Genomic DNA, 41,119 nt, shown 5'->3' on the forward strand with positions numbered 1-41,119 from the left:
AGGATTGAAAGCACCCAGAACGATAGCTTTGAAAGCTGCGGGGATGTATGCACCATTGATGATGCAGATGATCAGACAACCTGCAATATACAGACCAGCCATGAAGGGGATCAGTTTTTCACAAACTTTGGAGATGGACTGTACGCCGCCCAGGATTACCAGACCTGTCAGAATCATCAGAACAACAGCTGTGATCATTTTAGGAACGCCGAATGTGCCCAGGCAGGATTCAGCGATGGAGTTACCCTGTACCATGTTACCCAGACCGAAGCCTGCGAAACCTGTGAAGATTGCGAACAGAACGCCCAGCCATTTCTGACCCAGACCTCTTTCCAGAGCATACATAGGGCCACCGATGAAGGAGCCGTCTTTTGCTCTTACACGGAATTTAACAGCCAGCAGACCTTCGGAGTATTTTGTTGCCATACCCAGCAGACCTGTCATCCACATCCAGAATACAGCACCAGGACCACCTGTACCGATCGCTGTAGCTACACCTACGATGTTACCTGTACCGATTGTAGCAGCCAGAGCTGTTGCCAGAGCTGCGAAACCGCCGATATCACCAGATGCTTCTTTATCGGGTGTTACAGACAGTTTAATCGCTGTAAATGTTTTTCTCTGAATTACTTTTGTTCTGATTGTCAGGTAGCAGTGTGTACCAACCAGCAGAACCAGCATGATGGGACCCCACAGGATACCATTCGCTGCAGTTACAAAATTGTTAAAAGCTTCCATTTTTAAAATTCCCTCCCTTAGAGAATAAGTGAAATAATTCCCTGTATCAGCATTTTGCCAGGCCGCGGTTCCTGTTTCGCTAAAATACTCATACAACATTCCATTGGAACTATTAACCATAATATCCAAAAAAAGGAAATAAATCAAGAAAAAATTAAAAAAATTTCAAAAAATTTTCATTTCTTCCTGTTTTTTCTATAATTTATTTTGAACAAAACCTCAAATAGCGAACCTTTTTTTGTCCATTTTGTCATTTTGTTTTATTGCATTCTTTCTTTTATTTCCAATAGATAAAACATCATAATTCTATTCAGAAGAAATTTATTTCTAAAGCTTTTCAATGATTCACAAAAAAGAAGAAGCCCCAGCATTGGGGCTTCTTCATCATTTCATCTTCGGGTTATTAATTAAATATTGTTTTCAGTTCATTCCTCAATTATTTGTCAACAGAAGGAGCTTCGTCGTCCATCCACTTCATCAGACCGCCCATTTCAGCGTCTTTATCCCAAACATATTTCTTTGTTTCGGAAGCGATGACACCACTCAGACCCAGCAGAGCAATCAGGTTGGGGAATGCCATACATGCGTTCAGTGTGTCGGCTACGTTCCAAACGATTTCCAGAGCAGCTACACAACCAACGAATACTACGATTGTCCAAGCAACACGGAAAGGTTTGATTGCCTTAACGCCTACCAGGTAAACCCATGCACGTTCGCCGTAGTAAGACCAACCCAGGATTGTGGACCATGCGAATGTGATCAGACCGATTGTCAGAACGATAGGACCAACTACAGGGATTGTACCGAAGGCACCGGATGTCAGGTTAGCACCAACCAGACCGTCCATACCAACGGGGTCTTTAACGATACAGGATACCAGAACCAGACCAGTCATCAGACATACAACGATTGTATCCCAGAATACGCCGGACATGGAGATCAGAGCCTGTCTTGCAGGGTTTCTTGTTGCTGCAGCAGCATCGACGATGGGAGCGGAACCCAGACCAGATTCATTTGTGAACAGACCACGAGCTACGCCGTAACGGATACACTGCATAATTGTGATACCAACAAAGCCGCCGCCTGCAGCTGCAGGATTGAATGCGGATTTAATAATCAGTGCAAATGTTGTAGGGATATACTGTGCGTTGATTACCAGAATGATCAAGCAGCCCAGGATATAGCAACCAGCCATCAGGGGAACCAGTTTTTCACAAACTTTGGAGATGGAGTTTACGCCGCCCAGGATTACCAGACCTGTCAGGATACACAGAACAGCACCTGTTGCTACTTTAGGAATACCAAATGTGTTCAGAACAGATTCAGCGATGGAGTTACCCTGTGTCATGTTACCGATACCGAAACATGCGATCGCTGTAAACAGTGCGAACAGAACGCCCAGCCATTTCTGACCTAAACCTCTTTCCAGTGCGTACATGGGACCACCGATGAAGGAACCGTCTTTTGCTCTTACACGGTATTTAACAGCCAGGATAGCTTCGCCGTATTTTGTAGCCATACCGAACAGACCTGTCATCCAAACCCAGAATACTGCACCAGGGCCGCCCAGACCAACCGCTGTAGCAACACCTACGATGTTACCAGTACCGATTGTGGCAGCCAGAGCTGTTGCAAGGGCACCGAAGCCAGATACGTCACCAGATGCTTCGGAGTCAGGAGTAACGGAAAGTTTGATACCTGTAAAGGTTTTTCTCTGAATGATACCAGTTCTCAGTGTCAGATATACGTGAGTACCTACCAGCAGAACCAGCATAACAGGACCCCATACAAAACCGTTAATTGTACTTACAAAGTTGTTAAAAGCTTCCATACATTTCCCTCCCTCTTAAAAAAAAGATGAAATAATTGCGTGCATCAGTATCTTATCAGACCGCGGTTTCTGTTTTCCAAAAATACTCATACATCATTCCACTTGGAACACACCTACATAATACATAAAAATTACCAATCTGGCAAGCACTTTTTGAAAATTCTTGAAAGAATTTACATTTTTGCCACATCTTTTTGTATGACATAACCACTTTTTTCCTTGATATCTCAATGTTTTTATGCATTTCGCCACCCTCCAAAAAGACATTTGTCCGTTAAGAAAGTGTGAATTAAATTTTTTCACTCATTGAACAAAAATGCAACAACCCCAAAATATCGGCATTTTTCGGGTTTTCTATCGTTCATTCACTGAATTTCATATCATCCGGCTATTGTTAATTTGCACAAAATATTAACGAAATCTTAACGCCCCATCAAAAAAGAAAGAGCCTCTCTCGAGACTCTTTCTTTTTTTGCTTTTATTTATCTACCACAGGCGCTTCATCTTCCATCCACTGATCCAGACCGCCTTCTGTCCAGACATATTTTTTCGTTTCAGAAGCAACCACACCGCTCAACCCCAGCAGAGCGATCAGGTTAGGGAATGCCATGCAGGCATTCAGGGTATCTGCCACGTTCCAAACCACTTCCAGTGTGGCCGCACAGCCAACGAATACTACCAATGTCCAGGCAACGCGGAAAGGTTTGATGGATTTTGTGCCGCAAAGATATACCCATGCACGCTCGCCGTAATAAGACCAGCCCAGGATCGTAGACCAAGCAAAAGTGATCAAACCGATGGTCAATACGATAGGCCCTACGGTAGGGATCGTACCAAAGGCTGCAGAAGTCAGTTCCGCACCAATCAGGCCATCCATGCCAACAGGGTCTCTCAGCATAGTGGAAACCAGCACCAACCCTGTCATCAGGCATACAACGATGGTATCCCAGAATACGCCGGACATGGAGATCAAACCCTGACGGGAAGGGTTTCTTGTAGCTGCCGCCGCGTCTACGATAGGTGCAGAACCCAGCCCGGATTCATTCGTAAACAGCCCGCGGGCAACCCCGTAACGGATACAGGTCAAAATGGTAACGCCTACAAAGCCTCCCCCTGCTGCAGAGGGATTAAATGCACTTCTCAGAATCAGGGAAAAAGTATCCGGGATGTACCTGGCATTGATGATCAGAATGATCAAGCATCCTAAAATGTAAAAACCAGCCATGAAGGGAACCAGTTTTTCACAGACTTTCGCAATAGACTGCACGCCGCCCAGAATACAAAGCCCGGTAATGACTGTCAGGATCACACCCGTGATGGTTTTAGAGATACCAAAGGTATTCTGAACAGATTCCGCAATAGAATTGCCCTGCGTCATATTGCCGATCCCAAAGCAGGCGATGGCTGTGAAAACAGCAAACAGAATGCCCAGCCATTTTTGCCCCATACCACGTTCCAGCGCGTACATAGGGCCGCCAATGAAGGAACCATCCTTCGCCTTTACTCTGTATTTGATAGACAGAACTGCTTCGCTGTATTTTGTTGCCATGCCAAACAGACCTGTCAGCCATACCCATAAAACAGCCCCCGGGCCGCCGATACCAACCGCTGTGGCAACCCCTACAATATTCCCTGTGCCGATGGTGGCCGCCATGGCCGTCGCCAGAGCACCAAAGCCGGAAACATCGCCTGTGGCTTCTTTATCCGGCGTAACAGAAAGTTTGATGGCACGGAACACTTTCCGCTGGATAAAACCGGTGCGAATCGTCAGGAACACATGGGTGCCAACCAGCAGACACAGCATCACAGGACCCCATACAAAGCCGTTAATGGTACTTACAAAGTTGTTGAATGCTTCCATCGTTTTCCCTCCTCTTTCGAAAAATATAAAAATGAAATGATTGCAGCCGAAGGGCTTTCAGTCCGCGGTACTGCCAGCGCTTCGATATCGTTTCATTTGGAATTTATTCTTTTTCGGCAGAAAATATGTCGGCTTTGTGCATCAAGAAATTGTTTATATTAAAAAAACAGCCTGATCTTTCAGGCCGTTTCTGCTTCTTTCGTTTTCTCTTCTAAAATTGTTTCGATATTCTCACTCTCCACTTCTTCCCGAGGTCCTCTCATCATTCGTAAAGCAGCATACAGGATAACGATTGCCATAGCAATCTGAGGTACGCTGCGGCTCAGGCTCCAGAAAATTTCAGGCATATAAACGATAGAGCCCAACAGTCTGATCCCCTCCTGCCACAAAGCAGAAAGCCCGATCAGCAGCAGGATAACAGCGAAAAAACGTCGATGCTTTTCCGTAAATTTCCAGTCCTTCCCCCATTCCACATAGTCCTCAAAGAAAAATCTGTCTTCCACTTCCGCAAATTCCTCTTCTGTCATCCGACGCAAATTGTGGGTATGGAAAAAGCTGTAGCACCATACGATGGGACACATAATCAGTATCAGCTCTTCCCATCCCGTCCACATCGCCAGCGCCGCTGTGCCGAAAAACAACCCCATCAGGCCGATGCCCTGCTGATACAGTCCAAAGTACATCTCCCCCGCCCCGGGGCAGCAGGAAAATACCACCGTAAAAAAGCGATTCTTTTGATTTGTCATAATGATTCCTCCTTTGTGTGAAAACTTTTCCTGTCAGTATCATAGCAAAAGAGTTTTAGTGTTTTTTTCAGCGTTTTTTAAGATTTTATAAAGATTAAAAAAGAGCCCATACAGGCTCTTTTTTGAATCATTCTTCTGTTGTTTCTTCGATTGCTTCTGCTTTCTCGCCTCCGGGCAGGAATTTTTCGATCTCCGCCCACAGTTCATCCACACCGGTTTTCTTTTCGCCGGAGAAAGGAATCAGCACATCGCCGGGCTGCAGCTTCAGCGTCTTTTTAATGATGGAAAGCTGCTTCTGGATCTGGCTGCGGTTGATCTTATCGGATTTCGTCGCCGCAATGATGATATCGAAGCCAAAGTGCTTCAGCCATTCATACATCATGATATCGTTCTTGCCGGGTTCGTGGCGGATATCGATCAGCAGGATGATGGCACGCAGTTCTTCCCTTCTGCGCAGATAATCTTCCATCATCTGGCCCCATTTTGCCACTTCAGACTTAGGCACCTTCGCATAGCCGTAGCCGGGCAGATCGACCACATACATCATATCATTCACACCATAGAAATTGATTGTGCGGGTCTTGCCGGGCTGGGAACTGGTTCTTGCCAGGGCTTTTCTGCCCAGAAGTGCGTTGATGAGGGTAGATTTGCCTACGTTGGATTTGCCTGCAAAAGCGATCTCAGGCTTGCCATCCATAGGGTAATGGGAAAAATTTGTCCCGATATATTTCAGGTCGCTCTGTGTTACTTTCATACGCTTTCTCCCTTCGCCAGTGCTGCTTGCAGCATATCTTCCATCGTTTCTGCCAGAACGAATTCCAGACCTTCCTTAATCTCATCGGGAATGTCGTTCAGGTCTTTTTCATTTTCCTTCGGCAGGCAAACTGTTTTGATACCGACTTTTTTCGCCGCCAGCACTTTTTCCTGCAGGCCACCGATAGGCAATACTCTGCCGCGGATAGTAATTTCCCCAGTCATGGCAACGTCGTTACGCACCTTTTTCCCTGTCAAGGCGGAAATCATGGCTGTAGCCATGGTCACACCGGCAGAAGGGCCATCCTTAGGTGTTGCACCTTCGGGGATATGGATATGTATATCCTGTTTTTTATAAAAATCAGGCTCCAGCTTGAATTTTTCACTCTGCGAGCGAATATAGCTGATAGCCGCCTCTGCAGATTCCTGCATTACCTTGCCCAGATTGCCTGTTACCTTGAATTTGCCGTCGCCGGGCATACAGTTCACTTCCACGGAAAGGGTCGTACCGCCCACTCTTGTCCATGCCAGACCACGGACGATACCTACCTGAGGTTCTTTATAAATCGTTTCGGGCATGAATTTCTTTGTCCCCAGGATATCCTCCAGATTCTTTTTAGAAACTGTCATAGATTTCTTTTCACCGGAAAGGATAGCAGTTACCGCCTTGCGACAAACTTCGCCAATGGTGCGTTCCAGCTGTCGCACACCCGCTTCTCTTGTATAACCGTCGATGATATCTTCAATGGCATCTGGTTTGATTTTCAGCTGTTTTGCTGTCAGGCCGTGACGTTTTCTCTGCTTACCCACCAGATGATCCTCTGCAATGTGCAGTTTTTCCTGGGCTGTATAGCTGGAAAGTTCGATGATCTCCATCCTGTCGCGCAGAGGACCGGGGATGGTATCCAGGCTATTTGCAGTACACATGAACAGTACCTTGGACAGGTCATAAGGCAATTCGATGAAATGATCACGGAAGGTATGGTTCTGTTCGGGGTCCAGCACTTCCAGCAGAGCCGCCGCAGGGTCTCCGTTATGGGAAACACCCAGTTTATCCACTTCATCCAAGAGCATCAGTGGATTGATGGTGCCTACCTGCTTCATGGCATTGATGATTCTGCCGGGCATCGCGCCGATATATGTTTTTCTGTGGCCGCGGATCTCCGCTTCATCCTTCACGCCGCCCAGAGACATTCTGACGTATTTACGATCCAGAGCCTTCGCCACAGAACGGGCGATGGATGTTTTACCAACGCCGGGAGGGCCTACCAAGCAAAGGATAGTAGCATTTTCCTCAGGCGCATTTTTGCGAACAGCCAGGTATTCCAGAATACGTTCCTTCACCTTTTTCATGCCGTAATGGTCTTCATCCAGAATTTCCGCCGCTTTTGGCAGATCAAAAGATTCTTCCGTCGTTTCCACCCAGGGCAGAGAAAGCAGTGTTTCAATATAGTTTCTGGAAACATTGGATTCGGGGGATGTCACGGGAATTTTCAGCATACGATCGATTTCTTTTTCGATGGTATTGCGTACATGTTCAGGAGGGTTCTTTTCCTCCAGCTGTTTACGATATTTCGCCGCATCAGCGCCCACGCCGTCCTTATCGCCCAGTTCTTCCTGGATCACTTTCAGTTCTTCTCTCAGATAATATTCTCTCTGATTCTGGTCGATCTTCTGTTTTGTTTTTTCTTCGATCTCTTTCTTGATATCCAGAACCTGACGTTCTTTCTGCATCATTGTGATGACCGCTTCCAGTCGTTCAAAAGGATTCAGGATATCCAGAAATTCCTGCTTGCGGTTGAAAGGCAGTTCCAGGCCTGCCGCCATGATATCCGCCAGCTGGCCGGGTTTTGTGGCAGAAACCACATTGCCCATCAGGTCCATAGCCGCTGTATTGGGCGCCAGTTTCAGATACTGATCATATTCCTCCACGGCAATTTTCATAATCGCCTGCACGTGTTCGCTGGGTTCTTCGTCAAAATCCTGCGCAATAGTAGTGATTTCACCATAGTCGCAGTTTTTCACATGGATATTGGTCAGTCTGCCACGGCATTTGCCTTCTACAATAACGTGTGTCAGATTGCCGGGCAGTTTCAGCACCTGTTTCAGTTCTGCCAGAACGCCAATATCATACAGGTCATTTCTGCCGGGATCGGGCGTTGCAGGGTCCTTCTGGGTCACCAGAAAGATTTCCTTGCCATTTTCTTCCGCAGCCTGCAGGGCATCCAGAGATTTCTGTCTGCCAGCGGGGAAACTGATAGCCATACCGGGAAATACCGTCAGGGCACGCAAGGCGATCATCGGCACGATGATCGGTTGTTTTTTCTCCATAGTTTTCACCTCATATATTTCAATAGTTTTCTCAAAACGATAGATTTTCTGTTTCTTTCAGGCAAAAAAGTATACTTTTCCACCTTAACTAAATAGTATACAATAAATCTATGATTTGGTCAAATATTGTCGAGAAAAGAAATAAGGCATTTCCTCAAGAAATGCCCTTTTCTTTTAAATACTCCATTCCTTCGGAAAGGGTCGCCCCTTCTGCCAGAAATACTTCCCGCAAAATCGCCTGCACATCCCCCACGGGAATGACTTCGATTTCCATTTCTTTGTAGGCTTCCTTCCAGTTTTCCGCAGGGATAAAGGCACGGGTCGCCCCCGCTTCCTTTGCCGCCTCCAGTTTCTCTTCCACGCCCCCTACAGGCAATACCTGCCCCCGCAGGCTGATTTCCCCCGTCAGGGCAATATCATTGGGCACAGGGGCCTCCGTAAAGGCAGAATAGACCGCCAAAAACATAGCCACCCCCGCCGAAGGGCCGTCCACAGGAATACCGCCGGGAAAATTCAGATGAACGCTGTATTCCTCTTTGGAAAAGCCAAACTGCTCCATCAGGGTCAGTACATTTTCCGCCGCGGAACGGGCGTTGCTTTTCCGCTTGGCAGAGCCCTGTCGGTTTTTAAATTCTTCCTCTTCCAGAATACCTGTCACCGTCAGGCCGCCCTTTCCCTTCTGCACAATGGCTTCTACGGAAAGAAGCATCCCACCACCGTGATTCTGCACGCCCAATCCATTGACTACACCAACCTGCGGCTTTTCAGGAATTTTCCGCTGATACATCGGCTGATATTTTCCTGCCTCCGCCACCCATTCCAGATCTGCCGCTGTGATGATCTTGTTTCCTTCCATCCATGCAAGGGAAGTCAGCGACTGCACCAGATTTACCGTATCCCTGCCCCCTCTGGCATAGGCCGCAATTTTCCCACAAAGACCTTCTTCGTAATCCAAACCCGCCCTATGCAGGCTGTTTTCCGCAATCTTCTCCACAGAATTCCTATCCAGTCGGTCAAAGAATATCTCCGTACAGCGGGAACGGAGCGCATCGGGAATCTCATGGGGACTGCGGGTCGTCGCCCCGATCAGACGAAAATCCGCAGGAATGCCCTTCTGAAAAATCTGATGGATATAGGGAGGGATGTTTTTGTTGCCCCGGCTGTAATAACTGCTCTGGAAGCGCGCCACTCTGTCCTCCAAAACCTTCAGCAGCTTATTCATCTGGACGGGATGCAGTTCTCCGATCTCGTCGATGAAAAGCACACCCCCGTGGGCATCGCAGACTGCCCCCGGGCGAGGTCTGGGGATACCCGCATTGCCGAAGGCTCCTGCCCCCTGATAAATGGGGTCATGGACGGAACCCATCAACGGGTCTGCAATGTTCCGTTCATCAAATTGCAGGGTCGTGGCATCAATTTCCACAAATTTTGCTTTTTCCCCAAAAGGAGAGTCTTTTTTCTGCTTTGCTTCCTCTAAAATCAGCCGTGCCGCTGCCGTTTTCCCCACCCCCGGCGGGCCATAGATCAGAATATGCTGGGGATTGGGGCCGCAGAGAGCCGCTCTGAGGGCTTTGATGGCCTTCTCCTGCCCGATAATCTCCTCCAGCTTTCTCGGTCTTGTCTGCTCCGAGAGAGGCTCTGTCAGCCGTCTTTCCTCCATCTCCATCAGCCTATCCATCTCAATGATGTTATCTTCGCACCGCAGGCCTTCGCCCGCACCCTTTTTGCGGCTGCTCTTGAAAAAAAACCATGCGCCCAGCCCAAAAAACAACAGCTGCACCCATGCCAGTAGATTCCATTCCAAGTTCCCATCTCCTTTTTCATTCTCTATTTCAGCTTTTGGGAATAGTATCTCTCGGCAAGGCAAAATTATCCGCACAAAAAAGGACGTATTTCTACGTCCTTAGATCTCGTTCAGCTCCACAGGAAAATCTTCCAGAAACTGCGTATCCGGTATCAGTTCTCCCGGAAAGGTATATTCAAAATGATAGTCATAGGGCACATAATGATCCATCACGAAGAACTGGAACAGCCCAAAGGAAAGTATCCCTGTCAGGACTGTCCCCACCACAGCCAGAATCAGCCATGCCTTCGCCAGATTGCGGCGGTTAGGGTTGCCGTTTTTGTTTAAGATCCAGATGATCGGTACGATAATATTTACAACAGGGATCAGCAAAAGGATACCCACCAAGAGATATGCCCCTACACTCAAGGGTTCTGCCAAATTTCGTTCTTCCTGTTTATTTTCTTCTTTCCATTCTTCCCGTTCTTTTTCCAAAGGCATGCCGCAGTGGATGCAATACAAATCATTGGCGCCCACTTCGCCGCCGCATTTTTTACAAATTCTTGCCATAGAATCTCTCCTTTACTTCTTTTCCTCTCTTTTCGCTATCATACCATAGCACTTGGTTTTTGAAAAGACGGTTGACAGAAAATTAAGAAACCCTTATAATTTCGTCTAATTATACGAAAAAGGAGGGATATCTGATGAGAACAAGGGACCTGACCTGTATTGCCCTGATGGCAGCGATTTTGTGTATCCTTGCGCCTGTCAGCATCCCCATCCCCGTCAGCACCATTGCCCTGACTTTGGCGACCCTCGCCATCTATTTTATTGCTTACATATTGGAACCAAAACAGGCCGTGGCAGCCGTAGGGTTGTATCTCCTGTTAGGTGCCATTGGCCTGCCCGTTTTCTCCGGCTATATGGCAGGCATCAGCCGTTTTGCTGCCCCCGGCGGCGGCTATCTGGTGGGTTATCTTTTTCTGGCAGGCATCAGCTCCGCCTTTATTCATCGCTTCTCGCAGCCCTTTCTGCAATTCAGCGGTATGTTTCTAGCAACCTGCATTACATACTGCATCGGCACCTTCTGGCTGGCAACGGTGACAAATGCGTCTTTTCTGGCGATGCTTCCCGCCGGAGCCTTGGTATTCCTGCCTTTGGATACTGTAAAGATATTTTTCGCTTGCTGGCTGGGCAGAAAAATACAAAAGCACATAAATAAGTAAAGCCCTTGGAACGTTTCGTTCCAAAGGCTTTTTTATTTGCACTTAAAGAATTAAAGTTGTTGCGATGCTGAAATATACCACCAGCGCGATAGCATCGACTACGGTAGAAATCAAAGGGCCGGCCATCATCGCAGGGTCAAGCTTGACTGCCTTCGCCAGGATAGGCAGAATACAGCCCAGTGTTTTCGCCAGAATAACGGCAACACCCATACTGATGGAAACCGTCAGGTCGATATTGAAAGGCGTTGCGCCATCGAAGAATGTCATACGCGCCATATTGATGATCGCCAGAATGACACCACAGATGGCACCGACCCGCAGTTCTTTGAATACGACCTTCAGGGTATCCCGCATCTGGATCTCACCCAGAGCCAGACCACGAATGATCATAGCAGATGCCTGGGAACCGGCGTTACCGCCTGTACCGGTGATAATGGTCATAAAGCTGGAAAGGACCACAACGGAATCCAGCAGATCCTGATACATCCCAATAACAAAGGCACTCAATGTCCCGGAGATCATCAGCACGCAAAGCCAGGGAATACGGTTCTTAGCCAGAGCCACAACGCTCATTTTCAGGTATTCATCATCGGAAGGCAGGACAGCATTCATCAGTTCCATATCTTCTGTAGTTTCCTGTTCGATAACGTCCACGATGTCATCGACAGTGATGATGCCAACCAGGCGGCCTTCTTTATCAGTAACAGGCAAAGCCATCCAGTTATATTTTTTGAAGATATTTGCGACTTCTTCCTGGTCATCCAGTGTGTGTACGGAAACAGGATCATCCTGCATCAATTCGCCGACTGTCACATCATCTTCCGCACAGATCAGCGTTCTCAGAGGCACAACGCCGATCAGTTTTCTCTGGGCATCAATGACATAGCAGGTATAGACTGTTTCCTTATCCATACCTGTACGTTTGATCTCTGCCAGGGCGGAGGCAACCGTCATATGAGTACGCAGGCGCATGAACTCGATCGTCATCAGGCTGCCCGCGGAATTTTCGGGATAGTTCAGAAAGCGGTTGATCAGCTGTCTGGTTTCTGCGTCTGTATTACGAAGCACCTTTTTGACCAGATTGGCAGGTGCTTCTTCCAGAAAGTCGACCGTATCGTCCAGGAACATTTCATCTACGATGTTGCGCACTTCTCGGTCTGTGATAGACTGCACGATATGCTCCTGTGTATCATTATCCATATAAGAAAATACTTCCGCCGCCACGTCTTTGGAGAGCAGACGGAAAATGAACAGCTGCTTTTCCGGAGGCAGTTCTTCGAAATATTCTGCGATATTGGCAGGCTGTTCTTCATTCAATTCCTGTTTTAACTGAAGATATTGTCCGCTTTCCATCAATGCTGTGTAATTTTCGAACAAGATCATCATTTCTTCATCCATCATCGTTTCTCACCCCAGTTCCAAATAAAAAAGCACCGTATGCTTTTCGGAAAAATGTATCCTACATACCGTGCATTTATTCAAAAAAGGGCATAAAAACCTAAGTCAGGCTTTATTTCGATGAAAAAAGAGCTGACTGAAACGCACGGCAATATTCTGTTCAGATCGTCGGTAACCCTCAGGCTCTAAGGGGATACTATCCTTATTATGACTACCGTCCATTCCATTCACCTCCATTTTTACTGAATTATTTTTCACTCAACACTCTCAGTATATTCCTACAAAATTTTTGCGTCAACACCCTTTTCTTAAAATTTGCGAAAAGTTTTTTCTTTTTGTTGGAAAGATGCCTTTTTCTTGTTATAATCAGAAAAACAGACAAATTTAAGGAGGAGTTTTCCATGGCTTTGAAAGATACTATCAAGGAATTTAAAGAATTTGCCGTAAAGGGCAATGTCGTAGATATGGCAGTCGGCGTTATCATCGGCGGTGCATTCGGTAAGATCGTAACCTCTTTCGTGAACGACCTGATTATGCCCGTCATCGGTAAGATCACAGGCGGCACGGATTTCACACAGCTGTATCTGCCTCTGGATGGCAATACATACGCAACACTGGAAGAAGCCCAGGCGGCAACAGCGACGATCGCTTACGGTTCCTTTATCACACAGGTGCTGGATTTTCTGATTGTGGCTATCGTTATTTTTGCGGCACTGAAAATGCTGGTGAAGCTGAAACGCCCCGAAGCGCCCGTAGAAGAAGCGCCCACTACAAAGGTTTGCCCTTACTGCAAATCTGAAATTTCCATCGAAGCGACAAGATGCCCTCACTGCACATCTCAGCTGTGATTTTTCTTGGGGGTTTCACAAACTCCCACAAGGGGGAATGATTCCCCTTGACCCTTATACGCCACAAAACTACTTTTTGTGGAAAGAAAATATTTTTGAACACAAAAAAGGAGAGATAAAATTCTCTCCTTTTTATTTTGTCTTATTTCCTTTGGTTGCAAAAAACCTATCTACTTCAGTCAGAATTTTTTCAGGAAGTTCCCGAACTTTGTATACTGACCCATCCATGTCAGGTCTACGGTACCCGTCGGGCCATTTCTCTGTTTTGCGATGATGAGTTCTGCCTGATTTTTCTTTTCCGTATCGGGGAAATAATATTCATCACGATACAGGAAGGCTACTACGTCAGCATCCTGCTCGATGGCACCGGATTCACGCAGGTCGGAAAGCATCGGGCGATGGTCGGCACGCTGTTCGCAGGCACGGCTCAGCTGGCTCAGTGCGATCACAGGGGCTTCCATTTCCCTAGCAATTGCTTTCAGGGAACGGGAAATTTCAGAAATTTCCTGCTGACGGGAATCGGTACGGCTGTTGCCGCTCATCAGCTGCAGGTAGTCGATGACGATGAGCCCCAGCCCCTTTTCCACCTTCAGGCGGCGGCATTTAGAACGCACTTCCATAGGAGTGACGCCGGGGGTATCGTCGATGTAGATGGGTGCCTGAGACAGAGGCCCCATAGCGCGGATCAATTCCGCCCAGTCGTTATCCTCCAGTTCACCGGTACGCAGCTTCTGGGCATCCAGCATGGCCTCGGAACAAAGCATACGGTTTACCAGCTGTTCCCGGCTCATTTCCAGAGAAAATACCGCCGTAGGCACATTGGCACGGATAGCAGCATTCTGGATGATATTCAGGGCGAAAGCTGTTTTCCCCATGGAAGGACGAGCCGCCAGCAGGATCAGGTCGGATTTCTGCAGACCTGCTGTTTTGGCATCGAAATCCACAAACCCCGTAGGTACACCGGTCAGCTTTCCTTTGGAACGGTAGATATCCTCGATCTTCTCAATAGAAGATACGGCGATGTCTCTGATATGATGGAATTGCTCAGAATGGCGTTTCTGCATGATATCGAAAATGCTCTTTTCCGCCGTATCCATGATGGCATTGACATCCTCTTTCCCTTCATAGCTCAACTGGGAAATGTTTCCCGCCGTACGGATCAGACGGCGCAGAACAGATTTTTCTTCCACGATAGCAGCATAATGGCGCACATTGACAGAGCTGCCCACTGCCGCAGAAATATGTGCCAGAAAAGGCAGGCCGCCAATCTGCTCGAACTGGCCCTTCTCTTCCAGTTTATTTTTTACTGTGATAATATCGATGGGCGCACCGGAGCGATAGAGCTCCTCTGCCGCTTCGAAGACCATGCGGTGGTCAGGGCGGTAAAAGTCATCTCCTGTCAGCACTTCCAGTGCCACAGAAGCCGCCTCCCTGTCCAGAAACATGGAACCCAGTACCGCCTGTTCCGCCGTTTCATCATGGGGCGGCACACCGCGCATATATTCAGTTTGTTTTTCCTGTTCTTCCATGTTTTCCGCCTCCTGTATGGGGACTTACGCTTCTACGATTTTTACCTTTACTTCTGCTGTTACCTTAGGATGCAGCTTGATCACAGCTGTTCTTTCGCCCAGCATTTTGATAGGGTCGCCAATGGATACCTTCTTTTTATCGATATCCAGCTTTGTCTGTTTTACGATCTCTTCTGCAACTTCCTTATTTGTTACGGAACCGAACAGCTTGCCGTTGCCGCCTGTTTTCACCTTGATGGTAACTACCTTGTCTTCCAGAGCCTTTGCTGTTGCCTGGGCTTTTTCCAGTTCTTCCTGTTTATGTCTTGCATCCGCTTTCTGTTTCAGTTCGTAATCGTTCAGGTTGGATTTTGTTGCTTCCACTGCCAGTTTCTTAGGCAGCAGGAAGTTCTTTGCATACCCTTCGCTTACGTTGATCAGATCGCCTTTTTTGCCGACGCTTTTCACGTCCTGCAGTAAAATCATTTTCATGTTGTTTCCTCCTTCAGATATTCTTCAATGGCATTGCGGATCTGCACCAGCGCTTCATCGGTAGTACAGTCTTTCAGCTGCGCACCGGAAACGGTGAAATGACCGCCGCCGCCTAATTTTTCCATAATTCTCTGTACATTGACATCCCCGAAGCTGCGGGCGCTGACATAAACCAGTTCCCCCACCTTGCAGCAAACAAAGGAAGCCCTGACCCCTCTAACATTCATCAGATCATCCGCCGCCTGGGCTGCTGTCAGCATGGAATTTTCCACGTTGGCAGGGCATACAGAAATGGCCATACACCCAAGGAACAATTCTGCATCCCTTACTGCAACCGCCTTTGCTTTATAGGAATCGATGTCATTCTGGAACAGCATGCGCACGCGAATGCTGTCGCCGCCGTTGCGTCGCAGGAAACCTGCTGCCTCAAAGGTGATGGCGCCGGTTTTAACTGCAAAATTCTTCGTATCCAGGGTGATGCCAGCCAGCAGGGCATCTGCTTCAATAGATTTCAGTTTGATCTTCTTGCCGATATGCTGGATCATTTCTGTGATCAGCTCGGATGTGGAAGATGCATAGGGTTCATGATATAACAATACTGCCTGATCGATGAAATCCAGGGTGCTTTTTCTGTGGTGGTCGAAAATGACGATCTTCTTTGCCGCTTCCAGCACAGAAGGGCCCTCCACCATACTGGTGCGGTGGGTATCCACCACGATGACCAGTGTCTTTTCATCCATTTCTTTCAGGGCATCTTTTTCTTTGATAAAGGCTGTTTCATAATGGCCGTTTTCCGCCATTTGCCCATACATACGCTTGATACCGATGCTGATGTCATTCATGACGATACGGCATTTTTTATCCATGGCTCTCGCAATGGCACAAATACCCATGCAGGAACCCAGGCTATCCAGGTCTGCATTACGATGACCCATGACCAGAATAGAAGAGGATGCTCCCATCAATTCCCAAAGAGCATCTGCCTTTACGCGGGCGCGGATACGTCCGTTTCTGCCCACTTCTCCGGCTTTTGCGCCATAGAACAGGTATTTTTCTCCTTCTTTGATAAGTACCTGATCACCGCCGCGGCCCAGGGCCAGGTCAAGGGCTGCCTTTGCGCTCTGCATGGCATCATCCAGGGAACCGCCGCCAATGCCGATACCCATACTCATGGTAACAGGGATATGCTCCCCTACATTGATCTCACGAATAGTATTCATGATATCAAATTTCTTTTCCTTTAATGCTTCCAGATCGCCCTTGGAAAGCAGAAAGATATATCTGTCTTTTTCCAGCTTCTTCATTACGCCGTTGGCATCTATGGCAAACTGGGTCAGTTTTCTGTCTACGACTGCGGAAAGCAAAGGCTGCCTGTCCTCTGCCAGGGTATCTATCACTTCTTCGTAATTGTCCAGAAAAAGCATACCAACGACCGTTTCGCTGCTGTCCAGCTGCTGTTCCAGGGCATATTGTCTGGAAATATCCACCAGCGTCAGATTCAGCACAGCACCTACCGCGCCATTTTCCTCCACCACTTCACAATGATTCAGCATGGCATCATAATATTTTCCTTCCACTTCCACAGTCACATGTTCTCCCGTGCCGGCCTTTTTCAGCTTTTCCACCACGGGAACCACCTTTTCGGCATCAGGAAATTCCTTTGCGAAGCTTTCATTGACCATCAGGATATGGCCGCGGATATCCAGCACCGCATAAGGGATGGGCATATTCTGGGGCATAGGGAAATTTTTCTGCAGCACTGCCGTATCCAGAAATGTGGCTCTTCTGCCGTCATTTCCATCGCCGCCGGCGCCGCCATCCCCCAAAAGAGACCAGGCAAAAAAACCCGCTGCAGCACCGCCAATGGCACCAATACCCAGTTTTGTATCGATGATAAATCCAACACAAATCATCAGCACCACTGCCGCGCCGCCCACCATATTGGTTTCACCCTTCTTCTTATTCTTGCGCTTACCGCTCGTATCGTCCATAATAAGACCTCCATAAAAAGCAAAGCTTGTGTTACTAACAATTTATCCATTTGAACCTTCTTTGCTAATTATATAGTATAGCATAAAAAAAGTTAGGAGTATAGCACAAAAAGTTAGGTCTCAATAAAAAAACACCCTCCTCCCTTCCTTCTTCCGGAGGATGTCCGTTTTCTTAATAATCGTTCAGATAATAAAAAAATTAACGGGAATTCTATAGCATTCCTTCCAAATTCATAGTATCATAGATATAATGTCTTGAAAGCAGGGCATCCTATATCTGATTCGAGGTGTCAACATGAAAAAAATTGATATTTTTAGACGCAACAGAAACGATCAGGACAAGCTATTGGGAAAAATCAGCATTTATCTTTTCTTTGTAGCTGCAGCGCTGATCTTATTTGAAAAAATCATTGGCAATCTGCCTGGCATCGGCGGCAGCATCACCACTGCTGCCGATTATTTAAAGAGTTTGTGCCTGCCCTTCATCATGGGCTTCGCCATTGCCTATGTCATGAATCCCCTGATGAAATTTTTCGAACGCCTGCTGAAAAAAAGCGGCAGTTTCTTTGAGCGGCGCCCCAAAACGACCCGTACCCTGGCGATTTTGATCAACTATACCATCATCATCGGCGGCACAGTCTGGATTGTGATTTACCTCTTGCCCGAGATCCGTGATTCCATCATGGCCTTTGCAACAAACATTTCCGTTTATTCCGAAGCCATGAATATGCGTATCCAGACGATCTTTGATCAGATCGATTTCATCGACAGTAAAGATGTAAACAATGTCATCAACCGTATTCTGACTCCCATCAAGGATATTTCCGAAAATGCACCTGAGATTCTGGAAACACTGGCAAGCAATATCTATGTATTTGGCCGTGTGACACTGCAGTTCGTCATGGCAATTTTCATCGCATTCTATATGCTGCTGGATAAAGAACGCTTCGGCAAAAAAGTGCACAAAGGCATCTATGCCTTCACTTCCAGAGAAAAAGCTGAACGTTTCTTAAAAAATATCCACCGGGTCCACCTGCTTTTCCAGAATTTCATCGTCGGCAAAGCCATCGACTCTCTGATCATCGGCATCCTGGCTATGATCGGTCTGACCATTATAAAGGCACCCTTCCCTCTGATCCTGAGCCTGATCATCGGTGTGACCAATATGATCCCTTACTTTGGTCCCTTTATCGGTGCCATCCCCGCCATCCTCATCACACTGCTGATCGATCCTCCTCTGGCGATCGTCGTAGGTATCTTCATCCTGATCCTGCAGCAGTTTGACGGCAACTACCTTGGCCCCAAGATCCTGGGCAACTCCGTAGACCTGAGCCCCCTTTGGATCATCCTCGCCGTGCTGATCGGCGGCGCAGTCATGGGCCCTCCGGGTATGTTCATCGGTGTACCTATCTTCGCCACTATCAAGACCTTTGGCGGCGAATACATCAACCGCAAATATGAGAAAAAATATCCCGTCAACGATCCCATGGGGCTGTTCAAAGCTTCCGATGGTGAAGATACAGATGAGATTTCATAAACAAAAAGATCTCAAGTCTGAAAATGGCTTGAGATTTTCTCTTTTACTCACGAATGGAGGTCTTTTATGACTGAAACAAGACGAACCAGTTTTTTTGCCCTACTGTTTTTCGTATATTTCATCGGGGTATCCTTCGGGCTGGCAGTCATCCCCGCAGTGGCGGAGCTTTCCGACAGTTCCTATATGCTGCTGGCACAGATGATATGCTTTCTGCCCCCTGTGGTGCTTTATTTTATCATCACAAAAAAAGATGTGAAAAAGACTTTACGGCTGAATCCTCTGGGCTGGAAAAATATCCTCATCATTCTTTCCTTTGGCGTTTCCATACAGCCTCTGATGAGCCTGCTTTCCTATGTGACAGCGCTTTTTTTCCCAAATCCCGTGGAGCAATCCATGGAGGGCATCCAGTCTTCCGGGTTCCTGATTTCCCTGCTTTCTGTGGCAATCATCCCCGCCCTGCTGGAGGAAGTCTTTTCCCGTGGCATCCTGCTTTCTGGCTATCATTTTCTGGGGAAAAAGATGGCGGCCTTTGCCTGTGCCCTGCTTTTTGCCCTGCTGCATCTGAACCCCCAGCAGTTCCTGTATGCCTTCCTGGTGGGCTTTATTTTCTGCTTCTTAGTGGAACGGACGGATTCCCTTTACGCCTCCATCCTGCCCCATATGATCATCAACGGCACAACGGTATTCAGTATCTTTGCCGACGAAGCGGCAGCAGAAACAGCCGCCATGGCGGCAGAAATGACCGAATCCACCATCCTGGTCTATCTCTTTCTGATGGCGCTGATTTCCATCCCCTGGCTGGCGATTCTGCTGATGCTTTTCCTGCGGATCAATCCTCCCAGAGAGGAACTCCTTCTCATGGATGAAAACGGAAACCCCTATCAGGAACGGTTCCTTTCTCCTGCTATCATCACGATTTTCGCCATTTATGTCGTATTTGGCCTTTTGCCCTATATCATAACCTAAAAAATAAGAGCATGTCCTTTCGGATATGCTCTTTCTTTTTATGCTTTGGTTTTCAGACCTTTTGGAACGATAAAACGGAAAGCACGGGGCGAAATTTCCGCCTTCAGATATGTAAACTGAGAGATTTCCCCGTCAATGCTGATATTGGTAGGCTTAGAAACTGCCAGTTCCAGCTTGCTGTATTTTTCATAAAGGACTTTTTCCTGTCCCAGTTTTGTTTCCAGATATGTGCCTGTCTTATACTTGGGCAGGATACCAATAAATTTCCTTCTGGAAAGCATCTTCACAATCCCCACATCCATCATGCCATCATCCAGCGCCGCCTCAGGGGAGGAGCAGAAGCCGCCGCCGCAAAAGCTGCCGTTGGCAATAGTACAAAGTAGGAATTTACCTGCCATAGTGGTACCGTCCGCCCAACGGAAAGACATACGGTTGCCCATAGGCTTGGCAAACATGGTAATGATGCCCATGATATAGGCCAGAGGGCCGCTGATGAGGGGCTTTTTCTTCCATTCTGCCGCCTTCACCACCACTTCGCAGTCGAAGCCAATATTTACCATATTCACTACATATCTGTCATTGATATCGATGGCATCACAGGAAATGCTTTCCCCTTCCACCTGGGAAAGGATATCCATGAAATCACTTTTTTTGCCAAAATTACGGACAAAATCGTTGCCTGTTCCCACAGGGATAAGGCCGATCTCCGCTTGCGGAAAGCCCTTCGCCCCATTGACTGCCTCATGGAAGCTGCCGTCCCCGCCGCAGACATAAAATCGTACCATTTTGCCTGCTTCACAGGTCTCTCTGACGAAACGCTCTGCGTCGCCCGGCGCCTTCGTCGTATAAATGCTGTATGCATATCCTGTTCCCTCCAAAGCTTTTTCAATGGCAGGGATGAGCTTTTTTGCCTTGCCCTGACCCGCGGAAGGATTGATGATAAAAATATGTTCCATAGTTTTTCTCCCCGAAAATTCTTCTTAAAACTTTCTTACAAAATACCACATTTTTCGACAGAAAAAAAGTCTTTGAAATATGGAATCTCAAAGACTTTTCCTTTCCCTGCCGGGAGGGCGCAGTCGTTTTTACAAAACAGTCTGCTGAAGTTTGGCTTTGCCAAACTCTATTATTGTTCCATCTGCTTGCCCAGAAACCCCGCTGCCGTTTGTGCCAGCTTGCCTTCCACTTCCCCCATTTTCTGATCCTTGGAAAGAAAGATGATAGCGCCCATGGCGTCCCCTTCGGCGATAATGGGAACGATCAGCTGATGGTTATAGGTCTCTTCGGAATCATCCTCCAGAACGGGAACAAAATTAGAATCGTTTCGCTCTGCGATGAGAGCTGTCCGCTTATTAATGCAATTCTCCATTTCCGGGCTGATGTGCTTTTCGAAAAATTCTTTTTTACCGCCGCCGGAAACAGCGATGATCTGGTCTTTATCCACGATGCAGGTGATATGTCCTGCCGTTTGAGCCAGAGATTCTGCGTATTCTTTTGCAAATGCCCCCAGCTCCCCGATGGGAGAATATTTCTTCAGGATGATTTCACCCTCTCTGTCGGTAAAAATCTCCAGAGGGTCACCTTCTCTGATGCGGAGCGTTCTTCTGATTTCTTTTGGGATGACCACACGCCCAAGGTCGTCTATTCTTCTGACAATGCCTGTTGCCTTCATTGTATATTCCTCCTGCCAAATTTATTGTAAATGTAGTATTTGCAGGAAGATTTGAAATATGCGCCCCGGTTTGCCATGTGAAAATCTGGCAGTTTTCAAAAAAGAAAAGGTACCCCGCCCGGAGCGAAGCACCCTTTCTTTGTATGAAGGTATATTTTAAAGTCTAAAATATTTTTTCTTAGGATCAGCGGCTGCAGCGGATCTTAAGGTCTTCCCATTTACGGTCAACTTCTTTCTGATACAGTTCAATCAGATGTTCATTTTCTTTCTTGAACAGGTGTTTGAAACGACCCTGAGGTTTCAGGAAATCTTCGATGGGCAGTTTGTTCTTGGGTTCATAGTTCAGCACCCATTTGCCGTCGATAACTTCAAACAGAGGCCAGTAGCATGTTTCTACCGCCAATTTGCAGATATCGATGATATCAGGTGTGTTGTATCTCCAGCCTCTGGGGCAGGGAGCCATGATGTTCAGGAAAGCTGCGCCCTTTGTATAGATGGCTTTTTCTGCTTTCTGGTGCAGGTCTCTGAAGTTCTGTACGAATGTTGTCTGTGCAACATAGGGTACGTTGTGTTCAGCGATGATATAAGCCAGGTCTTTTCTATTCTGGGGTTTCCCATTGGATTCTGTACCAACGGGTGTTGTTGTTGTATCCGCGAACATAGGTGTTGCAGAGGAACGCTGGATACCTGTGTTCATGTATGCGCCATTGTCGTAGCAAACATAAACCATGTCTGTATTTCTTTCCATTGTGCCGGACAGAGACTGGAAACCGATATCGTATGTACCGCCGTCGCCGCCGATGGCAATGAATTTATATGTTTCGTCAACTTTGCCTCTCTTTTTCAGAGCCTGGTAAGCTGCTTCTGCGCCGCTGGCACTTGCGCCTGCGTTTTCGAAAGCAGTATGGATATAGGAATCTTCCCATGCGATATAAGGATAAGCGAATGTGGAAACTTCCAGACAGCCTGTTGCATTACAGATAACAGCGTGGTCGCCGTCATGCAGGCCTCTCAGCACGTTTCTAGCTGCGATAGTACCGCCGCAGCCGGCACACATTCTGTGACCAGGCGCCAGACGTTCGGGCTTGGACATTGTTTCTTTGAAATTATAAGCCATGATTCTTCCTCCCTTACTCTCTGATGGACAGGTAGCGGTATGCTGCGCCCAGTTCGCCTGTCTCTTCTACTGTCTGCATGTCAGCAAATACGGATGTCAGACTGTCTACTGTAACATCGCGGCCGCCCAGACCATATACATAGTTCAGTACCTTGGGAGCGTTTTCAGCACCATACAGAGCAGCCTTTACTTCTGCACCCAGAGGGCCGCAGTTGCCGTTGTAGCTTTCTGTACGGTCCATGCATGCAACGACTTTCGCATTTTTGATGGCTGCTGCGATTTCTTCTGCAGGGAAAGGACGGAACAGACGGATCTTCAGAACGCCGGCTTTTACGCCTTTTTCTCTCAGTGCGTCTACTGCGTCTTTTGCTGTACCTGCAGCGGAACCGATGATGACCATAACGAAGTCTGCATCTTCTGTTTTATATTCTTCAAACAGACCATATTCACGGCCGGAGATGGTTGCAAATTCTTTTGCTACATCCAGAGCAACCTGTTTTGCGTTATACAGGGCTTCCAGCTGTGCTCTTTTTGCTTCCATATAGTAAGCAGGAACACCATAGGGGCCTAATGCCATGGGTTCATCTTTTTTCAGCATGTAGTGTTCGGGGTTGTATTCGCCAACGAAAGCTTTAACCTTTTCGTCTTCGATCAGTTCAATATTTTCAACACCGTGGCTGGTGATGAAACCATCCTGACAAACCATGATGGGCAGACGTACGGAAGGATGTTCTGCGATACGATAAGCCTGAACGAAGTTGTCATATGCTTCCTGGTTGTTTTCTGCAAAGATCTGGATCCAGCCGGCATCTCTTGCGCCCATTACGTCGGAATGGTCACAGTTGATGTTGATAGGGCCGGACAGGGCACGGCAAACCAGAGCCAGTGCCAGAGGCAATCTGTCAGAGGCTGCCACATACAGAGGTTCCCACATGTAAGCCAGACCGCAGGAGGATGTTGCTGTCAGGCTTCTTGCGCCGGCAGCTTCTGCAGCGATAGTAGCACTCATGGAGCTGTGTTCACTTTCTACAGGTACGAAAACAGTGTCTACCTGGCCATTTGCTACATAAGAGGAGAAATACTGAGGGATCTCAGTGGAAGGTGTGATGGGGAAAGCGGGGAATACGTCGGGGTTGATCTGACGCAGTGCGATTGCCACCGCTTCATTACCGGATAATCTTTCTCTGATAGACATATTATTCAACAGCTCCTTTCATCTTGATGGCGCCGAAAGGACAAACTTTCGCGCAGATGCCACAGCCTTTGCAGTGGTCAAAGTCGAAATCTGTACGTTTGCCGTCTACAACGGGGATAGAGCTATCGGGACAAACAGGTACGCAAAGCAGGCACTGTTTGCAGTTTGCTTCGATAAATTCAGGACAGTCTACTCTCCATTCGCCTGTGTTGAACAGTTTGGAAGTACCGCAGCCGAAAATATTGCAGCCTTCTGTAATATTTTTCCATGTTACGGATTCATTGATCTTGCTGATATCTGTCTTTGCCATTTACTTTACCTCCTCTAACGCCATAGTCAAAGCTTTCATGTTGCCTTCGATTACTTCAGGCTTGGAAGCAAATTTGTGTTTGAAAGAAGCTTCCATCTGTGCCAGGAAGTCTTCTACGGGCATGATGTTGCAGATCTTTACGATCGCAGCCAGCATGGGAGAGTTGGGGAAATATTTACCCAGAGCAGCCATGGATACCTTTCTTGCATCGATGGTATAAACGCCGCCTTCATAGCCTTTCAGCAGGGGCATCAGTTCTTCCTTTGTACGGCTGGAGTTGATCACGATCGCGCCTTCTTTTTTCAAACCTTTTGTTACGTCTACGCTTTCCAGCAGTGTTTCGTCAACAACAACTACGTAATCGGGTTCATAGATATTGGAATGGACGCGGATAGGTTTATCGCTGATTCTGTTGTAAGCAGTGATGGGCGCACCCATACGTTCAGGACCGTATTCAGGGAAACCCTGGATATATTTGCCTGTGTTGAATGTTACATCCGCCAGCAGAAGGGATGCTGTTTTGGCACCCTGACCACCACGACCATGCCATCTGATTTCAAGTGTTTTTGACATGTAAATGCCTCCTTTTTTATAGATTTGTTTTTATTTAAGAGCAAAAAACGTGCCAAAATCGGCGGACACATGTTTTTTTAGAGATACAAAGCTTTTCCCATTTTTCAATTGTTGTATTTTTTCAAATACAATCCAAAATTCTAACAAAATTTTACAGGTTTCTCACAAATCGAATTGTATTTTTTCAAAAACACTTCCATTTTTCTCCCTTATCTTCTATAATCTAAATCATGTTAATTTACGAAAGATAAAATATATCAAATAGGTGATCATATGAGTTTACTTTCAGATAAATTCCCGAATCTCTCCATTTTCGAAGAAATTCTGGATGATATTGACGAAGGCATCAACGTGGCGGATAATAACGGCATCCTGGTCTATGCCAACCGCACCTCCGCCGCCTATTGCAATGCCAAGCGGGAAGAAATGATCGGCCGCTCCATTGAGCAGTACTACCCCTCCGCTATGATGCTGGAGGTCATGCGTACCCATAAGGCCATTTACAACCGCCGCATTCACTTTATCGGCGAAAAAAGATATATGTGCAGCAGCTTCCCCATCTTCGAGAATGGGGAATTTCTGGGGGCTTTCTCTATTTTCCGGGATGTCCGCCAGATCGAAGAGCTGGACTACCAAGTAAAACTGTTGCAACAAAAACTGCATCTGAATACCCCTGAAACAGACGTCAACGACCTGATCGGCTTCCAATACGGCGGAACATTGAGCAAAGTCTATCAAAAGGCGAAACGTACCGTTGGCAGTCTGGGCGGCCCCCGCCATTCCATCATCACAGGGGAAAGCGGCACCGGGAAAACCATGCTGGCAGGGCTGATCTATGAATATGCCAAGACTGTGGGCGTTATCGAAAAAAATGCTCCTTTCATCGAGGTGAACTGTGCCCAGTTCAGCAATCCGGACATTGCCGCCATGGAAATTTTCGGCAGTGAAGAAGGGGCTTACACCGGTTCCAAATCAAAAAAAGGCCTGTTCGAACAGGCCAGCGGCGGTATTTTATTTCTGGATGAAGCCCATGCCCTGAATCATTACCAGAACATGCTGCTGAAAGCCATCGAATCCGGTGAAATTCGCCGTATCGGCGGCACGAAAGCCATTCCCATCGATGTCATTATCATCGCCGCTTCCACCCAGAAGCTGGAGGATGTGTTCCTGCCCGAGCTGTATCAGCGTTTGGCCCAGTATGAAATGCATCTGCCTGCCCTGAAGGAAAGAAGTATGGAGGAAAAGGAAGTCCTTCTGCGCCATTTTGTCCGCAGATATGAGGACTCCGTGCAGCAGTTTCATCAGATCACCTGTAATATTTCCCTGACGGCGGCGGCAAAGCACGCCCTGCTGCAGGCGGAATATCCCAGAAATATCCGCCAGTTCCGGGATGTCATCAATTCCAGCATCGACGCGGCATGTCCTCTGCTGGAAGATGTGAAGGACAGAAAAAATCTGGAAGTGCTGGTTTCCCTGGAAAATATCCCCTTTGCCACGGAAACCGCAGAAGATATCGAAGCAGGAAAAAAATTATCCGATGCTGCCCGCACGCTGATCCTGCAGATGGCGGAACAGAGCCTGGGCCCCCGCAAGATCTCCAAACAGCTGTTGGAGCATGATATCGATCTGCCCTATTATAAGGTCGCTTATTTTTTGAAAAATCATAAGGCATAAGAAAGAGTCTCCGAAGACCGGTAAAACCCATCTTCCGGAGACTCTTTCTATTTTGTTTATTTTACAATTTCAATGCTCTGTGTACTGGGAATCCAGCGCACAGTTGCGCCAAAGTTTTCACCAATGCAAAGCCTTTGCCAGATCTTCCGCAGAGCCAGCGCTATCGCCGCAGTCAGCACATATGCCAATGCTCGTTTCATATTTCAACCTTCTTTCCAAAAAGTAATTGTCATACATTTCCATTATCATTATATTGTATAAACATGCAAAAACCAAAATAAACCACAGCTTTTCCAACCTTTTTCACCATACAAAAAAGTCTCGGATATTTATCCGAGACTTTGCTTTCTACTATTCTCTTTCTTCTCCCCAGAAGAACAGAGCCACTGTGCCGGGGCCTGTATGGCAGCCAATGGTGGTGCCGATATTATTGATGAGAACTTTCCCATTCAAATTAGGAAAACGTTCTTCGATCAAATTTGCCACCGCCTCTGCATCTCCTTTGCATGCAGAATGGGAAATATAGCATTTGCCGCTGTAATCCATACCGTTTTCTGCATATTCTTCCATCTTTTTCACAATGGCTTCGATAACTTTCTTCTTTGTTCTGACCTTCTGTTTCGGGATCAGCTTGCCCTCCTTATCCACATGGAGCAATGGACAGATATTCAGCATCGTCCCCACGAAACCGGCTGTTTTTGTAACTCTGCCACCTTTGATGAAAAAAGTCAGGTCCGTAGAGAAAAACCAGTGATGCATTCTTCTCTTGTTTTCTTCCGCCCAGCGATAGATCTCATCGATAGACTTTCCTTCGTCCCGCAAGTCCGCCAACTGATCCATCAGCAAACCATAACCGGAGGATGCCGCCAAAGAATCCACAATATAGATTTTCCTGTCGGGGTATCTTTCCTGCAGGACATCCCTTGCGATATTGGCAGAATTCAATACACCGGAAATGCCGGAAGACAGGGTCAGATGCAGAATATCCCTGCCCTCTTTCAGGAAAGGCTCAAAATATTCTTCGAATTCTACAGCATTGATCTGAGATGTTTTTGTATCCGCCCCATCGGTCATAGCCTGATAAAAGGCATCGATGGACATAGATTCCCCCAGATCATCCAGATAAGATTTGCCATCCAGCTCATAGTGATAGCAGATGTAGTTGATATTTCTACTGTTGAAATGTTCCTTCGACAGATCCGCCGTGGAACAACAGCTTAAAACAAAATTTTCCATACGTACCTCCTAAATTGTTTCATGTGTTAAATACGCATGATGTAATTTTTACCACCACATTATAGAGCGGCTCAACAAATTTGTAAATACCATAATTTGATTTTATGTTAATTTGCTGTAAATAAATAAGCCCCGAACTTTCCGTTCGGGACTTTTCTTTTTCTTATTCTCTTTCTGCACCCCAGAAACATACAACCACTGTGCCGGGGCCAGTGTGGCTGCCAATAACCGTACCAATGTTGTCGATCTCCACTTTGCCTTTCAGGTTAGGGAAACGCTCTTCAATCTGCTTTGCAACATACTGCACATCTTCCAAACACGCAGAATGGGCAATAAAGCATTTGCCTGCATATTCTTTGCCATTTTCTGCATTTTCTTCCATTTTATTTACCAGCGCTTCGAATACTCTTTTCTTTGTTCTCACCTTCTGCTTCGCCTGCAGACCACCCTTGCCATCTACGCACAGGATGGGGCAGATATTCAGCATCGTCCCCACAAAGCCTGCTGTTTTTGTCAAGCGGCCGCCGCGCACCAGATATTTCAGATCTGTTACGGTGAACCAATGATGCAGTCTGCCTTTGCTTGCTTCTACCCACTGATATACTTCGTCAATAGATTTACCTGCATCGCGCAAATCTGCCAGCTCATCCATCAAAAGGCCATAACCGCAGGCAGCGCACAGGGAATCTACGACATAGATCTTTCTGTCAGGATATTTTTCCTGCAGCATATCTTTTGCGATATTTGCTGCATTGTTTACACCGGAAATGCCGGAAGACAATGTCACATGCAGGATATCCTTGCCTTCCTTCAGGAAGGGTTCAAAATATTCTTCAAATTCGCCCACGTTTACCTGAGATGTTTTTGTCATTGCGCCATCTGCCATCGCTTTATAAAATGTATCGAAGGGCATGCTTTCGCCCAGGTCATCAGCATACTGCGCTTCATCCAGGAAATAGTGGAAACAAACATAATGGATATCTCTATTATTAAAATGTTCTTTTGTCAGATCTGCTGTAGAACAGCAGCTGAGAATGTAGTTGCTCATATATACCTCCAAAACGTTTTCGCTTTTATATAACGTAGTTTTCATTACCACATTATAAGAGACAGAATCTGATTTGTAAAGGTAATTTATATCTATTTCCTGCAAAAACCTGATAAAACCAATGTTTTTTGCTTTCTACAACAAAACAAGCCGCTTTTCAGCGGCTCATTTTCCTTTATTTTTCAGATAATGTTACTCTTCTTCTGCTCTGTTGTCTCTTGTCATCAGTTCCAGAACAGCATCTTCCACATTCTTGTCGCCAAACAGCACTTCGCTCATGATCTCTGTAATAGGCATAGAAACATTATATTTTTCCGCCAGCTGACATGCTGCCTGCACGGTATTCACGCCTTCTACGACCATTTTTACTTCATCCAGTGTTTCCTGCAGGCTCTTACCCTGGCCCAACAGGATACCGGCTCTGCGGTTTCTGGAATGCATACTGGTGCATGTTACGATCAGGTCGCCGATGCCGGAAAGGCCAGCAAAGGTTTCCGCCTTGCCGCCCATGGCAATGCCCAGGCGTTTCATTTCCGCGATACCTCTTGTCATCAGGGCTGCCTTTGTGTTATCGCCAAAACCCAGGCCATCAGACATACCTGCAGCCAGAGCCATAACGTTTTTCAGGGCTGCGCCAATTTCAACGCCAATCATATCTGTGTTCGTATACAAACGGAAGCGAGGATTTGCAAATTCTTCCTGAACCATTTTTGCCGCCGCTTCATTTTCGCAGGCGATCAGACAGGTTGTAGGAATCCTTCTTGCCACTTCTTCCGCATGGCTGGGGCCGGAAAGGACACAAACCTCACACTGGGGTGCTTCTCTTTTAATAACATCAGAAAGCATCATCAGTGTGCCGGGTTCCAGACCCTTTGCCACATTTACAAGGATCTGCCATGTTTTCAGATAAGGGGAAAAATCTCTAACAGTGTCTGCTACCGCGCGGGAAGGCACCGCCAGAATGATGATGTCTGCGCCCTTCACAGCCTCTTCCTTGTCTATGGTGGCCTGAATGTTTTCAGGGATCACCACGCCGGGCAGATATTTTTCATTTTTTCTTTCGTTCAGCAGTTCATCCACTGCATCCTGTCTTCTGGACCAGATCATAACTTCGTGTCCATTTTCCGCCAGCATCACTGCAAGGGCTGTGCCCCAGCTACCGGAACCAATGACCGTTACTTTCTTCATATCCATGACCTCCAGTCTTACTTCTTCTTGGAACCAAATCTGTTTTCTGTGCCGTTCAAAAGCTTCTTGATATTCCCTCTGTGTCTCCAGACTGCCAGCGCGCTGACGCAGGCGGTGATCAGGACGATCTCCTGCTCAAAGCCCAGGAAATAGCAACTGATGGGCAGACAAAGGGCAAAGGACAGAGACCCAACAGAAACATAGCGTGTGCCAAAGGCCAGCCCAAAACCGATCAGAGCATTTGGAATAGCCAATAGAGGATTTGTGGTAAATGCCAGCGCCGCTGTCATGCCGATCATAACAGCGATGCCCTTGCCGCCCTTAAAATTCAAATAGAAGGGGTAGTTATGACCCAGCACAGCGCCCACGCTGCCGAAAAGCCCGGCAACGGTTGCATTGTCTTTGAAAATCGCACGGCAGATCAGGAAGGCAATCACGGATTTCAGAATATCACCGATGAATACCATGGCGCCCGCCTTTTTCCCCAGAACACGCAGGGCATTTGTGGTACCCAGGTTGCCGCTGCCATGCTGACGCAGGTCTACCCTCCAGAGCTTGCCTACCACATGGGCCGATTCGATACAGCCGATGCAGTAACCAATCAAAATACAAATCAGTCGAAACATATCAATCTTTTTCCCCTTTTTCTCTTACAATGAAATGGATGGGTGTACCTACGAAACCAAAGGCTTCCCGCAGCTGGTTTTCGATATATCTGCGGTAAGAGAAATGGAACAGTTCTCTTTCGTTTACAAAGATAACGAATGTAGGGGGTTTTACGGAAACCTGTGTCATGTAGTACAGTCTCAGCTGGCGGCCCTTGTCTGCGGGGGGCTGCTGCATGGCTGTGGCTTCGATCAGCACTTCGTTCAGCACACCCGTGCTGATACGCAGCGCATGATTGTGGTGTACTGTATTGATCATTTCCAGCATACGAGTGATACGCTGACCAGTCAGGGCAGAAATGAATACACAGGGCGCATAATCCATATATTTCAGTTCCATGCCAATATCTTTCAGATATTTGTTCATGGTCTTATCATCTTTTTCGATGGAATCCCATTTATTGACAGCGATAATTGCCGCTTTGCCTCTTTCATGGGCAATGCCGGCGATCTTTGTATCCTGATCTGTGATGCCTTCGTTGGCATCGATCACCAGAATGGCAACGTCACAGCGTTCCACCGCAGCAACGGCGCGGATGATACTGAAACGTTCGATTTCTTCTTTGATCTTGCTCTTGCGGCGCATACCAGCTGTATCGATGAAGATATATTTCTGTCCATCGATTTCGATGGGTGTATCTACGGCGTCTCTTGTTGTGCCGGCGATATTGCTTACGATCAGTCTGTCTTCCCCCAAAATCTTATTGATCAGGGAAGATTTGCCTACGTTGGGTTTGCCGATGATGGCAACGCGGATGGCATCGTCTTCTTCCTCAGAAGCATCTTTTTCAGGGAAGTGTGCAATAACCTGATCCAGCATATCGCCCAGGCCCAGAGCCTGTCCCGCGGAAACGGGCATGGGATCGCCGATACCCAGTTCATAGAATTCATAAACAGCCATGCTGTCACGTTTTACGCTGTCTACTTTATTTACCGCCAGAACAACGGGTTTCTTTGTGCGGCGCAGCATATTTGCTACTTTCATGTCATCGTCTGTTACGCCTGTTTTTACGTCTGTCACAAACAGGATAACGTCTGCTGTTTCGATGGCGATCTGTGCCTGCTGCACGATCTGTTTCTGGATGATCTCTTCGGAACCGATCTCCATACCACCGGTATCAATCAATGTAAATTTGCGGTCCAGCCATTCCACGTCAGCATAGATACGGTCACGGGTTACGCCGGGTGTATCCTGCACGATGGAAATTCTTTCCCCTGCCAGTCTGTTGAACAGGGTAGATTTCCCTACGTTGGGGCGGCCTACCACAGCTACGATAGGTTTGCTCATAGTATAATACCTCCAACCTGCTTTGCAGTTATTTTACAATTTTTTACAGATGGGCATAAGAGCCCAATTTTCCATTCTGTTTAGTATACCACAAAAAGAAAGGAAGTGCCAAGATTTTTTGCACTTCCTTCTGCATTCTTCTCTTAAATCAGTTCCATAATACCTGCCATAACACCGCGTTTTTCGCCCATGCCTCTATGGGAATAAAAACGTACCTGATCGCATTTAGTGCAAAGGCCGCTGATTTCGATATCCTTCACGCCCATTTCCGCCAGCAGTCTGCGGTTGCACTCCCACAGGTCCATTTTATATTTGCCTTCCTGAGAAGGGTCAACTTCCACGATGTCATCTGTCCATTCAATGTTCTCTTTAAATAAGTTTAACACAGGTTCGTCCATCTGGAAACAGCATTTACCAATAGAAGGGCCAATAGCCGCTGTCACGTCTGCAGGGTCTGTTCCAAAGGCTTCCATCATGGCCTGCAGGGTCTTTTCTGCCATACGCTTGCCTGTGCCCATCCAGCCGCAGTGGGCCACCCCGATAGCCTTGTTTTTCTTATCCAGCAGGAACACAGGCACACAGTCCGCGCCAAAGATCACCAGAGGGATATTCTTTTCATTTGTGATAAGACCATCCACATCCGTATAGCCTCTGTCGATCCAGACACCCTTGCCCTTGTCTTCTGCTGTCACTCTGCGCACATTTGTGGTGTGGGTCTGCTGAGATGTCACATAGTTGTCTGCCGTAAAACCAACGGCATCCGCCAGGATACGATAATTTTCCCATACAGGTTCCTTTGCTTCTCCACGGGAAAGCCCCATGTTCATGGTTGCCCAATGCTCTGTGCTGACACCGCCGTGGCGGGTGGTGAAACAATGACGCACCATGCCTGTTTTCTCTAAGTTTTCAAATGTAATGTATTCTAAATCGCCTTTTTTAACAATTGCCATTTTATTCTCCTTTTTCGATGGACTCCGTCCCTCACTTGGCCAGCGCCCTTGCCGCAACGGGGTGCAGGGGTTGAGCTCCTGCTGGGGGTATCTTACAGCTGGAATGCATCCTCTGTATAACGGAAGTATACCTTGCCGTCATTGTTCAGTACCTCTGCCACATCAAAGCGAAAATCGTAGCCCAGCTGCTCCAGACAATTCTGGGCAATATAGGCCTTCGCCGCACGGATGATGTGCTGCTGCTTCCAGTGATTCACCGCCTCCGCAGGCGTTCCCATCTCTTCATTTTTTCTGTATTTTACTTCCGTAAAAACGATATATGTATCTTTTTTGGCGATGATATCGATCTCGCCTTTCAGGGCATGGAAATTCCTCTCCAAAATCTCATAGCCCATTTTCTCCATCTGCTTTGCCGCAATGGCTTCCCCGCGATGACCCTTGTCCGTCGTCGTTTCTCCATCCTGGGGCAGGAAATTTTTCACGAAGGTTTTCCGATGGATGGGCGTGATACCCAGTTTTTTGATGCCCTCAATATGCTCCGCAGAGCCATAGCCTTTATTCGCCGCAAAGCCATAACCGGGGTAAACCTCATCGAAGGCTTCCATCATACGGTCACGATAGACCTTGGCAATAATACTGGCCGCCCCGATGGACATGCTCTTGGCATCCCCTTTGATGATGCCTTTCTGGGGTGTAGAGACCATAGGGATGGTCACCGCATCGGCAAGGATATAATCCGCTCTGGGGCTCAGCTGAGAAAGAGCATCCCGCATGGCCTCATAGGTTGCCTGCAGGATATTGATTTCGTCGATACGCTCATTGGAAACGACGCCGATGCCGTAGGACACAGCTTTTTCCAGAATGATATCATAGAGTTCTTCTCTCTTTTTGGCGGAAAGCTTCTTGGAGTCATTGACTCCTTCGATTTTGCAGCCTTTCGGCAAAATCACCGCCGCCGCCACCACCGGCCCTGCCAGCGGGCCTCTGCCCACTTCATCGATACCGGCAACCAGTTCATAACCTGCATCCCAACAACCACGCTCGTAGGTCAAGATTTCTTCCAGACGCTCCAATTCCTGCAGATGCTTGTCATATTTCTTCCGAAAAGAGGTCAGCAGGTTTTGGACGCCCTTTCGGCTGTCTGCTTCAAATTGTTTCATCTGTTCCGGCAGTGTTTCCATGGAACAACTGCTCAAAATTTCTTTGATTTCACTGATAGACTGCATATGACCTCTCCTCTCCGTCCGCATTATCATACTATATTTTCGACTTTCTTGCAACGAAAGTGTATGACAGACAATTTTCGAATTGTATGTAGCCTACTATTGTGCTATGATTAAATCAGAAAAAATCGTATTTTACATATAAGGAGGTCATTTAGTATGAAATGTTACCATGTTGACGCTTTCGCTGAAAAAGTATTCGAAGGCAACCCCGCAGCGGTTTGCGTGCTGGACAAATACCCTTCCGATGAGCTGATGCTGAAAATTGCCATCGAAAACAATCTCTCCGAAACCGCTTTCGCCGTAAAAGAAGGCGAAAACTATCACCTGAGATGGTTTACCCCCGGCGGTGAAATCGACCTGTGCGGTCATGCCACTCTGGGTACATCCTACGTACTGTTCTCCTTCTTTGAAAAGGAAGCAACATCCATCACCTTCAACACCATGAGCGGTCCTCTGACTGTTGTGAAAAAAGGTGACCTGCTGGAAATGGACTTCCCCGCATATGAACTGAAAGAAGTTCCCGTGACAGACCAGATGGAAGAAATCTTTGGTGTAAGACCCGTGGAAGCATGGCTGGGCCGTGACCTGCTTTGTGTATTTGAAAAGGAAGCCGATGTAGTGAATATGGCACCCGATCACGGCAGAATCACAGAGCTGGATGGTCTGCTGCAGCATGTGACAGCCAAAGGCACAAATTATGATTCCGTATCCCGTTCCTTCTGCTCCAAACTGGCTATCACAGAAGACCCCGTTTGCGGCAGCGGTCACTGCCATATCGTTCCCTTCTGGGCACAGAAACTGGGCAAAAATCAGATCATTGCAAGACAGGCCTCCAAACGCGGCGGCACACTGCACTGCAATCTGAATGGCGACAGAGTAACACTGGCCGGCTCCGCAGTGCTGTATTCCATCGCTGATCTGTATGTAGAAGAATAAAGTTTCCGTTCCTTCCTCTTTCGGAAATAAAAAAAGCCCCCCCTGCATAGATGGGCGTCCACAAAACAGTATTTAGTATGCCCGAAGAAGCCCGACCTTCTTCGGGCGTTTCTTTGAGTAGGCGGTAGAACTTTTTGCATATTTCTGATATACTTCACTCAACAAAAGAGTAAGATAAAATTTGAATTTGCTGAAGAAAGGAGTGCTCATCAGTATGAAAGAATTCCGCATTGATTTTGGCGAAGAACAGCTGGAAGAACTTCGCCAGCGTATAGGATCTACCAGATTGCCAAGATCATTGAACAATGAGAATTGGATTTTAGGAACGAACAGCGATTATTTGCAGACGCTTCTTGATTATTGGCGCGATGGATATGATTGGTCGCGTAAGCAGCGAGAATTGAATCAGTATCCCCAATTCACATGTGAACTGGACGGACTTACCGTTCACTTCTTTCACATTCCCGGTTCACGCAAAGACGCAATGCCGCTGCTGCTGACGCACGGATGGCCTGACAGCTTCCTGCGCTATGCAAAGGTATTCCCTCTGCTTTCAGATTACGACCTTGTGGTGCCATCGCTGCCGGGCTTCGCATTTTCAACGCTGCCACCGAAGGGCTTTCTAAACAATGCTGAAGTTGCCGAAATATGGCACCGACTGATGACAGAGGTGCTGGGATACAAAGAATATGCGGCATCAGGCGGTGATATGGGCCGCGGCGTAACCTGCTACCTCGCCACACGTTATCCGCAGGAAGTCAGGGGTATCCACCTCACCGACGTGGGATTAGTAGGCGAACTTATTTCTGCGGCAGATGAGAAATTGACACCTGCTGAACTCTCCTATAAACGCAAGGCCATTGAATGGCAGCGTATGGAGGGCGCATATATCAACATTCACAGCACAAAACCGCAGACGCTGGCGTATTTGCTAAGCGACTCTCCTGCAGGTATGGCAGCTTGGATAACAGAGAAGTATCACGCTTGGAGCGACTGGCCGCTGTTGACCATGGACGACATTCTTGACTGTCTGACGCTCTATTGGATGACAAATACGGCCTGCACCTCCATTCGTGCCTATCATGGTAATAGTTTTACGTTGCCACCACTTGGCAAAGTTACTGTCCCAACAGCCATTGCTGCCTTTCCTCACGATGTTCTCCCTGCGCCGAGGGAGTGGATAGAAAAGAACTATCCCGTCATAATGTACACTGAGATGCCGCGCGGTGGGCACTTCACTGCTCTTGAGCAGCCGGAGAAATTCGCAGAAAACATTTCTCAGTTTATGAATATCATCATATAACTCTATACACATGGAAAGGCTCAGTTAATTTCAATTTATCGGGCAGTCGAAAATCCCTGTGGACTTGTTGGCGGCAAACGGTTTAAAAAACAAAAAAGCATCCGTATGATCGTAACCATACGGGTGCTTAACTGTTTTACGGAAATCGCCCTATTTCAGGGGGCTTTTTTTATTTTTATACTTCCATTGTCATTTAGGGATTTTCTTTCAGTTTTCCCCATGATTTCAGGCATTTTCAGCACTTCACATTCCTTTTTTATGGTCTATTTTTCGCGATTTCCATTTATAATGGTACGCTTTTAGTACGCCCATCTTTCCGCAGCCTTTTCCCTTTTCAGCACGGTATATTCCACAGCACTACAGCCAGAATTGCGCCACATGGAGAAGCTACCTCTATAGCCACATCTGGAAATAATATCATCCTGATATACTTTCAGCTTTTCTCGGTTCTTTCCTCGTCTCAGATGGCGCAAGGCTTCGGCTTCCCTACCTCTGCACAAACCTTCTGTAATGCCATGTCTTTCTGCAATCTGTCGGATGGTCATCCCCCCAAAATATCTTCCTCGGATAGTATACGCCTGATCTGCGTTAAGTGTATCAATGCAGCCTTCCAAATCAGAGCGCAGTCTTTTGGTGTAATCCATATCTTCAATACGCTGCAAATCATCAGCGGCGGTTTCGTCCTCCAGCAGATCCTCTAGTGTCGATTCTTCCTCGCCTACTGGCGTGCTAAGGCTTTTTGCATTGTTAAGCGGTTCTTTCCTGCCTTGCTGAGTTCTGACACCACACAGAGCATTAAAAACATTCTGTAATGGGTATGTCATAAAAGATAAAAATAAAAAGCCCTTGTCTGGATCATAATAATTAACGGCAGCCATAAATGCAAAATATGATTCCTGCTTCAGATCATCCAGCGTAACGCCTGCTCTGGCGCATAATTCAGAATGTAAATAGTAATAGTCTGCCGCTTTGGCGTGGGCAAATCTTTCCACACGTTCCCATAAAGAGGGGGTAAGTTCTTGATTCCCGCCTTTGATTACCATTACCAATTCTTCATTTGTCATTATGCCACCGCCTTATATATTAAGCCCCTTTGTTTTCTTCTGGTTTATCATCGTGCAAAGCACCAATCAGGCCGATAAGTGCATTGTATGCTTTCTGGTATCCTGCCGGAATATCACTAAGAGGTACTACCTCTTTAATGTTTTCCGGCTCTGCCAAACAATCTAATAGATTCGTTTTTTTCTCGCTGCCGTCATCATAAACAACCTTTACATATACGCCCATAATGGCTATGGCCCTATCCAGCAGTTTATTAACCTTTCTGTAATTGCAATTCATTTAACATCCTCTCCAATCCATCAATCTTTCTTTCCTGCTCATCCACACGCAGGCTTGTCAAAATACTATTGCAAGAGTAAATAATGGCGTTGGCTGTTTTCGGTTCGATTTGCCCGTTCAACAGCATATTATTGACACGGCTTAAGGCACGCCTTACCTCAGTTGCCGTGCTGGTTTTCAGCCTTAATTTTGCCATAATATCACCACCTTATAAAAAGGGGATACTGCGTAACACAGTACCCCCAGCATATACCTATCAAACTGTCACTGCCTGATAATAGATTGCTTTTGTTTTGTTTTCCATAACAAAGGCATCGTAACAGATACGGCCCTCTACCAACCAGCCATTCACGCCGGGAGGGTTATCATGCATTTTGTAGTCTTCCAGTTTCTTAGGTGCTACTGTTGCAGAAGGGTGCACCAGCATAAAGCCGAAGCCTTCGGGCAGTCTGGAGGCAGGTACTTTGATAACATTCATACCGTCCAGATTAGAGATAACACCTTTCAGTCTCAGATCATTACCAATGTCTGTTGCCATTGTAATATCCGCACATTTTTTCATCAGCTGATATACATCAGGTGTCACGATCAGGTTTCTTCCTGTTTCAGGTACCAGTGCATCATCCAGAACTTTAGACGCTTCAATGATATTATCGTAGATATTTTCTGCTGTCAGTGTTACGGCTTCGGGCTTTGTACCAGCCTTTTCACACATAACGCCAAACACATAAGAATCAATCTCAGGAATAATAACTTCCCTCTGCTGTCTGGACAGGGCTGTTGCTGCTTCCAGTGCCATACCCGTTTCGTCTGCATCCAGCTTATCAATGGCAAATGTAAAGGATCTGTCCTTTTTCAGTGTCATTTCTTCTGTTGTTGCATCCAGGGAAGCCACTTCACCATAACGGGAAGCATTGGCACCTGTGCCAGCTCTGTCATAGTCATTCATTGGTGCTGTAGATACTTTGTAGATTTTAACCGCATGAGCACCAGCCCAGTCAAAATCGTTATTTGTCAGTAATGTCAATTTGCTTTCCTTTGTGAAAATCTCATCCACATAAGGAGCGTACTTTGTAATCAGTTCAATCGCCATAAATTATTCTCCTCCTCTTTGGATACCCATGGCAGCCATGATCTGGAGGGCTTCGGCATCAAAGTTTCCTTTGCCAACCCCTTCCATATCCGCTGGTCTGTTAGGGTTTTCGAAATAGTTTTTATCTTTCACAAGCGCATTATAGATTTCCTCATCCGTTTTTCCGCTGTTTTCCGGCTCAGCTAAAGCCTGTTTGAACTTGGAATACACGCCCTCTCTAGTCAGATCATTGATAAACGCTTTATCCTTTACCAGACCGTCAAAGCGTGCCTTATAACCGCTTTCTGTTTTCTCCGCTTCCAGTTCAGCAACCAGAGCATCATATTTCAGCTTGTACTCGTTTTCATTTTTCTCTTTGTACTCTTTGAGCCTTGCGCTTACGATGTTGTTTACTTCTTCCTGGGTAAATGTTTTTTCAGACATATATATTCCTCCTTTTTACGCTCTGAGTGAGCTGCATATCTGATCGTGGAAATTAAAAAAGCGCAGGAAGGTTTTATTTACCTTTCCCACGCCTTAATATTGGCTTACAGTTATGTAACTGCGGTACTCCCTACGCTATTCATTTACAAGGGGTATTATACCATAAATCCCTTGAAATATCAATGTTTACGGTTGGTGGCTTAAATACCTCTAAATGTTTCACTGATGCACCCTTTCGGGCATTTTACTTCATAAAAACTATTATGTTTTTCCATCTGCATTTTTTCGCCGCAGTACAAACAAACCTTATCTGTCGAGTTGTTTTTCTGGTAATCAGTAATAACTGCATCTACCAAACTAACTTCCGCTTTTAGTTTTTCGAGATACTCTTCATATTCTTTATCATCCAAAGTCAATGCATCGGAAAAATCGGATGGAATATCATCAATATAAGTTTCCTTCGGTGTCATTGTTTTCACTCCTTCATCCGATTGCAATCTGCTTTTCGGTTGGCGCGCCCTCTCTGGTAATCACTCTATATAGATGTGGTAGCAGATGCTCATATCCTTTCACAGTGTCTCCATCTGCCAGCCTCAAACACTCGAATTTTTCTATTTTTCTATCAAATAGGATTTGTCCAGACACTTCTTTTGCTTCAAGTCCATAAGCGTAAACAATGTAGTTTTCAGTATCTTCAATCTTTTTTATGTACCACCACATATTATTCACACTCCCTTCATCTTAGGGGGTATTATAGCGAAAAACCCCTGAATTATCAAGGGTTCCGCAGTTTTTACATATTGTTTTCAGGTCGGTTTGGTAGGGTTAAGCTGCCTTTTCTGGGGATGTAAACATGGCTGTATTCGTGTCCATCCAGTACCCTGTAACCACTGTTTACGCTGTCCAGAAGGGGCTGTAACAGCCCCAGGACGTATTCTTTTTCGTATTCGTATGTATAACTGATGTTCAGTTTGATTGACATTTCAGCACCTCCAATTTATAATTTAAGTGAGTATTTTGTTTTGTCCCTTTGTGTATCCTGCCAGATCACAGGGGACTTTTTTTATTTGCTTTTTTTCTGCGCGCTCTTTCCGCTCTTTTGCCCTGGATAAATCCATATTCATATAAAGCCTCTAACGCTCTAGGGTTCTGTTTTACAATACGATCAATTATAAAATTATTAGGTTCATAGTTTTGATCACAAACAATATAATTGCTTGTAATTTCTTTAGCCCATAACGCTTCCCTTGCATCTACAATTTCTTGCATACATTTTAAAAAACTATCTCCTGGATTACTCCTTATCATTGCTTCACGCTCATCCTTATCAGCTTCTAAAAATGCAATTGCATTAAAACGATTTTGTGTATATCTGCTATTATCCATATTTAAGATAATGCGTCCCGTATTAAATTCAACCTGGGCATTTAGGTCTTTTAATGTGCGTGTCGGACCAAACTTTGCGGAATATTCCATTGCAATGTCAAAAGTTAGATCTCCCAATCTGCAGCCCCAAATATTTCTTTTTTCATCGATCAATGTATAACTCATACTCTCACCTTTCTTTTTGCCAGTTCGTTCCACTGTTCATCGGACATCATAGGGATGTTGTACAAAGGAACTTCTTTTGCTACAACCAGAATAACTACTTCTTTGTTCTTCCTCATATTAAAAACCTCCTTCAATCTCCGCTGTTGCCTGCTGGTAAAGGTATTCCAGATCAACAGCAGCATTTACTTTCTGTCCTGCCTTTACAATCTGGATCACATGGTAACCGCCCTCAGCAAATCTCTTTTCGATACAGTCTGTTACATTCAACCCCAGCATTTCCACCGCTCGGATCATATCTGCATCATATACCACCGTTTCCAT

At 46.5% G+C, this 41,119-nt stretch carries 43 protein-coding genes; 7 read left to right on the forward strand and 36 right to left on the reverse strand.

All coding sequences use genetic code 11. The features are described 5' to 3' along the window. The 8 genes from IJ369_RS09655 to IJ369_RS09690 form a co-directional block, all read right to left on the reverse strand. The coding region (locus tag IJ369_RS09655) for an alanine/glycine:cation symporter family protein (protein ID WP_290718517.1) at positions 1 to 738 on the reverse strand (738 nt) is incomplete at its 3' end. 436 nt (positions 739 to 1,174) lie between these two features. Then, entirely contained in the window at positions 1,175 to 2,569 is a 1,395-nt protein-coding gene (locus IJ369_RS09660; RefSeq protein ID WP_290718519.1) for an alanine/glycine:cation symporter family protein, read from the reverse strand. A 478-nt stretch (positions 2,570 to 3,047) separates the two neighbouring features. Further along, on the reverse strand, positions 3,048 to 4,430 hold the full coding sequence (locus IJ369_RS09665) for an alanine/glycine:cation symporter family protein (RefSeq protein ID WP_290718521.1): 1,383 nt from the start codon (positions 4,428 to 4,430) through the stop codon (positions 3,048 to 3,050). Positions 4,431 to 4,609: 179 nt separating this feature from the next. Next, positions 4,610 to 5,176: a hypothetical protein gene (locus tag IJ369_RS09670; RefSeq protein ID WP_290718523.1), complete on the reverse strand. Its 567-nt coding sequence runs from the start codon at positions 5,174 to 5,176 to the stop codon at positions 4,610 to 4,612. A gap of 127 nt (positions 5,177 to 5,303) precedes the next feature. Further along, positions 5,304 to 5,930 (reverse strand): ribosome biogenesis GTP-binding protein YihA/YsxC, encoded by a 627-nt coding sequence (yihA, locus tag IJ369_RS09675; RefSeq protein ID WP_290718524.1) that lies wholly within the window; start codon positions 5,928 to 5,930, stop codon positions 5,304 to 5,306. Beyond that, positions 5,927 to 8,260 (reverse strand): endopeptidase La, encoded by a 2,334-nt coding sequence (lon, locus tag IJ369_RS09680; RefSeq protein ID WP_290718526.1) that lies wholly within the window; start codon positions 8,258 to 8,260, stop codon positions 5,927 to 5,929. The genes yihA and lon overlap by 4 nt, the downstream gene beginning before the upstream one ends. A gap of 154 nt (positions 8,261 to 8,414) precedes the next feature. Further along, positions 8,415 to 10,064, reverse strand: coding sequence for a S16 family serine protease (locus tag IJ369_RS09685; protein WP_290718528.1), 1,650 nt, complete (start codon positions 10,062 to 10,064; stop codon positions 8,415 to 8,417). A gap of 99 nt (positions 10,065 to 10,163) precedes the next feature. Then, the gene (locus IJ369_RS09690) at positions 10,164 to 10,613 is read right to left on the reverse strand and encodes a hypothetical protein (RefSeq protein WP_290718530.1); all 450 of its coding nucleotides are present in this window, start codon (positions 10,611 to 10,613) and stop codon (positions 10,164 to 10,166) included. A gap of 134 nt (positions 10,614 to 10,747) precedes the next feature. Between IJ369_RS09690 and IJ369_RS09695 the strand changes: the two genes are divergently transcribed. Further along, complete coding sequence (locus IJ369_RS09695) at positions 10,748 to 11,269, forward strand: biotin transporter BioY (RefSeq protein ID WP_290718532.1); 522 nt, start codon at positions 10,748 to 10,750, stop codon at positions 11,267 to 11,269. Between the two features lie 42 nt (positions 11,270 to 11,311). Here the strand turns inward: IJ369_RS09695 and mgtE are convergent, their stop codons facing one another. Further along, entirely contained in the window at positions 11,312 to 12,670 is a 1,359-nt protein-coding gene (gene mgtE, locus IJ369_RS09700; protein ID WP_330612991.1) for a magnesium transporter, read from the reverse strand. 398 nt (positions 12,671 to 13,068) lie between these two features. Between mgtE and mscL the strand changes: the two genes are divergently transcribed. Then, positions 13,069 to 13,515, forward strand: a complete 447-nt coding sequence (gene mscL / locus IJ369_RS09705; RefSeq protein WP_290718534.1) for a large-conductance mechanosensitive channel protein MscL — start codon at positions 13,069 to 13,071, stop codon at positions 13,513 to 13,515. 179 nt (positions 13,516 to 13,694) lie between these two features. Here mscL and dnaB read toward each other — a convergent pair whose 3' ends face one another. Genes dnaB through IJ369_RS09720 form a run of 3 tightly spaced genes read right to left on the reverse strand, consistent with a single transcriptional unit; the run spans position 13,695 to position 17,506 of the window. After that, positions 13,695 to 15,044: a replicative DNA helicase gene (gene dnaB, locus IJ369_RS09710; protein WP_290718536.1), complete on the reverse strand. Its 1,350-nt coding sequence runs from the start codon at positions 15,042 to 15,044 to the stop codon at positions 13,695 to 13,697. A gap of 24 nt (positions 15,045 to 15,068) precedes the next feature. Beyond that, positions 15,069 to 15,515: a 50S ribosomal protein L9 gene (gene rplI / locus IJ369_RS09715; protein WP_290718538.1), complete on the reverse strand. Its 447-nt coding sequence runs from the start codon at positions 15,513 to 15,515 to the stop codon at positions 15,069 to 15,071. Then, positions 15,512 to 17,506, reverse strand: coding sequence for a DHH family phosphoesterase (locus IJ369_RS09720; protein WP_290718540.1), 1,995 nt, complete (start codon positions 17,504 to 17,506; stop codon positions 15,512 to 15,514). The genes rplI and IJ369_RS09720 overlap by 4 nt, the downstream gene beginning before the upstream one ends. A gap of 295 nt (positions 17,507 to 17,801) precedes the next feature. Here IJ369_RS09720 and IJ369_RS09725 point away from each other — a divergent pair, with 295 nt between their 5' ends. Together IJ369_RS09725 and IJ369_RS09730 are read left to right on the forward strand one after the other, a co-directional pair. Then, on the forward strand, positions 17,802 to 19,043 hold the full coding sequence (locus IJ369_RS09725) for an AI-2E family transporter (protein WP_290718542.1): 1,242 nt from the start codon (positions 17,802 to 17,804) through the stop codon (positions 19,041 to 19,043). 66 nt (positions 19,044 to 19,109) lie between these two features. Then, entirely contained in the window at positions 19,110 to 20,009 is a 900-nt protein-coding gene (locus IJ369_RS09730) for a CPBP family intramembrane glutamic endopeptidase (RefSeq protein ID WP_290718544.1), read from the forward strand. Positions 20,010 to 20,047: 38 nt separating this feature from the next. Here the strand turns inward: IJ369_RS09730 and IJ369_RS09735 are convergent, their stop codons facing one another. The 6 genes from IJ369_RS09735 to IJ369_RS09760 all read right to left on the reverse strand — a co-directional run bounded on the left by IJ369_RS09735 (position 20,048) and on the right by IJ369_RS09760 (position 24,876). Further along, entirely contained in the window at positions 20,048 to 20,965 is a 918-nt protein-coding gene (locus IJ369_RS09735; protein WP_290718546.1) for a diacylglycerol/lipid kinase family protein, read from the reverse strand. Positions 20,966 to 21,135: 170 nt separating this feature from the next. Beyond that, positions 21,136 to 21,681, reverse strand: a complete 546-nt coding sequence (gene spoVT / locus IJ369_RS09740; protein ID WP_290718547.1) for a stage V sporulation protein T — start codon at positions 21,679 to 21,681, stop codon at positions 21,136 to 21,138. A 184-nt stretch (positions 21,682 to 21,865) separates the two neighbouring features. Further along, on the reverse strand, positions 21,866 to 22,798 hold the full coding sequence (locus tag IJ369_RS09745; RefSeq protein ID WP_290718549.1) for a thiamine pyrophosphate-dependent enzyme: 933 nt from the start codon (positions 22,796 to 22,798) through the stop codon (positions 21,866 to 21,868). A gap of 13 nt (positions 22,799 to 22,811) precedes the next feature. After that, positions 22,812 to 23,993 (reverse strand): pyruvate ferredoxin oxidoreductase, encoded by a 1,182-nt coding sequence (gene porA / locus IJ369_RS09750; RefSeq protein WP_290718551.1) that lies wholly within the window; start codon positions 23,991 to 23,993, stop codon positions 22,812 to 22,814. Position 23,994: 1 nt separating this feature from the next. Further along, positions 23,995 to 24,303, reverse strand: a complete 309-nt coding sequence (locus tag IJ369_RS09755) for a 4Fe-4S binding protein (RefSeq protein ID WP_290718553.1) — start codon at positions 24,301 to 24,303, stop codon at positions 23,995 to 23,997. Further along, a complete protein-coding gene (locus IJ369_RS09760; RefSeq protein WP_290718555.1) occupies positions 24,304 to 24,876 on the reverse strand; it encodes a 2-oxoacid:acceptor oxidoreductase family protein in 573 nt (190 codons plus the stop codon). A gap of 273 nt (positions 24,877 to 25,149) precedes the next feature. On the opposite strand from IJ369_RS09760, the gene IJ369_RS09765 reads away from it, so the two are divergent. Then, positions 25,150 to 26,550: a sigma 54-interacting transcriptional regulator gene (locus tag IJ369_RS09765; RefSeq protein ID WP_290718556.1), complete on the forward strand. Its 1,401-nt coding sequence runs from the start codon at positions 25,150 to 25,152 to the stop codon at positions 26,548 to 26,550. A 56-nt stretch (positions 26,551 to 26,606) separates the two neighbouring features. Here IJ369_RS09765 and IJ369_RS09770 read toward each other — a convergent pair whose 3' ends face one another. The 8 genes from IJ369_RS09770 to IJ369_RS09810 all read right to left on the reverse strand — a co-directional run bounded on the left by IJ369_RS09770 (position 26,607) and on the right by IJ369_RS09810 (position 34,151). Next, on the reverse strand, positions 26,607 to 26,750 hold the full coding sequence (locus IJ369_RS09770; protein ID WP_290718558.1) for a hypothetical protein: 144 nt from the start codon (positions 26,748 to 26,750) through the stop codon (positions 26,607 to 26,609). 151 nt (positions 26,751 to 26,901) lie between these two features. Then, complete coding sequence (locus IJ369_RS09775) at positions 26,902 to 27,786, reverse strand: DegV family protein (RefSeq protein ID WP_290718560.1); 885 nt, start codon at positions 27,784 to 27,786, stop codon at positions 26,902 to 26,904. Positions 27,787 to 27,949: 163 nt separating this feature from the next. Then, positions 27,950 to 28,834: a DegV family protein gene (locus IJ369_RS09780; protein ID WP_290718562.1), complete on the reverse strand. Its 885-nt coding sequence runs from the start codon at positions 28,832 to 28,834 to the stop codon at positions 27,950 to 27,952. A gap of 192 nt (positions 28,835 to 29,026) precedes the next feature. Continuing rightward, positions 29,027 to 30,061: an NAD(P)H-dependent glycerol-3-phosphate dehydrogenase gene (locus IJ369_RS09785; protein ID WP_290718595.1), complete on the reverse strand. Its 1,035-nt coding sequence runs from the start codon at positions 30,059 to 30,061 to the stop codon at positions 29,027 to 29,029. Further along, positions 30,040 to 30,648 carry a glycerol-3-phosphate 1-O-acyltransferase PlsY gene (gene plsY / locus IJ369_RS09790; protein ID WP_290718564.1) on the reverse strand — a complete coding sequence of 203 codons (609 nt, stop codon included), beginning with the start codon at positions 30,646 to 30,648 and terminating at the stop codon, positions 30,040 to 30,042. Before plsY ends, IJ369_RS09785 begins: the two co-directional genes overlap by 22 nt. A gap of 1 nt (position 30,649) precedes the next feature. Further along, positions 30,650 to 31,975 carry a ribosome biogenesis GTPase Der gene (gene der, locus IJ369_RS09795; RefSeq protein WP_290718566.1) on the reverse strand — a complete coding sequence of 442 codons (1,326 nt, stop codon included), beginning with the start codon at positions 31,973 to 31,975 and terminating at the stop codon, positions 30,650 to 30,652. A gap of 143 nt (positions 31,976 to 32,118) precedes the next feature. Further along, positions 32,119 to 32,925, reverse strand: coding sequence for a peptidoglycan editing factor PgeF (pgeF, locus tag IJ369_RS09800; protein ID WP_290718568.1), 807 nt, complete (start codon positions 32,923 to 32,925; stop codon positions 32,119 to 32,121). Between the two features lie 92 nt (positions 32,926 to 33,017). Further along, positions 33,018 to 34,151, reverse strand: a complete 1,134-nt coding sequence (locus IJ369_RS09810) for a ribonuclease HII (protein ID WP_330612992.1) — start codon at positions 34,149 to 34,151, stop codon at positions 33,018 to 33,020. A gap of 156 nt (positions 34,152 to 34,307) precedes the next feature. On the opposite strand from IJ369_RS09810, the gene IJ369_RS09815 reads away from it, so the two are divergent. Beyond that, a complete protein-coding gene (locus IJ369_RS09815) occupies positions 34,308 to 35,087 on the forward strand; it encodes a PhzF family phenazine biosynthesis protein (RefSeq protein ID WP_290718570.1) in 780 nt (259 codons plus the stop codon). Positions 35,088 to 35,301: 214 nt separating this feature from the next. Beyond that, complete coding sequence (locus tag IJ369_RS09820) at positions 35,302 to 36,390, forward strand: epoxide hydrolase family protein (RefSeq protein ID WP_290718572.1); 1,089 nt, start codon at positions 35,302 to 35,304, stop codon at positions 36,388 to 36,390. Positions 36,391 to 36,689: 299 nt separating this feature from the next. On the opposite strand, the gene IJ369_RS09825 is transcribed toward IJ369_RS09820, so the two are convergent. From IJ369_RS09825 to IJ369_RS09870, 10 genes are all read right to left on the reverse strand, one after another. After that, positions 36,690 to 37,454, reverse strand: a complete 765-nt coding sequence (locus IJ369_RS09825) for a sigma-70 family RNA polymerase sigma factor (RefSeq protein ID WP_290718574.1) — start codon at positions 37,452 to 37,454, stop codon at positions 36,690 to 36,692. 19 nt (positions 37,455 to 37,473) lie between these two features. Next, positions 37,474 to 37,731 carry a hypothetical protein gene (locus IJ369_RS09830; RefSeq protein WP_290718576.1) on the reverse strand — a complete coding sequence of 86 codons (258 nt, stop codon included), beginning with the start codon at positions 37,729 to 37,731 and terminating at the stop codon, positions 37,474 to 37,476. Then, complete coding sequence (locus IJ369_RS09835) at positions 37,706 to 37,927, reverse strand: hypothetical protein (protein ID WP_290718578.1); 222 nt, start codon at positions 37,925 to 37,927, stop codon at positions 37,706 to 37,708. Before IJ369_RS09835 ends, IJ369_RS09830 begins: the two co-directional genes overlap by 26 nt. A 60-nt stretch (positions 37,928 to 37,987) precedes the next feature. Then, on the reverse strand, positions 37,988 to 38,824 hold the full coding sequence (locus IJ369_RS09840; RefSeq protein ID WP_290718580.1) for a hypothetical protein: 837 nt from the start codon (positions 38,822 to 38,824) through the stop codon (positions 37,988 to 37,990). A 3-nt stretch (positions 38,825 to 38,827) separates the two neighbouring features. Then, entirely contained in the window at positions 38,828 to 39,247 is a 420-nt protein-coding gene (locus tag IJ369_RS09845) for a hypothetical protein (RefSeq protein ID WP_290718582.1), read from the reverse strand. A gap of 200 nt (positions 39,248 to 39,447) precedes the next feature. Further along, positions 39,448 to 39,717, reverse strand: a complete 270-nt coding sequence (locus IJ369_RS09850; protein ID WP_290718584.1) for a hypothetical protein — start codon at positions 39,715 to 39,717, stop codon at positions 39,448 to 39,450. A gap of 13 nt (positions 39,718 to 39,730) precedes the next feature. Continuing rightward, complete coding sequence (locus tag IJ369_RS09855) at positions 39,731 to 39,967, reverse strand: hypothetical protein (RefSeq protein ID WP_290718585.1); 237 nt, start codon at positions 39,965 to 39,967, stop codon at positions 39,731 to 39,733. Between the two features lie 73 nt (positions 39,968 to 40,040). After that, positions 40,041 to 40,229 carry a hypothetical protein gene (locus IJ369_RS09860; protein WP_290718587.1) on the reverse strand — a complete coding sequence of 63 codons (189 nt, stop codon included), beginning with the start codon at positions 40,227 to 40,229 and terminating at the stop codon, positions 40,041 to 40,043. Positions 40,230 to 40,294: 65 nt separating this feature from the next. Continuing rightward, positions 40,295 to 40,798, reverse strand: a complete 504-nt coding sequence (locus IJ369_RS09865; RefSeq protein ID WP_290718589.1) for a hypothetical protein — start codon at positions 40,796 to 40,798, stop codon at positions 40,295 to 40,297. 117 nt (positions 40,799 to 40,915) lie between these two features. After that, positions 40,916 to 41,119 (reverse strand): hypothetical protein (locus IJ369_RS09870; RefSeq protein ID WP_290718592.1); only part of this gene is annotated, 204 nt, incomplete at its 5' end.

This window comes from Anaerotignum sp. (genome assembly GCF_017483025.1).
Taxonomy (GTDB): Bacteria; Bacillota; Clostridia; order Lachnospirales; family Anaerotignaceae; genus Anaerotignum_A.

What these genes read in the sequence shown, in the direction of transcription:
- mscL (WP_290718534.1), top strand. Translation starts at nt 13,069, where the DNA reads ATGGCTTTGAAAGATACTATCAAGGAATTTAAAGAATTTGCCGTAAAG.
- porA (WP_290718551.1), bottom strand. Translation starts at nt 23,993, where the DNA reads ATGTCTATCAGAGAAAGATTATCCGGTAATGAAGCGGTGGCAATCGCA.
- yihA (WP_290718524.1), bottom strand. Translation starts at nt 5,930, where the DNA reads ATGAAAGTAACACAGAGCGACCTGAAATATATCGGGACAAATTTTTCC.
- IJ369_RS09745 (WP_290718549.1), bottom strand. Translation starts at nt 22,798, where the DNA reads ATGGCTTATAATTTCAAAGAAACAATGTCCAAGCCCGAACGTCTGGCG.
- IJ369_RS09670 (WP_290718523.1), bottom strand. Translation starts at nt 5,176, where the DNA reads ATGACAAATCAAAAGAATCGCTTTTTTACGGTGGTATTTTCCTGCTGC.
- IJ369_RS09835 (WP_290718578.1), bottom strand. Translation starts at nt 37,927, where the DNA reads ATGGCAAAATTAAGGCTGAAAACCAGCACGGCAACTGAGGTAAGGCGT.
- IJ369_RS09815 (WP_290718570.1), top strand. Translation starts at nt 34,308, where the DNA reads ATGAAATGTTACCATGTTGACGCTTTCGCTGAAAAAGTATTCGAAGGC.
- IJ369_RS09755 (WP_290718553.1), bottom strand. Translation starts at nt 24,303, where the DNA reads ATGGCAAAGACAGATATCAGCAAGATCAATGAATCCGTAACATGGAAA.
- IJ369_RS09825 (WP_290718574.1), bottom strand. Translation starts at nt 37,454, where the DNA reads ATGACAAATGAAGAATTGGTAATGGTAATCAAAGGCGGGAATCAAGAA.
- IJ369_RS09660 (WP_290718519.1), bottom strand. Translation starts at nt 2,569, where the DNA reads ATGGAAGCTTTTAACAACTTTGTAAGTACAATTAACGGTTTTGTATGG.
- mgtE (WP_330612991.1), bottom strand. Translation starts at nt 12,670, where the DNA reads ATGATGGATGAAGAAATGATGATCTTGTTCGAAAATTACACAGCATTG.
- IJ369_RS09720 (WP_290718540.1), bottom strand. Translation starts at nt 17,506, where the DNA reads ATGGACGATACGAGCGGTAAGCGCAAGAATAAGAAGAAGGGTGAAACC.
- IJ369_RS09730 (WP_290718544.1), top strand. Translation starts at nt 19,110, where the DNA reads ATGACTGAAACAAGACGAACCAGTTTTTTTGCCCTACTGTTTTTCGTA.
- IJ369_RS09765 (WP_290718556.1), top strand. Translation starts at nt 25,150, where the DNA reads ATGAGTTTACTTTCAGATAAATTCCCGAATCTCTCCATTTTCGAAGAA.
- IJ369_RS09665 (WP_290718521.1), bottom strand. Translation starts at nt 4,430, where the DNA reads ATGGAAGCATTCAACAACTTTGTAAGTACCATTAACGGCTTTGTATGG.
- IJ369_RS09820 (WP_290718572.1), top strand. Translation starts at nt 35,302, where the DNA reads ATGAAAGAATTCCGCATTGATTTTGGCGAAGAACAGCTGGAAGAACTT.
- dnaB (WP_290718536.1), bottom strand. Translation starts at nt 15,044, where the DNA reads ATGGAAGAACAGGAAAAACAAACTGAATATATGCGCGGTGTGCCGCCC.
- IJ369_RS09865 (WP_290718589.1), bottom strand. Translation starts at nt 40,798, where the DNA reads ATGAGTTATACATTGATCGATGAAAAAAGAAATATTTGGGGCTGCAGA.
- IJ369_RS09770 (WP_290718558.1), bottom strand. Translation starts at nt 26,750, where the DNA reads ATGAAACGAGCATTGGCATATGTGCTGACTGCGGCGATAGCGCTGGCT.
- IJ369_RS09760 (WP_290718555.1), bottom strand. Translation starts at nt 24,876, where the DNA reads ATGTCAAAAACACTTGAAATCAGATGGCATGGTCGTGGTGGTCAGGGT.
- IJ369_RS09850 (WP_290718584.1), bottom strand. Translation starts at nt 39,717, where the DNA reads ATGACACCGAAGGAAACTTATATTGATGATATTCCATCCGATTTTTCC.
- IJ369_RS09860 (WP_290718587.1), bottom strand. Translation starts at nt 40,229, where the DNA reads ATGTCAATCAAACTGAACATCAGTTATACATACGAATACGAAAAAGAA.
- IJ369_RS09855 (WP_290718585.1), bottom strand. Translation starts at nt 39,967, where the DNA reads ATGTGGTGGTACATAAAAAAGATTGAAGATACTGAAAACTACATTGTT.
- spoVT (WP_290718547.1), bottom strand. Translation starts at nt 21,681, where the DNA reads ATGAAGGCAACAGGCATTGTCAGAAGAATAGACGACCTTGGGCGTGTG.
- IJ369_RS09780 (WP_290718562.1), bottom strand. Translation starts at nt 28,834, where the DNA reads ATGAGCAACTACATTCTCAGCTGCTGTTCTACAGCAGATCTGACAAAA.
- IJ369_RS09845 (WP_290718582.1), bottom strand. Translation starts at nt 39,247, where the DNA reads ATGTCTGAAAAAACATTTACCCAGGAAGAAGTAAACAACATCGTAAGC.
- IJ369_RS09695 (WP_290718532.1), top strand. Translation starts at nt 10,748, where the DNA reads ATGAGAACAAGGGACCTGACCTGTATTGCCCTGATGGCAGCGATTTTG.
- IJ369_RS09830 (WP_290718576.1), bottom strand. Translation starts at nt 37,731, where the DNA reads ATGAATTGCAATTACAGAAAGGTTAATAAACTGCTGGATAGGGCCATA.
- IJ369_RS09725 (WP_290718542.1), top strand. Translation starts at nt 17,802, where the DNA reads ATGAAAAAAATTGATATTTTTAGACGCAACAGAAACGATCAGGACAAG.
- rplI (WP_290718538.1), bottom strand. Translation starts at nt 15,515, where the DNA reads ATGAAAATGATTTTACTGCAGGACGTGAAAAGCGTCGGCAAAAAAGGC.
- lon (WP_290718526.1), bottom strand. Translation starts at nt 8,260, where the DNA reads ATGGAGAAAAAACAACCGATCATCGTGCCGATGATCGCCTTGCGTGCC.
- plsY (WP_290718564.1), bottom strand. Translation starts at nt 30,648, where the DNA reads ATGTTTCGACTGATTTGTATTTTGATTGGTTACTGCATCGGCTGTATC.
- IJ369_RS09690 (WP_290718530.1), bottom strand. Translation starts at nt 10,613, where the DNA reads ATGGCAAGAATTTGTAAAAAATGCGGCGGCGAAGTGGGCGCCAATGAT.
- IJ369_RS09810 (WP_330612992.1), bottom strand. Translation starts at nt 34,151, where the DNA reads ATGCAGTCTATCAGTGAAATCAAAGAAATTTTGAGCAGTTGTTCCATG.
- IJ369_RS09735 (WP_290718546.1), bottom strand. Translation starts at nt 20,965, where the DNA reads ATGGAACATATTTTTATCATCAATCCTTCCGCGGGTCAGGGCAAGGCA.
- der (WP_290718566.1), bottom strand. Translation starts at nt 31,975, where the DNA reads ATGAGCAAACCTATCGTAGCTGTGGTAGGCCGCCCCAACGTAGGGAAA.
- IJ369_RS09840 (WP_290718580.1), bottom strand. Translation starts at nt 38,824, where the DNA reads ATGGCGATTGAACTGATTACAAAGTACGCTCCTTATGTGGATGAGATT.
- pgeF (WP_290718568.1), bottom strand. Translation starts at nt 32,925, where the DNA reads ATGGCAATTGTTAAAAAAGGCGATTTAGAATACATTACATTTGAAAAC.
- IJ369_RS09775 (WP_290718560.1), bottom strand. Translation starts at nt 27,786, where the DNA reads ATGGAAAATTTTGTTTTAAGCTGTTGTTCCACGGCGGATCTGTCGAAG.